The sequence below is a fragment of the Streptomyces sp. NPDC005898 genome (genome assembly GCF_040629635.1).
Lineage (GTDB): Bacteria > Actinomycetota > Actinomycetes > Streptomycetales > Streptomycetaceae > Streptomyces.
Genome location: NZ_JBEXWC010000004.1, coordinates 286,390 through 344,060, shown reverse-complemented (window position 1 = coordinate 344,060; position 57,671 = coordinate 286,390). Strand labels below are relative to the sequence as shown.

Sequence of the window (57,671 nt, the reverse complement as noted above, 5' to 3'; positions counted from 1 at the left end):
AGCGCCCGGCGTCCCGGGCAGGCCGGCCTGAAGCCCGTCTCCAACACGGCCGTCGTCAGCGGAGGCCCCGAGTCGCTGCTGCCGCTCTCCGCCGACCCGTCGATGCGGGACCGGCCGACCGTGCTGACCGGCGACAACCACCCGGGCGTCGGTACGCCGGGCCTGCTGGCCGTCGGTGACGGACTGCGCCGCGCCGACACCCGCTTCGGCCTGGTCAACTCCAACACGTCCTACACCTACACCCGCGACGAGCGGAACGCGCCCGACGCCGCCCAGGACCCCGGCAAGAAGCCGCACCAGATCCTGCCGACGGACGGCGTCGAGCACCAGACGACGGCGGAGCTGCGCGGCGCCAGGTCGGTGACCGCCTCCTCCTACGGCAACTGGCTCTTCCACCTGCCGCAGTACGACCCGGTGAACGCCTTCGACGGCAACCCGGCCACGGCCTGGGCCGAGGGCGGCTCCGGTTCGCCGGACGGCGAGTGGATCAAGGCCGAGTTCAACGCGAAGATCAACGTCCCGGCCGCGTTCCGCGTCACCCCGCTGCCGCAGGACGGCGTGCGGGCGGCGCCCACCCGGGTGCGCGTGGAGACGGAGCGGGGCTCGGTCACCAGCTCGCTCAGGAGTGACGGCACGGCGCAGCGCGTCAAGGCCCGTCCGGGCACCACGAGCTGGATCAAGATCACGATCGTGGACACCGAGGAGGCGCGCCCCGGCCTGACCGGCGCCGGCTTCTCGGAGATCAGCCTGCCGCAGGTGCGCGTCACCAAGCTCCTCCAGCTGCCCGCCGACGCCCAGAAGGTCACGGGCGCCGAGGCGACCACGTACGCGCTGCACCGCTCGTCCGACCCGAGCGCCCTGTCGCCGGTCAACGCCGAGTCGGGGCTGCACCGCCGCTTCACCACCATGGGCGGCGGCGAGTACGAGATGAAGGCGAGCGCGGTGGCCGTGCCCGGCACCGAACTCGACGAGCTGCTCTACAAGGTGGCTCCCGAGCAGCGGCAGCAGATCATCGCGACGGCCGACTCGACGGCGAGGCTCGGTGAGGGCCTGACGCCCCGCAACCTCACCGACGGCGACCTGACCACGGCGTGGATCGCGGGCGACACCAAGCGCCCGGTGATCCACCTCAGGTGGCCGGGCAAGCAGCCGGTGGGCGAGATCGTGCTGCCCGCCGCGGGCGGCCTGTCCACCCGCCCGCAGAAGATCGAGATCAGCTCGCCGGACGGCGCGGCGACCGCGGGGGTGGACGAGAACGGCAACGCCCGGTTCGCGCCGATCACCACGGACCGGATGGACATCACCATCACGGAGACCGCTCCGCTGACGGTCCACAACCCGGTGGCCGACGACAACCTCCAGCTGCCGGTGGGCCTCACCGAGGTCTACGTCCCCGCGCTCGACCAGTACCGCACGCCGCGGCCCAAGGCCTCGCAGCGCTTCTCGCTGCCCTGCGGCCAGGGCCCGATGGTGTCGGTCGACGGCGAGCTGTTCGAGACCGCCGCCCAGGGCAAGGTCCGCGACCTCACCGAGCGCCGCCCGGTGGAGATCAGCCTGTGCCAGCGGGGCAAGAAGGACACGGCGGTCCGGCTCGACGCCGGCGCGCACAGCGTCGAGACCGGTGACGCGGGCCCGCTGACCGTCATGGACGCCTCCCTGACCCGGGGGACGCCCGGCGCGGTGGACGAGACGGCCCGCGAGCTGAAGATCAAGGACTGGCTGGGCGACCGCCGCGAGGTGAGCGTCGGCGCGGGAGCGGCCTCGTACCTGACGACGTACGAGAACGTGAACGACGGCTGGAAGGCCACCCTCGACGGCAAGGAGCTGACCCCGCTGCGCCTCGACGGCTGGCAGCAGGGCTGGCTCGTGCCCAAGGGCGAGGGCGGCACGGTCAAGCTCACCTACGAGCCCTCGCGGATCTACGAGATCGGGCTGATCCTGGCCGGTGTCGGCGTGCTGGCCCTGGCCGGGCTGGTCCTGGTGCGGCGCCGCGAGCCCAACACGGACGCCGTGGCGCCCGCGCCGCCCGCCCCGGGCCCGGTCCTCGGCACGGTGGCGCTGACGCTGGTCGCCGCGGTGATCGCGGGACCGTTCGCCCTGCTCGTCCCGGCGCTGGCCCTGCTGGCCTGGTGGCGGCACACGCTGCTCGTCCCCCTCGCGTTCCTGGCGATGGCGGGCGCGGGCGTCGCGGCGGCGACCGGGGCCGGCGAGTCCGCCGACGCCGACGCGGGGGCGTTCGGCCCGGTGGCCCAACTCCTCGCCCTCATCGCGCTGTTCGCGGCGCTGGTGACCGTAGGGGAAAGGGAGCGGCACACGCCGTCCGACGACGCCGACACGCTGGTGTACGGACCGGACGGCGGACCCGCCCCGGGGCAGCCCGCGCACCCCGCCGGGCCCCCGCTGCCGCACCGCGAGCACGGCGGCACGCACACCCCGAAGGCGCCGCCGGCCCCACCGGCCCCGGCGCACCCCGGGTCGGGCCCCACGGTCTCGGCCCGTGGACCCGAGCCGGCCGGGCCCGCCCCCGCGCCGCAGGACGACGCGACGGTCCGCTTCCCGCGGCACGGGCGCCCGCCCACCCCGGAAACAGGAGAAGGCACGCAGCGATGACCGCACTGGAACACCCGGCACGGCGTGCGGACGGCCCCGGCCGGCCGCCCGCGCGCGTGCCGTTCCCCGTCGTCGACGAGGTCTCCCGGCACTGCCTCCAGGAGGAGGAGCCGGAGACCGTGCACATCGAGGTGCACCTGCCGGGCACCCCCGACCCGGCCCGGCTGAAGGCGGCGTTCGCCGAGGCCCTGCGCCGCCACCCCCGCATCCTGATGCGGGAGGCGCGGGGCCCCTGGTACCGCCGCCGCTACGAGTGGGAGCTGACCGCCGAGCCGGACACCGAGGTGGTGACCTTCCCGGCCCCGGAGCCGGACGCCCTCAAGCGGGCCCGCGAGCGGGCGCTGGCCAAGGCGCCCTCCCTCGCGGCCTCCCCGCCCATCCGCCTGGAGGTCGTGGCGGCCGAAGCGGGCCTCGCCTCCCGGCCGGAGCCGGGCCCGGACACGGCGGCGGGGCCGGGCTCGGTGCTGTTCCTGACCGTCAACCACACCGCGCTGGACGGCCCCGCCTGCATGCGGGTCCTCGCGACGGCCGCCGAGATCTACGCGGGCGAGGGCGGCTCCCCCGCACCGGTGGCGCCCCCGCCCACCCGCGCACCGGAGCGCCCGGGAACCGCCGCCCAGCCCCCGCCGGACGCGCCCTCCGGCTGGGCGCCGCCGGCCAGGGTGCTGCGGGGCACGCCCGAGCCCTCGCCGGGCAACGGTCTGCTGGTCGACGAGCTGCCCGTGCCGCGCCGCCCGAAGGGCTCCCCGTTCACCGTGAACGACCAGCTCATGGTGGCGACGGCGCTGATGATCTCCCACTGGAACCGGGAGCACGGCGCCCGGCCGCGACCGCTGCGCATCACGATGCCGGTGGACGACCGGCCCCGCGACGCGACCATGCCGATCGGCAACGGCACCCGACTGGTGGAAGTGCCCTTCGGCGCGGCCGAGTTGGCCCACCGGGAGTGGACCCCCGACGCCATACACGACCTGCTGCGCCGCACCTCCGACCGCACCCGTGCCCTCAAGGCGCTGCCCCGGCCGCAACTGGGCCACGGGGCACGCCTGTTGACGGCCCCGGTGCTGCCGGTCACCCTCCGGGCGGCCGTCACGCGGGGGCTGCGCCGGGCGGCCGCGCCCTGGACGTCGACCACGCTCTTGAGCAACATCGGGCGGGTGCCCTACCCCCTGGACTTCGGTGACGCGGGGCGCGCGCACGCCGTGTGGTTCTCCGCGCCGGCGCGCCTGCCGCGCGGCCTCACCGTGACCACGGCGTCCACGGCGGGGCGGCTGCACGTCGCCCTGCGCTGGTCGAAGACGCTGCTCGGCCCCGGCGACGGCGCGCACCTGCGGGACCTGTTCGAGCACTATCTGCACGCCACCGAGCAGACGGAGCGGCCGGCGCGCACCGAGCGCACCGAGCGCGCCGGGAGCGGCGGACCCGACCCCGCGCCGCCCGGGAAGAGCGGAGGGCCGAAGTGACCGCCACGACCAGCGGGCGCCGCGCCGGCCTGCGCGACTTCTACGAGGATCCCGCCGTGCCGGTCGCCTCGGGCGACGCCCGCAGCCTGCGCCAGGCCCGCATCCTCGCCGACGCGCTCGGCCCCGCCACGACCCGCACCGCCACCGTCCTGGACATCGGCTGCGGCGACGGCACGGCCGCCGCGACCGCGGCCCCGCTGCTGGCCGGCCACCGCGTGATCGGCGTGGACTGGTCCCAGGACGCCCTCAAGCGCGCGCACGCCCGGCTGCCGTACGTGGTGCGCGGGGAACTCACCGACGGGGGGCTGCCGTTCGCGACCGGAGCGGCCGACGCCGTCCTGTTCAGCGAGGTCATCGAGCACCTGGTGGACCCCGACAGCGCGCTGGACGAGCTGCGACGCGTCCTCAGACCGGGCGGGCACCTCATGCTGTCCACCCCCAACCTCGCCGCCTGGTACAACCGCGGGCTGCTCCTGGCCGGGGTGCAGCCGGTCTTCTCCGAGGTGAGCCTGCGCGGCATCCACGGCCGGCCGGGCAAGGAGGTCGTGGGCCACCTGCGGCTGTACACGGCGCGCGCGCTGCGGGAGTTCGTCGCGGCGAGCGGTTTCGAGGTCGTACGCCTGTCCGGCGCGCCCTTCCACGGCGTGCCGCGGCCGCTGCGCGCCCTGGACCGGCTCGCGTGCGCCGTGCCCAGCGCCTCCTCCATCCTGCTGCTGCACGCCCGAAGGACCTGAGCCCGATGTGGTGGGGTGTGGCCGCGGCGCTGCTCGCCAACCTGCTGTACAGCACCGGGTTCGTCCTGGAGAAGCGGGCGCTGACCACGATGCCGTCGGTCAGCGTCCGCAACCCGGCCCGGCTGCTGCGGCAGGTCCTCGGCAGCCCGCTGTGGATCGGCGGCTCGCTCGCCCTCGCCGCGGGCTTCGGCGCCCAGCTCGCGGTGTACCGCACGCTGCCGATCGCCGCCGCGCAGGGCATCTTCGTCTCCGGCCTCGTCCTGTTGCTGCTCCTGTCCTCGGTGCTGCTCGGCGAGCGGACCTCGGGGCGGGAGCGGTACGCGGTCGCCGCGATCCTCCTCGCGCTGCTCATGGTCGTGCTCTCCCTGGACGAGGGCGACGACACGGTGAGCCGCGGCGCGCCCGTGCCGCTGGTCCTGACCGTCTGCCTGCCCTCGCTCGCCGCGGGGCTGTGGCTGTACGGGGCGGCGGAGCGCCGGGCCAGGCACCGGCACCGCATGCCGTCGGCGGGCGTCGAGTACGGCGTGGCGGTCGGTCTGCTGTACGGCGTCAGCTCGCTGGCCATCAAGGGCGTCTCCAGCCATCTGACGACGCGGGACATGGGCGGCGCGCTCGTGGACCTGCTGCGCTCGCCGTACCCGTACCTGCTGCTGTTCACCGGCGCGTTCGGCCTGGTCATGTCGCAGGCGGCGCTCCAGCGCTGCCGGGCCTCGCTGATCGTCCCGGTGTGCACCACGGTGACCGCGCTGTTCACCGCGGTGCTCGGCACGCTGGCCTTCGGTGAGGCGCTGCCGCACGAGCCGGTGCGCCTGGCCCTGCGCATCGCGGGCACGGTGCTCGCCGTGTCCGTGCTCCTCGTCATGCCCAAGCACGACGGGTCCCCTCCCCAAGCCTCGCCCCCGACCAAGGAGTTGACTGGCGGATGAACGCCGACGACCCGCTGCTGAAGATCCTCGCCTGTCCGCTCGACAAGGGCCCGCTGCATCTGCTCGCCCCGGCGGAACCCCTCGTACCGGAGGAGGCGCTCTACAACCCGCGCCTGCGCCGCCGCTACCCCGTGGTCGACGGCATCCCGCAGCTGCTGCCCTCCTCCGGCGAGCAGGTCCCCGAGGACGAGCACGAGCAGCTGCTCAAGCGGATATCCCTGTGACGGGGGGTGTACCGGTGGCGGCCCGTTCACTGGTACCGGTGAGCGGCCCCGCGGCGAGGAGCCGTCCGTGACGCTCGCCGCGCGCCTCGCGCCCTACGTCCCCGACCGCCTCATCGCCTCGCTGGCCCGGCTCGTCTATCCGCGCTTCGAGCTGGAGCTGGCCCGCCTCGGCGACCTGTGCCCCACCGGCTGCGGCACCGCCGTGGACGTCGGCGGCTGGTACGGACCCTGGTCGCGCCGCCTGGCCTCGCGCGCCGCCCGGGTGGTCACCGTCGAACCGGTGCCCCGCCTGGCCCGGCTGCTCGACTCCAGCACGCCCGGCAACGTCCGCGTGGTGCAGGCCGCGGCCGGCGACCGGAACGGCACGGCCCGGCTCTGGCTGCCGCACGGGGACCACGGCGAGCGGGGCGTGTCGTCGCTGGTCCGCCGCGACATCCACGCCACCGCCGTCGACGTGCCGTGCCTGACGCTGGACGGCCTCGGCCTGCGGGACGTCGACTTCGTCAAGATCGACGTGGACGGCAACGAACTGCCGGTGCTGCGCGGCGCCGAGGAGCTGATCGCCCGCGACCGGCCCGCCCTCTTCATCGAGCTGGAGTGCCGCATCCAGCCGATCGCCCCGATCGTGGACCTCCTCACGCGACGGCACGGCTACCGGGGCTGGGTCCTGCCGGACGACACCTGGCTGCCGCTTGCCTCCTTCGACCTGGAGGCGCACCAGCGCGCCACCTCGTACGTCGTCTCGCAGGGCCTGCTGCGCCGGGTGCTCACGCCCCGCCGCCCCCGCTACGTCAACTCCGTGCTGTTCCTGCCGGAAGGCCGCCGCCCGGGAGCGCGCGCGGTGCGCGACGATGGGGCGCATGCCCGCTAGCCCGTCCTCCGCGCCCTTCACCCCGCTGGACTTCCAGCTGGTCCTGCTGCGCCGCATGGCCGACCACAACCCGGACCTGGTGGAGGACGCCCGCCGTGCGCTGGGCGCCTCCGTCGCCGAGATGCGCGAGGCCAACCGGCGCTGGCAGGCGATGTCCCGGGGCCCGCGCTCCCGGGGCGCCGCGGCGCGCTACCGCTCGGTCCTCGGCGCCCCGGAGTCCACCGCCCGCCGCCGGATCGGCGACCTGGAGTGCGAGGCGCTGCGGTGGCCGGTGCCGCTCTGGCCCGACCTGCGCTTCGAGGTGCTGCGGGCGCCCGGCGGGGCGGTGTGGAACGAGTGGCTGGTGCGCGCCCCCGGGGCGCCGGGGCCCGAGCTGCGGACCGTGGACGACCTCGCCCCGTGGTCGTGCACGGTCGACGAGGCGGCCCGCGCCTTCGCTCCCGTGCGGCCCATGGAGGGCACGGCGCCCACGCGGTGGGGGCTGGCCTTCACCGCGCCGGACGCGGGCGGCGAACCGCGCCGCTGCGTGGCGGAGTTCACCTGGGGGCTGCTCCAGCGCGTGGGTCACGAGGTCATGCCGCCGCCTTGATGATCTGCTCCGTGACGAGGGCCAGGGAGGGGGAGTGCGGGTGCACGGCGAGGAAGAGGTTGGGCTCGACCAGCTCCAGCTCCATGAGGACCGGCTCGCCCTCGGGCCCGTCCACGAGGTCGACGCGGGCGTAGAGCAACTCGGGCGATCCCGGCACCGCCGCCAACGCCCGTTCCGCGACGTCCAGTTCGGCGTCGGTCGGCTGCCAGGGGCGCAGGTCGGGGTGCGGTGTCCTGTCGGCGTCGTAGGCCGTACCGGGCGTGAGCACCGCGCCCTTTTGGACGGCGTGCAGGAACTGGCCGGCGAAGAAGACCAGGGCGCGTTCGCCGGTGACGTCGATGCGCCCCATGTAGGGCTGCACCATGGCGGTGAGCCCCTCCGCGTGCAGGTGTCCGATGTGGGCGAGGGCGTCCGCGCGCTCCTCGGCGCGGTAGCGGGCGGCGTCCCGCGCCCCGGCCCCGGAGGCCGGCTTCACGACGAACTCGCCCGCGTGGCCGGGGAGGTCGACGCGCTCGCCGGGCGCGCAGTAGTACGTCGGCACGGTGGGGACGCCCGCCGCGGCCAGGTCGCCGAGATAGCGCTTGTCGGTGTTCCACCGCACGACGTGCGCGGGGTTGGCGAGCCGGGTGAGCCGCGCGCACCGCTCGGCCCACGCCACGTACTCCGCCGCGCGCCGGCTGTAGTCCCAGGTGGAGCGGATCACCGCGAGGTCGAACGCGGCCCAGTCGGCGCCGGGGTCGTCCCACCCGACGACGTGGACGTCCGCCCCCGCCTCGCCGAGGGCGCGCGCCAGGTGCGGCAGGTCGTGGTCGTGGGTCGGCTGCGGGCGGCAGGTCACCAGGGCTATCCGGGGGCTGAGCACGGGCGGGGGCTCCTCTGCTTGCGCGGCTGCGGGCCGGTTCGCGGGCCCTGGTGGCCGACCGTACAGAGGCCCTGCGGGCCGGCCGTGCGGAGGCCCTGGGGGCCGGCCGTGCGGAGGCCTGCGGGCCGACCGTGCGGAGGCCTGGGAGCCGACCGTGCGGAGGCCTGGGAGCCGACCGTGCGGAGGCCTGGGAGCCGACCATGCAGAGGCCTGCGGGCCGGCCATGCAGAGGCCTGCAGGCCGGCCGTGCGGGGCCCTGCGGGCCGACCGTGCGGGGCCCTGCAGGCCGACCGTACAAAGGCCCCGCGGGCCGACCGTACAAAGGCCCCGCGGGCCGACCGTACAAAGGCCCCGCGGGGCGACCGTGCAAAGGCCCCGCGGAGCGACCGTGCAAGCGGGCCGGATACGTACGGGGGACGCCCCCGCCCATGTTCGACCCTCCCAAAATCCGCTTATGATTCAGCGGTGTTCGATTCACGGCACATCAGGACGTTCCACGAGGTGGTCCGGGCCGGTTCGTACTCGGCGGCCGCCCGTTCCCTCGGCTATACGCAGCCCGCGATCACCCAGCAGATGAAGGCGCTGGAGCGGTCCGTCGGGACGCCGCTGTTCACCCGCGTCGGGCGGCGCATGCGGCTGACGGAGGCCGGGGAGGCCCTGTCGCGGCACGCGGGGATCATCCTGGAGGACATCTCCGCCGCCCAGCGGCAGATGAACGCGATCACCCGGCTGAGGTCCGGGCGCGTGCGGGTCTGCGCCTTCCCCAGCGCCAACGCCACACTCATCCCCGAGGCCCTGGCCCGCCTGGCCGCCGGGCATCCCGGGGTGCGCGTGGAGCTCCTGGAGGACGAGCCACCGGAGTCGCTGCGGCGCGTGGTGCGCGGCGAGTGCGACATCACCCTCGCCTTCACCTACCCCGGCCTGCACGAGGAGGTGCCCGAGGAGCTGGCGGAGATCCCGCTGATGGAGGACCAGCTGACCGTGCTGCTGCCCACCGGGCACGCGATGGCGCGCCGGCGTTCGGTCAAGCTCGCCGAGCTGGCCGAGGAGCGGTGGATAGCCGGGTGCCCGCGCTGCCGGGCCAACTTCCTGCACGAATGCGCCGAGCAGGGCTTCGCGCCGGACATCGCCTTCACCACCGACGACAATCTGGTCGTGCAGAGCCTGGTCGCCGAAGGCCTCGGCATCGCGATGATGCCGGGCCTCGTCCTGAACTTCCTGTGCCACCGCAAGGTGACGGGCCGCGCCCTGGACCCCGCCTCGCGGCGCAAGGTCTCCGCGTACGTCCTCAAGGACCACCTGCGCATCCCGGCGACCGCCCTCGTCCTGGACGAGCTGACGACGGTGGCGACCAACCGCGTCGGCTGCTGAGGCCGACGGCTGCTGAGCGTGCCGGATGCTGAGCGCGCCGGATGCTGAGCGCGCCGCCCCTGGGGCGGGCGCTTCCATAAGCGGAAGTTGCAGGGATGCCAAACAACTGTCGTTGGACGTGATGGTTCGCGCGGCGCGACGCTGCCGGTATGACCACTCCGACCACGTACCGGGCCGCCCGGACCACAGAGCGCCTCGCCGCCCTTGTCGCCGACGTCCGCGAGGCCGTCGGGCGGGGCCTGCCCCCCGACCTGACCGCGTACCTGGTCGGCGAGCGGCTGGCCCCCCACCTCGGCACCGCCGACCTGCTCACCGCCGAGCAGTGCGAGGGCGATCCCGACCGCTACCGCCAGCACGTCCTGCACGCCGAGAGTGACGGCAGCTTCTCGATCGTGGCCCTGGTCTGGCTGCCGGGCCAGCGGACCTCCGTGCACGACCACGTGTCGTGGTGCGTCACCGGCGTCCACGAGGGCGAGGAGCACGAGCGGCGCTACCGCCTCGTGCCCGCCGCCGAGCCCGGCGGGAGCGGCCGCCTCGTCGCCACGGAGGACGTCGTCAACCCGCGGGGCTCGGTGTGCGGGTTCGCGCCCCCCGGCGACATCCACCGGGTGTGGAACGCCTGCGGCACCCGCGCGATCTCCCTGCACGTCTACGGCGCCGACATAGCCCGCCTGGGCAGCAGCGTCCGCCGGGTGTACGAGCTTCCGGCCAACCGGTGATGGCCCTCCTCGGCGAACGCCCCAAATCCCGTACGCGACAGGCCCCTCCCCCGGCCGCGCACAGGCCCGGTAAGTTCTCCGGACTGGCGCTCGCCGCGACCGGCGTGGCCGTCGCCTGGGGCACGCACCGGCTCGTGCCCGGCGTCCCGATGCTCACCGCGGCCGTGGTCCTCGGCATCGCGGCGGCCCATCTGCCGGGCGCGGCACGGCACTTCGTACGTGGTCACGGCAAGGCCGGTCTGACGTTCGCGGCCAAGCGGCTGATGCGGGTCGGCATCGTGCTGCTCGGCCTGAAACTGGGCCTGGACGACGTGCTCGGGCTCGGCTGGGCCTCGGTCGCGATGGTGCTCGGCGTGGTCGCCGTCACCTTCCTCGGCACCTGGTGGCTCGGCCGCCGCATGGGCCTGCGCGGCGATCAGCCGCTGCTCATCGCCACCGGCTACTCGATCTGCGGCGCGTCCGCGATCGGCGCGGTCAGCGAGGCGTCCGGGAGCGACGAGCGGGACACGGCCACCTCGGTGGCCCTGGTGACACTGTGCGGGACGCTCGCCATCGCCGTACTGCCGCTGCTCCAGCACCCGTTGGGGCTGACCGACGCGGAGTTCGGGCGCTGGGTCGGGGCGAGCGTGCACGACGTGGGGCAGGTCGTGGCGACCGCGCAGACGGCCGGACCCGGGGCGCTCGGGGACGCGGTCCTGGTCAAGCTGATGCGGGTCGCGCTGCTCGCGCCGCTGGTGGCGGCCGTCGCCCTGTCGGTGCGGGCGCGGTCACGGTCGCGGTCCGACGCCGCGGGCGGGGCCGCGGGAGTCTCCGTGGGCGCCAAGCGGCCGCCGCTCGTGCCGCTGTTCGTCGTCGGGTTCCTCGCCATGGTCGCCCTGCGCACGACCGGCCTGCTGCCCGGCGGCGTTCTGGACGCCGCGCAACTGACGCAGGAACTCCTGCTGGCGGCTGCCCTGTTCGGCCTCGGCAGCGCGGTGGACCTGCCGTCGCTGACCCGCACGGGCGGCCGGGTCGCGGCGCTGGGCCTCGCGGCGTGGGCCGTCATCGCCGGCATCTCGTACGTGGGCGTCATCCTGACGTACTGAGCGCCACGGGCGTATGGAGCACCACGGGCGTATGGAGCACCACCGGCCTGGCCGGCCCGCGTCCCCGGGGCGTGTCCCGAGGCGGACGCGTTCCGGGGCGGGCGCGTCACGGGGTCATTGGATGGGCTCGCGCATCTCCTCGCGGATGCGCAGGTCGTCCGCGCCAGCTCTTCGAGGTCGACGGCCTCCGGTTCCTGGACGGCGTTCTCCTCGGTGATCAGGCCGGCGCCCGCGGCCGTGTTGCCATCCCCTCAGGCACACATCGGCACGTCGCTCCGCGCACCGCGAGGGACTCCGCCCGACCACCGAGGGGGCCGGGCGGCGCCCTGTGTGAGACTGCACGTGCCCGAACCGGTCGAGCAGCCCCCAGAGGAGTACGAGACGTGGACCCCCTCTTCCCGACCCTGGCCGCCCCGCACGGACGTACCTCCGTGGCCGGGGAAGCGCTGCGCTTCGGCGACCGCGCGCTCAGCCACGGCGAACTCTCCACCGTGGCGGGGACGTTGGCGGTACGCCTGAGCGGGGCGGGCCGCGTCGCCGTCTGGGCCACGCCCTCCCTGGAGACCGCCGTGGGCGTGGTCGCCGCCCTGCTCGCCGGGGTGCCCGCCGTGCCGCTCAACCCGAAGTCGGGCGGCGGCGAGCTGGCGCACATCGTGGCGGACAGCGCCCCGTCGCTGGTCCTGACCGCCCCCGGCACGGAACTGCCCCCGGCGCTGGCCGAGGTGCCGCGCCTCGAAGTCGACGTAACCCCGGACGCGGACCCGGACACCGACCCGGACACCGACCCGGACGGACAGGGCACGGGCTCATGGGCCGAGCCGGACGACCCCGAGGCCGCCGCCCTGATCGTCTACACCTCGGGCACCACCGGCCCGCCCAAGGGCGCCGTCCTGCCGCGCCGGGCGATCGCCACCACGCTGGACGCCCTGGCGGACGCCTGGGGATGGACCGCCGACGACGTCCTGGTGCACGGCCTGCCGCTGTTCCACGTGCACGGCCTGATCCTCGGCACGCTGGGTCCGCTGCGGCGCGGCGGCTCGGTGCGCCACCTGGGACGGTTCAGCACCGAGGGCGTGGCGCGCGAGCTGGGTTCCGGGGCGACCATGTTGTTCGGGGTGCCGACGATGTACCACCGGATCGCCGAAGCCCTGCCCGGGGAACCGGAGTTGGCGAAGGCGCTGGCCGGGGCGCGGCTCCTGGTGTCGGGCTCGGCCGCGCTGCCGGTGCACGACCACGAGCGCATCGCCGCCGCCACGGGGCGCCGCGTCATCGAGCGGTACGGCATGACGGAGACCCTCATGAACACCAGCGTCCGCGTGGACGGCGAGCCGCGCGCGGGCGCGGTCGGGGTGCCGCTGCCGGGCGTCGACCTGCGCCTGGTCGACGAGGCGGGCGAGGAGATCCCGGTGGGCGATCCCGAGGCGGTGGGCGAGATCCAGGTGCGCGGTCCGAACCTGTTCACCGCGTACCTGAACCGCCCCGACGCCACTGCCGCCGCCTTCGCGCCGGGCGGCTGGTTCCGCACCGGCGACATGGCGGTGCGGGACACCGACGGCTATGTGCGGATCGTCGGCCGCAAGGCCACGGACCTCATCAAGAGCGGCGGTTACAAGATCGGCGCGGGCGAGATCGAGAACGCGCTCCTGGAACACCCGGGGGTGCGGGAGGCCGCGGTCACCGGGGAGCCGGACCCCGACCTGGGCGAGCGGATCGTGGCGTGGATCGTCCCCGCCGACCCGGGGACCCCGCCGTCGGCCGAGGAACTGGCAGGCCATGTCGCCGACCGACTCGCCCCGCACAAGCGGCCGCGGGTGGTCCGCTACCTGGAGGCGCTGCCGCGCAACGACATGGGCAAGATCATGAAACGGGCGCTACGGAGCTGAGGCCGACCCCGCCGGAACCCCGCGAGGCCGCCCCCTCGAAGTGTCGCCAGGCGGTACCACCCCCACCGCCCGCACGATCTCCTGGGAGACGTTCCCGCCCCGGTCATCGCTCGCCGACGCCCGCAGCGAGACGGAGTCGGCACCGCGCGGCACCTTCAATCTCCCCTGCCAGGAGGCCCCGCCCTCCCGGTCCAGCGCGACGCCCCGCCACGACTTCCCCTCGTCGTACGACACGGACAGCGCGCCGGCGCCGACGGTCCCGGTGTCCGCCGCCCCCTTGACGTACTCGGCGAAGATCCGCACCGGGATCGTGCGCCCGCCCGGCACCTCGCCCGCGAGGGAGGTGTCGACGTCGAAGCCGAGGTTGAGCAGCGGCAGGCGGGTCCCGCGGTCCTCCGGAGTCCGCCGCGAGCGGAAGGTCCACTCCGTGTGGCCCTTCGTGGCGAGCCGCCACCGCGCCGGGTCGAGGCTCGTGTCGGTGACGACCGTGTACGTGCGCTCGGCGGGGTCGGCCCCGTCGACGTACACGCCGGCCCCCTCGCCCCCACCGACGCGGACACCGTCCACGAAGACCTCGCTGACCTGCGACATCGTCGGCTCGTTCCACACGTCGCCGAAGCCGGTGTGGTCGGGCCCGGAGTCGCCCCAGCCGGGCACGTTGAACTCCAGGCTGTCGCCGCGGCGCGTCTGCCCCCAGCCGAGGCCGGTGCCGAGCCAGGGGTGCAGCACCGGCTTGAACCAGTTCAGGCCGGTCCGTACGCCCCCCTCATAGGTCACGAGGCCGCCGCGCTCCTCCAGGGCGCCCGGCCCCACGGAGACGGCCTCGTGCCACAGCTGCCCCGCGCCCGCCGAGACGTACTCCGTGCGCGTCGCCGGCAAGTCGATCTTCTCCTGGAAGCCGATGCCGATCGGGAAGGTGTCGGTGAGCGAGTAACGGAACTCGCCACCTTTCGCCGGCCGCACCGCGTGGAACTTCGCGTCCAGGACTGCCAGTTCACTCTTCCCCGGCCGATAGCGGAGATCCTCCGGAACGGCCTTCTCATGCCCCGCGGAGAGGTCGTAGAGGAAGGGCGTCGCGGCGGTCCCGGTGCTCTCGACCTTCGCGCCCGCCCGCGCCGCCGCGATGAGCCGGTCACCGTCGGCGGCGTCGACGGCGGCGATCTGCAAGGGCCGGTCGGCGTTGTCGTCCGTACCGAACCAGGCGTTGAGACGCCCGGGTTGACGATCCGTCACGAACAGCGCCGCGACCCCCGCGTCCTGCGCGGCCTGCCCCAGCCGGGCCGGGGCGACCTCGCCCGAGCGGCGCACGACGACGGCCTTGCCCCGCACGTCCTTGCCCGCGTACGCGTCCGGGGTGCCGTCGCCCGCGTCCACCAGCGCCCACCTGTGCCGCCCCTCGGCGAGGGTCCCGCCGGGTTGTGCGACGGCCTCGCTCAGGCCCTTGACCCGCAGCAGCGGTGCGCCGAGCCGCCAGACCGTGCGGAATTCGAAGGTGCCCTCGGTGACCTCTTCGGTGGGGGCGGCGAAGACGCTGTCGTACTTCACGGGGACCTGGACGGCGCCCTGGAGCGCGGCCCCGCCGGCCTTCCTGTCGTACTCCATCAGCAGCTGCCGGGTCTCGGTGCGCCGGCCGACCTCGGCCCGGATCTCCCGCAACCGCCGCCCGTCGAGCGTGACATGGCGGTCCCGGTCGAGACGGATCTGCGGGTCGGCGAGGAAGCCGAGCCCCAGCGAGTCCGCTCCCCCGGCGCCGCGCACGTCGAGGAACGAGGTCAGGGCGTACGTCCCCGGCTTCAGGCGCAGCCGCAAGGTCCCGGACGCGCCCACGGCCGCCGGGACGGGTTCGGCCCCCTCGGCGAGCCGCTGCACCAGGACGTCGGCGGGGACGGGCTCACCGCCCCGGTCCTTGACGTGGACGGTGAGGGTGTACCGCTCCTCCTCCTTGACCAGGCCGAACGCGGTGTGCGCGACGTCCCGCCCGGCGGCGCTCGCCACCACGGCGCCGCTGGTGTTCCCGACGGGCGCCCTCGTGCCGTCGCCGGTGACGGTGGTGGAGGCGGTGCCGTGCGGCGGGACGGTCAGGGTGGTGTCGCCGAGCCCGACGACCCCGTCGGCGGCGCCTCGTACCGTCAGGCCCAACTCGACCGGCGTATCACCGGAGTTGCGGTAGGTGAGCGTCCTCGTCACCGGTTCGCCGGTGTCGTACGGCCAGGCGTGGAAGCCGAGGTCGACGCTGCCGCTCGCGGTGACCCGCGCGCCGATCGCGCCGGGCACGGCGACCCGCCCCGCGCCCACCTCGTACGCCGACGCGTCGAGGCCTTCGGAGGTGGACATCAGGGCGTCCTTGAGCCGGGCGCCCGTCCAGTCGGGGTGCTGCTCGGCGAGCAGGGCGGCCACGCCCGCGACGTGCGGTGTCGCCATCGACGTACCGCTCATCTCCGTGTACGGGCCCTCCCCGCCGGTGAGCCGGGAGCGGGCCGCGAGGATGTCGACGCCGGGCGCCGACAGGTCGGGCTTGAGGGCGTGGTCGCCGAAGCGGGGGCCCTGGCCGGTGAAAGGGGCGGCGCGGTCGTCGGAGTCGACCGCGCCGACGGTCAGCGCGGAGTCGGCGGCACCGGGCGAGCCGATGGAGGAGGGCGCGCCGGCGTTGCCCGCCGCGACGACGAAGAGGGCGCCGGTCCGCTCGGAGAGCGTGTTCAGGGCGGTGGCCATCGGGTCCGTGCCGTCGCTCGGCTCCAGCGAACCGAGGCTCATGGACACCACCTCGGCGCCGACGTCCTCGGCGGCCCACTCCATGCCCGCGATGATCTGCGACTCGCTCCCGTAGCCCTTGTCGTCGAGCACCTTGCCGACGGCCAGCGAGACGCCGGGCGCGACGCCCCTCTCCTTGTGCCCCTCCGACGCGGCGCCGCTGCCGCCGAGGGTGGAGGCCACGTGCGTGCCGTGCCCGCTGCGGTCGGCGACCTCCTCGCCGGGGACGAAGCTCTTGCTCACGGCGACCCGGCCCTCCATGTCCGGATGTCCCTCGTCCACGCCCGTGTCGAGGACGGCGACGCGCACGCCCTTGCCGGTGAGCCCGGCCGACCAGGCCGCGGGCGTGCCGATCTGCTCGTTGCTCCGCGCCATGTCCGCGCGGACCCGGCCGTCGAGCCACACCTTGTCGACGCCGGACGCCTTGTCGCGCACGGCCCGCCACAGGGCGCCGGGCTCCTCGACGCGCACGGCGACGCCCGCCACGCTCGGCAGGGACCGCACCTTCTCCACCCCGCGAGGCAGGCGGACGCCGGCGCCCCACACGGTCTTCCGGTACGTCACGATGAGCGGCGCCGCCGCCGGCGTCCGGCCGCGCCCGGCGGCCCCCTGCCGGATCAACTCCGTCACGTCGAACAGCCGCTCGTCCAGCACCCCGGAGCGCAGATACGGTCGCGCCTCGTCCGGTACGACGGTGATGTGACCGCCCGCGATCCGGCTCCGCACGGCACCCCCCGCCCCGGCGGGCCGCTCGACCCCGACGGTCCGCCGCCCACCGGGCAGCCGGGTGACGGTGACCTTGTCGCCGGTGACGAGGGTGACGGTGTGGATGGGATGGGGGGTGCGGCGGGCGGAACGGAGGGTGCGGTGGGCGGAACGGGGGGTGCGGTGGGCGGCGGCTGTGGCTGGGGCGCGGTGGGCGGCGGCTATGGCTGTGGCTGCGGCTGGGGCGCGGTTGGCTGCGGCCACGGGGTCGTCGCCGACGGCGCCGGCGGTGGCGGTGGCGGTGGCGGCGGTGGCGGTGGCGGTGACACCCTGCCCGCCGGGAACCAGGGCGGCCATGAGCCCGACAACGCTGACAACGCCCACGACCCCCACTCTTGACCGTCCGGGACCTCTGGCCATCGACCGCCGCCTCTCTCCCCGCCCCCGGGCGGGACCGCGACCCGAGACTGAAGAGAGTGCCAGCGCCCACCCCCCACAAGGCAGCCACCCACCCTGGCGGAAACCCGCCACCCCTAAGCCCCCAGAACCACGAACCCCACAAGACCGACGCTCCCCTCCCCGTCCAGACCCCCGAAACCCCCCTCAGGGGCGCGAGGAACTGCGCGACCAGCCCCCACCCACCCGCACGGAAGCCCCACAAGCACACCCCCCCCCAGGGGCGCGAGGAACTGCGCGACCAGCCCCCACCCACCCGCACGGAAGCCCCACAGGCACAACCACCCCCTCCAGGGGCGCGGGGAACTGCGCGACCAACCCCCACCACCCGCACGGGACCCCCCAGACACCCCCGCCAAAAGAATCACCCGTCCAGCCCCGCCCCACCCGGCCCACCCCAACAGGCACACCCCCCGAACCCCCCCGCACGATGCGAACAAGGACCGCCGACCGCCGGTCCGTACGGTCCGCGCTCTCGGGAGGCCCCGCCATGACCGTCAGTCTGGAGCAGCTGCGCCGCTGCCACATCGCCGTCGATCTGGGCGCCGCACGCACCCGCGTATTCGTGAAGGGCGCAGGCCTCGTCGTGGACGAGCCGAGCGCCGCCGCGGTGAACACCCGTACGGGCGCACTCATCGCGGTCGGCCACTTCGCCGAGCAGATGACAGGACGTACGCCCGGTTACATCCGCGTGGTCCGCCCGGTCTCCGGCGGCACCGTCGTCGACATCGAGATGGCCCAGCGCATGCTGCGCCACCTGCTGGGCGAGAAGCTGCGCCGCACCCTGCGCCGCAAGCCGAGGCTGCGCGCCGCGGCGTGCACCCCGCACGACGCGGACCCGCTGGCCCAGCGCGCGGCGGTGGAGACGATGGTCGGCCTCGGCGCCCGCCGGGTCGAACTGGTCGACACCCTCATCGCGGCGGCCGTCGGCTGCGGCCTGCCCGTGGAGCGCCCCGAGGCGACGATGATCCTGGTCTGCGGCGCCGCCACGACCCAGGTGGCGGTCCTGTCCATGGGCTCGATCGTGACGGCCGAACGCATTCCCGTGGGCGGCGAGGCCATCGACCACGCCATCGTCCAGCACCTGCGCCACCAGCACGAACTGATGCTCCCCTCGCAGTCCGTACGCCCCCTCCAGCTCGCCCTGAGCGGCAACGGCCTCACTCCGCACGGCCCGGAGTCCACCGAGATCCACGGCAGGGACGTCGCGACGGGTCTGGCCCGCTCGGTCCATGTCGACACCGCCGCCGTCCGCGACGCGATCCACACCCCGCTCACGGCCGTGCTCGACGGGATCGGCAAGGTGCTGCGCGACTGCCCGCCGGACCTGGTGGCCGACCTCGCGGACCGCGGGATCATGATGGTCGGCGGCAGCGCGCGGCTGCCGGGCCTCGACCAGATGCTGCGGGACGCGACCGGAATGCCGGTACAGATCGCGGAACGGCCCGACGTGTGCGCCGTGCTCGGCCTCGGTGCGATGCTGGAGGGCAAGATCCAGCCACTGGTCCTGGACCCGCTGTCCGGCTGACCCACTGTCCGGGAGAGAGATGCCCGACGGAGCCGACGCGCCGCTGCCCTCGATGCCGCTGCTCGACGCGGTCCTCGGCGTCGGCGCGGACCTCGACCTGCGCGCCACGCTCCAGCACATCGTGGACAGCGCGAGACGGCTGACGGGCGCGGCGTACGGCTCGCTCGGCATGACCGCCCCCTCCCAGGAGGGCCCGGCCGAGCTGTTCGTCTCGGGCGAAGACGAAGGCAAGTACGAGGTCAAGGCCCACAGGATCAGCGACAGCGGTGATGACGTCGTACGCGTCCCGATCCACGTCCACGACGAGGCGTTCGGCGACCTCCTGCTCGCGGGCAAGGCGGAGGGCCCGTTCACCGAGGAGGACCGGCAGCTGCTGAGGGTGTTGGCGAGCCAGGCGGGCATCGCGATCGGCAACGCCCGCCTGTTCGAGGCGGCCCGCCAGCGCGAGCGGTGGATCGAGGGCGCCGCGGCCGTCACCACGGCGCTGCTCACGGGCGAGGCGGCGGCGGACGCGCTGATGACGGTCGCGGACCGGGCGAGGATCCTCGCGGGCGCGGCGGCGGGCGTGATCCTCCAGCCGACGGAGTCGGGCGGCATGCGCATCGTCGCCGCCTCCACGGACGGCCCGCCCCCGGGCCGCCCCGCCCCCACGGAGGGGCACCCCCCGCATACCCCCGACTCCACCACGCCCCTGACGCCCCCTCACCGGGAATCCCCGTCGGGGGCACCCGCGCAGAACGCCGACCCCGACCCGAACCCCGACGAGCCCGCAACCCCCCTGCCCGGCACCGGCGCCAGAACCCCGCCCGCCGACCCCACGCCACCTGACGCCACCCCCGCTCCGGACCCAGCGGCCGACGGCAACGGCACCGGCACCGGCACCGCCACCGGCGACGACCTCATCGGCACCACCATCGAGCCCGGCAGCGCCGTACTGACCCAACTGCTCGGCGGCGAACCGGTGTTCATCGAGGACTCCGCGACCGACCCCCGGATGACGACGCACGTACGCGCCCGTTTCGGGCCCAGCATGATGCTGCCGCTCCAGGCCGGCGGGCGGCTCATCGGAACGCTCGCCCTGCCCCGCAGGCGCGGCGCCCCCGCCTACACCGCGGCCGAGCGGCTGCTCGCCACCCAGTTCGCCTCGCAGGCGGCACTGGCGCTGGTCCTCGCCGACGCCCAGCAGAGCCGGCAGCGCCTCGCGGTGTTCGAGGACCGCGACCGCATCGCCCGCGACCTGCACGACCTCGTCGTCCAACGGCTCTTCGCGACCGGCATGATGCTGGAGTCGACCCGCCGCAAGGCGCACTCCCCGCAGGTGGAGTCCACGCTCGGGCACGCCGTGGACGAGCTGGAGTCCACCATCCAGGAGGTCCGCACGGCCATCTTCGCCCTCCAGCAGCCGCCCGCCGACGCCCCGACGACCTTCCGCGGCAAGGTCCTGCGCGAGACGGCGGGCGCCGCGGCGGTCCTCGGCATCCAGCCGTCGGTGCACTTCGGGGGCGCCGTCGACACCCGGATCACGGACCCGGCGGCGGGCCATCTCCTGGCCGCCCTGCGCCGCGCCCTGGCCGCCGCCTCGCGCCGCACCGGCGTCACCCGGGTCGACGTGGCCGTCGACGCGCGGGCGACGCTGCCCGACGGCCGCGAAGGCGTACGCCTGACGGTGTACGACGACGGGGCCACGGACGGCGTGGGCGTGGAGGCGGGCACGACGGTGACCTGGCAGTCACCGCTCCAGGCCCTGTGACCGTCCCCCGCCCCCATTCACAGCGCCACCACCGACACCTCCGTGGCCTTCACGCTCGTCCACACCCGCGCCCCGTCGGCCAGGCCCAGTTCCGCCGCCGCCTGTGGAGTGATCTCCGCGACCAGGTCGGGCGCCTCGTCCGAGACGACGAGGACGCGCAGCCTGCTCCCGGCGGCGGTGACCTCGCGCACCGTCCCCCGCCACACGTTCCTCGGGCTCCCCCCGGGCCGCTCACGGTGCACGGACACCGCCTCCGGGGCGATGACCGCCAGGGCCCGCGCGCCCTCCGCCGGCGGATCGGCGACGACCAGACGCCCGCGCCCCGCCAGGACGAGCGTGCCGTCCGCCGCCCCCGTGCCCGGCCAGGCGTTGCGGCCGAGCATCCGCGCCACCCACGGCGAACGCGGATGCCGCGTGACCTCGGCGGGCGGCGCGTCCTGCAACGTACGGCCGTCATCGAGTACGAGGATGCGGTCGGCCAGCGACACGGCCTCCACGGGGTCGTGCGTGACGACGAGGCACACGCCGCCGAACCCGTCGAGGTGGCGCCGCAACAGGTGGCGGACGTGCGCGCGGGTGGTCTGGTCGAGGGCGGCGAGGGGCTCGTCGAGGAGCAGCAGCCGGGGCCGGGCCGCGAGCGCCCGCGCGAGGGCGACCCGCTGGGCCTGGCCGCCGGACAGCTGGCCGGGTCTGCGGTGCGCGAGGTGACCGACGCCGAGCCGGTCGAGCCAGGCCCGCGCCTCGCCCCGGGCCGCCGCCCGCCGTACGCCCTGGGCGCGCAGCCCGTACGCGGTGTTGCCGAGGGCGCTCAGATGCGGGAAGAGCGCGCCGTCCTGGGGCACCCATGCCACCTTGCGCCGGTGCGGCGGCAGGGCGGTGACGTCGTGCTCCCCGAGCCGCAGCCGGGCGTGGGCGCGCGGGGTCAGGCCGAGGAGGGCGCGCAGGAGCGTCGTCTTGCCCGCGCCGTTGGGCCCGACGACGGCGATGGTGGTGCCGGGTTCGGCGTCGAGGGTCAGTTCGTCGGAGCCGGTGACGGCGGCGTGCAGGGCCCATTTCTCCTGCGGGTTCTTCTCCGGGTCCTCCTGCGGGGCGGGCACCGTGCCGGGCGCTGCCCCCACCGCGACCTCAGGGGCCTCAGGGGCCTCCGGCGCCCCCACCGCCTCCACGACCCCCGAAGGCTCCCGGACCTCCGGGGCCCGCACCCGCGTGCCCGCCCCGGCCGACCACCGCCCCCGCAGCCCCACCAGCACGGTCATGGCGATGGCGAGCAGCAGCAGGGAGAGGGAGGTCGCGGCCTGCGGGGACTCCTGGAGCAGCAGATACACCTGGAGCGGCAGGGTCTGGGTGGTGCCGGGGAGGTTGCCCGCGAAGGTGATGGTCGCGCCGAACTCCCCCAGCGCCCGCGCCCAGGTCAGCGCGGCGCCCGCGACGAGTCCGGGGGCGACCATCGGCAGCGTGACGGTGCCGAAGACCCGTAGGGGGGAGGCGCCGAGCGACGCCGCCGTCTCCTCGAAGCCGGGCCGCAGTCCGCCGAGGGCGCCTTCCAGGCTGATGACGAGGAACGGCATCGACACGAACGTCGCCGCCACGACCGCGCCCGAGGTGTGGAAGGGCAGGACGATGCCGAAGGCGCTCTCCAGCCAGGGCCCGAGCAGCCCGCGCCGCCCGAAGCCGAGCAGGAGCGCGACACCGCCGACGGTCGGCGGCAGCACCATCGGCAGCAGTACCAGGGACCGTACGAAGGCCTTCCCGGGGAAGTCCACGCGGGCGAGCAGCCAGGCCAGCGGCACCCCGAGCAGCAGGGAGAGCCCGAGCGCCCAGAAGGACACGAGCATCGACAGCTTCAGCGCCTGGGTGACCCCGGGCGCGGACAGATGAGCGCCCAGCTCACCCCACTCGGTGCGGGCGAGGATCCCGATCAGCGGCATGAGCAGGAACGCGATAGCCAGGAGTGCGGGCAGCGCGAGGGCGAGGGGCGCCCGGGTGCGGCCCGGGGCGGGGGCGCGGAGGCGAAGACGGGGTCGGCTCATCGGCGGTCCTGGGATCGGTGAGGGTGAGACGTACGACGTTGACACGAGCCCCGACCGCGAGGGGCGCGGCATGCGCTACGTACACGGCATGCGGACGTACGCGGCAGGAGAGGACGTACAACCGGGCGCCCGTGGCGGGGAGGCGGCGGGCGCCCGGAAGTCGATGCGCCGGGCAGGTGCCGGCGGCCGCGCCGGCATGCGAGCGGGCCCGGCACGCAAGCCGGACCCGCGTGCGCGCTAGGGCTTCTGGAAGCCCGCGTCCCGCAGGATCTTCTGCGCCTCGGCGGTGCTGAGCCACTTCACGAACGCGGCCGCGGCCTCCCCGTTGCCGGAGCCCTTGAGGGTCGCGGCCGGGTAGGAGGCCACGGCGTTCTGCGCGTCGGGGATGTCGACGGCGTCGACCTTGTCGGGCGCGGTCGCGGCGTCCGTCCGGTAGACGAGGCCGGCGTCGGCCTCGCCCAGCTCGACCTTGCTGAGCACGGACCGGACGTTGGCCTCCTTGGAGACGGGCTTCACCGTGACGTGCTGCCGGTCGAGGATCTGCTTGCTGTAGCGCCCGACCGGCACGGTGTCATCGGCGAGGACGACCTTCAGCCCGCTGTCCGCGAGGTCCTTGAGCCCCTTGATCCGGTCGGGGTTGCCCTCACGGGTGGCGATCACCAGCCGGTTCCTGGCGATCACGGTGGGGGTGCCGGTCTCGCCCTTGAGGCCGTCCATGGTGGTGGTGTCGGCGGTGACCAGCACATCGGCGGGCGCCCCCTGCCGGACCTGCGCGGCCAGTTCCTGGGAGCCGGCCGCGGAGATGGTCAGCCGCGTGCCGGGGTGGTCCTTCTCGTACTCCTTCTTGGCCGTGGCGAAGACGTCGGTGAGGGAGGAGGCGGCGAGGACGGTCAGCCGCACGTTCTTCCCGCCACCGTCCTTCCCGCTCTCGCCACTGTCGCCGCCGCCGCACGCCGCGAGCGGGACGAGCAGCGCGACGGTGACGACCGCGCCGGCGACCCGGCGGGCGCCGGGGACGCGGCGGGCGCCGGGCACGCGGAACTTCGGGGACACGGGAAACATGGGAGTCGCTCCTGGCTCAGACGCGGTCGATGTGCACGCTCGTGGACTTCACCCGGGCGGTGGCCTGCATCCCGACCTCCAGGCCGAGTTCCTCCACCGCCTCGCGGGTCAGCAGCGAGACCAGGCGGTGCGGGCCCGCCTGGATCTCCACCTGGGCGGCCACGTCACCGAGCTTCACGGCGGTGACGATGCCGGGAAAGGCGTTGCGGGCGGAGGTGTACGGAATGTCGTCGTCGCCGGTGCCGGCGCTCTGGGCGACCTCGACGCAGAACGCGGCGAGATCCCGGCCGTCGACGAGCCGCCGCCCGCCCTCGTCGCGGTGCGTGGCGACCCGCCCGGCGTCGGCCCAGCGGCGGGCGGTGTCGGCGCTGACCCCGAGCAGACGCGCGGCCTGCCCGATCGTGTAGGACTGCATGTGCGCCAAGATAAGGCCAAATGCCTGGCACCTGGAAACATTTCTGCGGATCATCCATGGCAGGTGCGAGGATCCATGGAGGAATCACCGAGACCCTCCGGGACGCGCACCGAGGCCTCTAGGGGAGGTCGGAGGCCGGAAACACACAACCTTCTCGCCGTGAACAGGCATACGTCGGCCGAGTCGGCCAACTCACCACCACATGGCACTCTTCGACAAACACGAAAACAAGCAGGAACGCGACCTGGGACGCGAGCAGGGACGCGACAGGGACGGCGACGACCACGCCCGTACCCACGACCAGCCGCACGAAGGCGAACCGGAGTCCGCGGCCGGTCCGGAGTCCGCGGCCGGTCCGGGACCGGCGGTCGAGGAGGCGGCCCCCGACGAACCCACCGAGCTGCCCGCCCGCTCCTGGTGGGCGGTGGCGCGGCGCACCGGCAAAGAGTTCATGGACGACGACCTGCCCGACCGGGCCGCCGCGCTGACGTACTACGGCGTGCTGTCGCTCTTCCCCGCGCTGCTCGTCCTGGTCTCGGTGCTGGGCGTGATCGGGAAGAAGGCCACCGACTCGGTCCTGGACAACCTGGAGAAGCTCGCGCCGGGCCCGGTCCGCGACCTGCTGAGCGACGCCGTACGCCAGTTGCAGGGCAGCGGCAGCACCAGCGGCGTGATGGCGATCGCGGGCCTGCTGCTCGCGGTGTGGTCGGCGTCCGGTTACGTGGGCGCGTTCATCCGCGCCTCCAACGCCGTGTACGACCTGCCCGAGGGCCGCCCGGTGTGGAAGCTGACGCCGCTGCGGATCGGCCTGACCCTGGCCCTCATGATCCTGCTGGCCGCCAGCGCGCTGATCGTGGTCTTCACGGGCCCGATCGCCCGGCGCGCGGGCGACGCCATCGGCCTGGGCGACGCGGCGCTCACCGCCTGGTCCATCGCGAAGTGGCCGGTGCTGCTGATCATCGTCATCCTGATGATCGCCCTGCTCTTCTGGCGCGCCCCGAACGTCCACGGCCCCGGCTTCCGCTGGCTGAGCCCCGGCAGTATCGTCGCGGTGCTCCTGTGGCTGGTGGCCTCGGCCGGCTTCGCGCTGTACGTCGCGGGCTTCGCCTCGTACAACAAGACGTACGGCACGCTGGCGGGTGTCGTGATCTTCCTGGTCTGGCTGTGGCTGTCGAACCTGGCCATCCTGCTCGGCCTGGAATTCGACGCGGAACTGGCCCGCCAGCGCGCGATCGCCGGCGGCATGCCCGCGGAGAAGGAGCCCTACGTGGAACCCCGCGACACCCGCAAATGGCCTCACCCCAACGGCACGGACCCCAACCCCACCTCTTGACCCCACCCCATATCGCGCACGAACCCCGGGCACCTATTCCCTACGGAACACCCCGCGGCACCTCGGCCCCCTTCCGCCTCCGGGTGGAGGGGGGCCGCCCCCATGCCAGGGCGAATCGTTCACCGACCAAAGCCCTCACACGAAACTGGCCCCGCCCATACCCTGACGGTGCCGAGCTGTTCAGAGAGGGGCGAGACCGTGCCATCTGATGCGACCCCGGCCCCGTACGCCGACCCGTTGCGCTTCGGCCAACGGGTGCAAATTCTCCGTAAGCGGGGCGGGATGACGCGCGCTCAGCTCGCCGACTTCATCGGGGTCTCACCCCACACACTGCGGAAGATCGAGAACGGCCGGCAGCACTCGCCGGGTCTCGCCATGGTGATGCGCATCGCCGAGGCACTCCGGGTAAGGGACCTCTCCGAGCTGACAGGGCATCCCGACATGCACGTGGACCTCTTCATCGGCCCCGGCCACCCTCGCCTCGGCGCGGTGAAGGCGGCCGTCGACTGCTTCTCCCTCTCCGAGAGCGTCGAACCGCCGCCCGTCGCCCATCTGACGGCGCGGCTCCACGCGGCGTGGAAGGCGCGTCACTCCGCCCCGAACCATCGCGAGGTCGTCGGGAGGCTGCTGCCCGACCTGATCCGTGACGCGCAGGCGCTCGCACGTACGGCTGACACGGCAAGGGACCGTCGCGCGGCCCAAGAGCTGCTCGCCGAGACGTACTCCCTCGCGCAGTTCTTCGTCGCCTACCAGCCAGATTCCGCGCTCCTGTGGCGCATCGCCGAACGCGGCATGGTGGCCGCGCAGGACTCCGGCGACCCCCACTCGATCGGCGTGGCCGCGTGGCTGCTGGCACAGGCGCACCGCGACAGCGGGCCGAACCACTTCGACGCGGCTGACGCCATCAACCTCGAAGCCATCCGGATCCTGACGCCCCTGCTTCCCGACGCGGACGCCGACCTCCTCGCCATCGCGGGCGCCCTGGAGTTCGAGCTGGGCTACACAGCGGCCCGCCGCCGGGACACGGGGACGGCGTGGCGGCACTGGGACACGGCCAACGACATGACCCAACGGTTGCCGAGCGAGTACTACCACCCGGTCACATCCTTCTCGCGCGCCATCATGGGAGCTCACGCGGTCACCGTGGCCGTCGAACTGCACCAGGGCGGGGAATCGGTGCGGCAGGCCGCCCGGGCGGACACAGCCGTCATCAGGTCGCGACCACGACGGGCCCGACACCGTATCGAGGAGGCTCGCGGCTACCAGCTGGACGGGCAGCCCGACGTGGCGATCGCAACTCTCGAGAAGGCGTACAAGGCCGCACCGGAAACGATCAAGTACAACGGGTACGCGCGGCGGATCATCCTGGAAGAGACCGAGTCGAAGGAGACAAACCGGCGGCGCCGCGCCTCACGCCTCGCCGTGAACGTTGGTCTCTTGTCTGCCTGAAACGAGGTGACCGGATCCCGGTCATCAGTCGGGACGCACCCCTCCTACCGTCGTCATCAGACCTGATCGACGCTGACGACGGCAGGGGCCCGGACGGTGGATACGCAGACGATGAACCTCCTCTCGGACTGGTTGGCACACTCCCAGCAGGCTCCCGAGCAGGCCCGGCGCGAATGGGCCGATACCGGCGTGGCGCTGCTGCCGCTCGGCCGGCGCTTCGAGGCGGTCCGCCTGCCCGAGCGGCTCGTGCTCGCGGCAGTGTGCACGACCGACCCGCAGCAGATCGCCCTCCTGCTCGGCCGCGCCCTCAACGGCCCCGTCATCCACGACAACCGGGCCATGGGCGGCACGTACTACGCCCTCACACGGCCCCGCACCGGGCGCGCGTGGGCGCACCAGGCCATCGCCCCCTGCCTGGGGACAGGAACCTACCTCGGCGTACCCCGCCTCGACCGCAGGAAGCCGCCTGGCACGCACTGGACGATCCCCCCACGCTTCGAGGGCGACCTGTGCGAACCGTGCACGGTAGCGGCGCTCATCACCTACGCGGTCAGCGTCAGCCCGGAGCCAGAACAATGACCGCCCACCCCAGGCCCCCAGAGCTGAACCCGTTGGAAATCCGCCAAGCGATCGTCAGGCACACCTACGACTGCCCCACGTGCAAGTCCATGGGCCGCATCTGCGCGAAGGGCCGCCGCCTACGCCGAACCCTGGAAGCGGCCCGCGAACAACCACCCGTACGCCAAGGCGGGGCCAGGGATGAGTGAGGGCACCCGATACTGCTGGCACTGCGACACCCCGATCACCAAAAACCACCCGGCACATTCGCAGTGAAGCTCTCCATCTCGACCGACGACGCCATCACCTGGCTCCACACCAAGTGCCCACAACCGCCCCGCTTCGTGCGACGCACACCCCGGCAGCCCCCCCCATCGCAGTTCCGCCGGAAAAGCAGACGGCGGGTAGGGGCGACGATTCGCCCCAAGCAGAGTGTTCAGTTGAGAGGCACGGTTAACACAGGTGGAGTAGTTCCTGTGCCCTGACGCCTGGGTGGAGCGGGTGGAACTCGAACGCTCCAAGTGCCGCCTCTCGACTACGGAGCCGCCGAAGGCACGGAAATACCACTCGCTTCCATGCGGCTGGCCCTTCGCCCTCCTCAAGCGGGGATCGGTCAAGCGTTCACCACACGGCCGCTCCCGTAGGCGCACACTCGGCCTGTCCCAACTCCCCCTCACCAGCGTGCTGGCGCGGAGCCGCCACATATGCCGACGAATGACTTCCGCAGGTGCAGCGCAAACACCACAAGCATCACCAGAGCTGCCGTAGAGGTGGAAGTGCGCTTGAGGTACTGGGCAAACTCCGCTGGCGTGTCGCAAACTCGGCACGCAAGCCTCTCAGTAGACGGCTGGGGCCGCGAACGTGTCAGCGCCTGCGAACCCACCTCAAGCCCCGCAGAAGCGGGGAACACGCAAACACCAGAGATCCCCAGGGAACACCCCCGCAGACGCAGGGATCACACCACGCACGCCAACCCATCGGCGAGCAACATAGAGATCCTTCGATCAACTACGCCTTGGAGCAGCTCTCTTCAGAACGAGAGAATGTCTGCTCCCCTGCCCGCTTCGCAAGTCGCCAATGCCATTCTTAGCCTGCACTCTGGGTACCGCAGTAACGAGGATTCCCCTCCTGGGCCGCAAGACTGGATGACGGGTGCCCGAAATGTCGGTTCACGCATTAGTGAGCAAAGTTGCCTCCCCCAGCCCATGAACGAGCAGGTCGCTTCCTGTGGTCCCCGCGCATGCGGGGGTGGTCCCCGTCGCTACCGTGAACCGCTGCTCCGTTGTTCCGTGGTCCCCGCGCATGCGGGGGTGGTCCCGCCCTGTCGGCGGCCTCCTCGTTCTTCACCTAGTGGTCCCCGCGCATGCGGGGGTGGTCCCGCCTGTGAGGGGTTGCGGCAGGTAGCGGGGGTGTGGTCCCCGCGCATGCGGGGGTGGTCCCTCCTCGTCGGTGGCGGTGATCAGTTGCAGCACGTGGTCCCCGCGCATGCGGGGGTGGTCCCGCGCATCAGCGGGCGCAGGCGACCGCCGAGGTGTGGTCCCCGCGCATGCGGGGGTGGTCCCGCTCTACACCTAGCTCTGGCCTGGGGGTTGAGGTGGTCCCCGCGCATGCGGGGGTGGTCCCCGGCAGGCCGCCGGGCAGGTGAAACAGGCCCGGTGGTCCCCGCGCATGCGGGGGTGGTCCCGCGCGGCCGGCTGGGGTGGCCTCGTAGAACTGGTGGTCCCCGCGCGTGCGGGGGTGGTCCCTTCACCACGTCCCTGACCGGCTCGGCGGCGACGAAGTCCCCCCGCGTGCGTGGGTGGCCCTCTGCCGACCCGATCACGGTAACCGCCGAGCTGGTGGTCCCCGCGCGTGCGGGGGTAGTCCCATGGTGGCGAAGGCGTCAGACAGGTTCTTGCCGTGGCCCTCACTTCTCAGCAACTCGGCATACCGGCGGCCCTCGCGTGTGCGGGGGCCCCGCCTCCTCCATCCAGGCGTGGAAGCCGGTCCCGTGGTCCCCACGCATGTTCGGGCCCTGCGGCACCTGGTGCTGCGACATGCCGGTTGACGCGGTCCCCACACACGGGAGGCTGGCTCACAAATACAGAGCCAACTGGGGATCTCTCGTCTTACAGCCTGTACTACATGCCGCGTTCCAAAGGGTGACTCCCGGCACCCGCCCACCGTGTACGCTCGCCCAACCAGGCCCCGCAGCAGGCCCGTTGACGTTAGCGGCCGGACCCGCTGCACCTCCCCGTCCTACCGAGGAGGCCGGGCCCGGCCTGTCCCTAGCCACTCGATGATCGTAGGAACGCCCTCATGCTATTACGTCCAAGCCGCAGCTCAGAAGGTCCCTCCAGCCCGTTCGCCGCTCTCTACGTGGTGCTCGCGGCGCTCCTCGCCGCATGCCCGACCGCACCTTCTCCGTACGCCCCGTGGGTGTGGGGTGCCGTCGTGGTCGTGGTCATCGTCCTAGTGCTCACGCAGCCAACATCGGGCAGCGCTCAGGCCTGACGGAGCCGCCGCGGTCGGCATCCGGCACACAGGGTGCCGACCGTTCCCGACGCGGTCTTCGACCCGTCGGCCAGCGCCTTACTACGCCGGCCACCCCAAGTCCTCTTCTTCTGCAAAACCGTCTCCGCGAGGGCCCGGACGTGTTTCATACACCTGTGGTTCAAGAACCCCCAGAAGGCGATTCGCCCTTCGCGCACCTCTCCCCGGCCGCCCGCACCGCCTGGGCGAAGCACGATCCGAAGACCGATGGTCATCTGCCCCTGTGGCGGCACCTGGCCGACAGCGCCGGCGTGGCCGGGAAGCTCTGGGATGCGTGGCTGCCCGCCAACATCAAGTCCCTTGTGGCCAAAGACCTTCCAGAGGGCGAGAGCGGCGCACGACGGCTCGTGACGTTCCTCGCGGCAGCCCACGACATCGGCAAGGCAACCTGCGCCTTCGCCTGCCAAGTCGATTCGCTCGCCGATCGCATGCGGGCCGCCGGTCTGGAGATGCCGACCGCCGCGCGATATGGAACCGATCGCCGCACAGCGCCGCATGGGCTGGCCGGGCAGTTGCTGCTCCAGGAATGGCTCGGCGTGCGCTTCGGCATGACCACGAGGGTGTCCGGACAGTTCGCTGTCGTGGCGGGCGGGCACCACGGCACGCCGCCCGAGCACCAGCAGATTCACGACCTCCAACTCCGCCCCTGGCTCCTGCGTCACCCCGGCGACGCCGAGGGCCTGTGGCGCACTGTGCAGCACGAGTTGATGGATGGGTGTATTGAACTAGCAGGTTTCGCAGAGCACTTGCACAGTTGGCAAGACGTCCGGCTTACGCAGCCCGCGCAAGTGCTCCTTACGGCGATCGTGATCTTGTCGGACTGGATAGCCAGCTCCGCCGAGCTGTTCCCGTACGATCCGGCCTCCTGGCATCCGATCGGCCCGGTCGGTGAAGCCCGCCGTCTCACGGCGGCCTGGGAGGGACTGGACCTGCCGGGCCCCTGGGAGCCCGAGCAAACTGACCGCTCCGCAGAGTCGCTGTTCGCCGAGCGCTTCGCTCTTCCCGTCGGGGCCCAGGTCAGGCCGGTACAGGCCGAGGCCGTTCGGGCCGCGCAACAGATGCCTTCCCCAGGCTTGTTGATGATCGAAGCCCCGATGGGGGAAGGCAAGACCGAAGCGGCATTCGCGGCGGCGGAGATCCTGGCCGCCAGGAGCGGGGCCGGTGGGTGCCTGGTGGCGTTACCCACGCGGGCGACCGGTGACGCCATGTTCCCGCGGATGTTGGACTGGCTCGATCACCTGCCCGCCTCCGGTTCCTCGACGGTCGCCCTGGCCCATGCGAAAGCAGCGCTCAACGACGTCTGGTCAGGTCTCCTGCGCCGGGGGCATCGCACCATCGCGGCGGTCGAGCCGGATCGGTCACAGCGGCTGAGCGGGGTGCGGTCCCCTCGATCCGAACCCGCCGGATTGCAGGCTCACCAGTGGTTACGGGGACGGAAGAAGGCACTGCTCGCCTCGTTCGCAGTGGGGACCATTGACCAGGTGCTGTTCGCCGGGCTCAAGAGCCGACACCTGGCACTGCGGCACCTGGCGGTGGCGGGCAAAGTCGTCATCATCGACGAAGTGCACGCCTACGACGCCTACATGGGTCGATACCTCGACCGGGTCCTGGAGTGGCTCGCCGCGTATCGCGTCCCGGTCATCATGCTGTCGGCGACCCTTCCTGCCGACCGCAGGCGAGCGTTGGCGGCCAGTTACGCAGGAGAAGCGGTCCCAGACGGTGCAGTGCGGTCGGACTCCGCTGCCTACCCTCTCATCACTGCCGTTGCGCCAGGCGCCCCGGTCCTGTCCGTACAGCCTCCTGCCGCATCGGGGCGCCGTACGGACGTGACATTGGAACGCTTGGACGACGATCTCGACCAGCTCGCCGACCGGCTGACGCATGAGCTCCAGGACGGCGGCTGCGCTCTGGTCGTGCGGAACACCGTCCAGCGCGTCCTGGACACGGCCGACGTGTTGCGCGAGCGGTTCGGTGCGCAGCACGTGACGGTCACACATTCCCGGTTCCTGGCCGCCGACCGAGCGGCCCGGGACGCCGAACTGCGGGACGTCTTCGGGCCGGGCGGAGAGCGGCCCGCTGGCCCACACGTCGTGGTGGCCAGCCAGGTGGTCGAGCAGTCGCTCGACGTGGATTTCGACCTGCTCGTCACCGATCTGGCACCGGTGGACCTGATGCTCCAGCGCATGGGGCGGCTGCACCGGCATCCACGACAGCGTCCGACGCGGCTCGCCGCGGCCCGCTGCCTGGTGACGGGTGCCGCGTGGGAGCCGGATCTGCCACAGCCCGTGCACGGCTCGGAGATCGTCTACGGACGGCATGCTCTGCTTCGGTGCCTGGCCGTGCTCGGGCCGCATCTCGACGGTGAACAACTGGTGCTTCCCCACCACATCAGTCCGCTCGTCCAGGCCGCTTACGGTGAGGCGGAGCTCGGTCCGCCGGGTTGGGCAGGGCAGCTGAGCGCGGCGCAGGCGGAACACTTCCGCGTTCTCGCGGACAAGCGGCAGAAGGCGGAGGCGTTCCTGCTCGGTCCGGTCAGACGGGCCGGGCGCCCGATCTACGGCTGGCTCGGAGCCAACGCCGGTGATGCCGACGACACCCGCGAGGGCAGAGCCCAAGTGCGCGACAGCCAGGAAAGCCTGGAGGTCCTGGTGGTGCAGCGGTTGCGTGACGGCACGCTCGCCACCGTGCGCTGGCTGCCCCGCGGGCAGGGCGGTCTGAGGCTGCCGACGGACTTCCCTCCCGACCGGCGGACCGCCGAGGCCGTCGCCGCGAGCGCGATCGCTCTGCCCCGGCTGTTCTCCCACCCCGGTGCGATCGATCGGACCATCGGTGAGCTGGAGCGATTCATGGTCCCTGCCTGGCAGGTGAAGGAATGCCCGCTGCTGGCAGGCGAGTTGCTGCTCGTTCTGGACGAGGATTGTCAGACCCGTCTGTCAGGCTTCGTACTCAGGTACAGCGTCGACGACGGGTTGCGGATGCAGAGCGCCGACGAGGCGTCACGTGCCCCCACCTTGTCCGTGCACGAGGCCGAACCGACGGAGGAAGTCGACGATGAGCGAGCAGCGAACCGGGCGATCCCCACGCTCGTCACCGGTAAGGAGGTGAGCCCCTTGCCACCCACGCGCTCTCCTCTCCAGGGTTCTGACTCCTTCAGCCTCGTGACATCCCCGTGGTTGCCGGTCCAGCGCCTCGACGGAAGCATGGACGAGCTGTCACTCACGGAAATCTTCACCCAGGCCCGGGATGTGCGTCGCCTCGTGGGTGACCTTCCGACTCAGGATTTCGCCCTGCTTCGGCTGTTGTTGGCGATTCTGCACGACGCGGTTGACGGTCCGGCGGAACTCGATGACTGGGCGCAGTTGTGGGAGTCGCGGGACCCGTTCGGCGAAGTCCCCGGCTACCTCGAGCGGCACCGGGACCGCTTCGACCTGCTCCACGCGGATACGCCCTTCTATCAGGTGGCCGGTCTGAGCACAGCCAAGGAAGAAATAGCCTCCCTCAATCGGCTCGTCGCCGACGTGCCGAACGGGGAACCCTTCTTCACCATGCGAAGCCCCGGCGTGGAGCGGCTTTCCTACGCCGAGGCCGCGCGCTGGCTGGTTCACGCGCACGCCTACGACCCCTCGGGAATCAAGTCCGGGATGGTGGGAGACCCTCGGGCCAAGTCCGGCAAGGTGTATCCACTCGGCGTCGGCTCCCTCGGCAACCTCGGCGGCATCCACGCCGAGGGCGACACCCTGCACCAGACCCTGCTCCTGAACCTGATCGCCTTCGACGAGGGCATTGTCGAGCAGGACGACGGGGACCTGCCTGCCTGGCGACACCCCCCGTCCACGGCAGGGGCCGCCGACCCAGGCCGGCTCACCCGGGGCCCGGTCGGCTTACGGGACCTGTACACCTGGCAGTCGCGGCGCCTGCGCCTGCACGTCGACGGCGAGCAGGTGAGCGGTGTCGTTCTCGGGTACGGGGACCCTCTGACCCCGCACGCGCCCTGGAAGCGAGAGCCCATGTGCAGCTGGAGGCGCAGCGCCGCACAGGAGAAGAAGCAGGGGCGGCCGCTGGTCTACATGCCGCGCCAACACGATCCGAGCCGGGCGGCCTGGCGCGGGCTGGGCTCGCTGCTGCCGGCGCGGCGCTCGCCCGGCGATGACACCGGGCACGGCACTCCGGAGTCGCTTCCCGCCGGAGTCGTCTCCTGGTACTCGATGCTCGCTTCGGAAGGTCTCATCGATCAGACGTCGTTGATCCGGGTGCGGCTCGTAGGCGCGGTGTACGGCACGCAACAGTCCGTGGTGGACGAGATCGTGGATGACTCGGTCGTCCTCCCGGTGGTCCTCCTGCACGAGGAGAAACCCGACTTCGGCGCCACGGCGGTCGATGCGGTGCACGACGCGCAGGGCGCGGTGACGGCACTGGGCCAGCTGGCCGGGAACCTGGCGCGTGCCGTGGGCTCGAACCCCGATCCCGCAAGCGACACCGCCCGCGACCTCGGTTTCGGAGCACTGGACGGGCCGTACCGGCAGTGGCTTGCCGCCTTGCGCCCAGGAACCGACCCGCACGCGGCTCGGGGGCTCTGGCAGGCCACTGTCCGGCAGCGGATAACGCGGCTCGGGCTGGATCTGCTCGACTCCGCGGGGTCAGCCGCCTCGGAGGGCCGGGTGGCCGACGTCCCCGGTTCGGGGCGTCACTGGGTCAATGACGCACGCGCGGAGCTGTGGTTCCGACAGCGGCTGAACCAGGTATTGCCGCGACCGCGAAAAGACTCGGACGAAGGTAACTGAATGACCGACGACATGCCGTCATCGCCCAAGAGCACACCGCGGTCATCTTCGGGAGGCGGGTTGCCTCGTCCCTCCCTGCAAGCACCAGGACGCGCCACCGACCGTTGCATAGGGCGCCTGCAGGTCCTGTACCGACAGGACAATTCGAGCGCCACAGCGGCCCTGGCTCGTCTCCGGCGCGGAGTCGGCAAGGCCGTGCACGAAGCCCCCGAGAGCTGGGGCAACGACGGATTGGAGGAGCTGTCCGCCATCCGGGCGGAGCACGACTCCGCCGAGGACGTCGAGCCGCGGGGTGGAGCGTCAGCAAAGTACTACTCCGCCGAGGAACGCCACTGGAGCGAGCAACGCGAACTCGCCGAGGAGAAGGCCGTATTCCTCACGATCACTTTGTGGGCGCTCCACCAGCAGTCCATCCGCGACGCCAACATGCACGCGTACGACTGGGGCCTGGGCCGATCCGTCCGGCACTTGGCGCAGGGGCGGCGGGGTGACGGAGAACCCCAACCCGCGACGTCTGCCGCACCATTGAACGAGGAGCTGAGCGAGCCAATCCGTAAACGGTTCGTACGCATCGGCACTTCCACATCATTCGAAATGCTGGGCACCAGGCTTCGCGAAATGGTGCTGCTGCTCCGTGGCGCGCGGCTCCCCCTCGACTACGCGCGACTGGCCGACCAATTGACTGCTTGGCAGGACACCGCCCGTCAAGCCGAGGTCCGCCGGACCTGGGGCCGTGACTTCCACCTGTCCGCGCAACGAAAATCCCGCAGCGAAACAGGTCCTGCGGCCGACGGGGAGAACAGGGCCGGCCTCGACGACCCACTCAACGCCGACGACTAGCGAGCAGGGTGACAACCCGGCGTTCGTCACCGCATGTGCTGGCACTCATAGGGAGAACTCTCGTTGACACGCACCATTCTTGACATCCACATCCTTCAGTCCGTGCCGCCCAGCAACCTGAATCGCGACGACACGGGCACCCCCAAATCCGCCGTCTACGGTGGCGTACGGCGAGCCCGTGTCTCCAGCCAGGCGTGGAAACGGGCTACCCGGAGGGCGTTCGCGGACCTGCTCCCCCCGTCCGAACTCGGTGTACGGACAAAAAAGGTCGCCGATGCGCTCGCCGAGCGGATCACAGACCTGAAACCGTCATGGGAAGCCTCCACGAGTGTCGCACTGGCCACCGAGGTCATGCGTGCCGCGACCGGCTCCAAGATCGACAAGCCGAAGAGCCGGGGCAAGGGCGGAGCAGAGGCAGAACGTGAGCCGAGTCCCGAGTCCTCGTATCTGATGTTCCTCAGCGGCCGTCAGCTCGACGCACTGGCGGTGCTCGCTCTTGAGGGCAGTCCCAGTGGCGACCTCAAGGCGTTCAAAGAGGTCTTCAAGGACAACAAGGAGTACAGGGCCCGCATCCGGGATGCGGTCGACAGCCGACACTCCGTGGACATCGCCTTGTTCGGCCGTATGGTCGCCGACTCACCCGGTCTGAATGTGGAAGGGGCCACCCAGGTCGCCCACGCCATCGGGGTGCACCCCTCCGAGATCGAGTCGGACTACTTCACGGCCGTGGACGACCGGAGCGCCGACGAGGAATCCGGAGCCGGGATGATCGGCACCATCGACTTCAACTCGGCGACGCTCTACCGGTATGCCGCGGTGGACATCGACGAACTCCACCGAAATCTCGGCGTCGGACTCCAGGAGAACGAACACCCGACGACGCCGGCACAGAAGGCGGCGAGCGCCTTCCTCGAAGCGTTCATCACTTCCTTGCCGACAGGAAAGATCAACGCCTTCGGCAATCACACACTGCCGGCTGCCGTGATAGTCAAACTCCGTTCGCAACGGCCCATCAGCTTCGTCGGCGCGTTCGAAGAACCAGTGAGCCAGGGCGCCGAGGGCGGTTACGTCCGGGAGAGCTGCAAGCGTCTCGCGGCCTACATTCCCGACCTGGAGCGCCAGTACGGGGTTCCCGACGACCAGCCGACCTGGGTCTTTCGCGTAGGCGAGGAAACCCGGGCGCTCGCGGAACTGGGCACCGGGGTCACCTTGGGCACCCTCACCAAGGCCGTCGAGGACGCCGTCGCGCAGCGGGTGGGAGCGCCGGGGTCGCCGGCATGAGCGTCCTGCTGCTCCGGCTGGCCGGGCCTCTGCAGGCGTGGGGATCCGCGGCCCGCTTCGCCCGCCGCAGCACGGAGAACGCCCCGACCAAGAGCGGCGTCCTCGGCCTGCTCGCCGCAGCACTGGGCCGAGGCCGGGAAGAGGACCTCTCCGACCTGGCGGCACTGCGGTTCGGTGTGAGGATCGACCAGCCAGGCACCCGGGTGCGGGACTTCCACACGGCCCACCACTGCGACTCGGGCCGGGCCATGCCGCTTTCCGAGCGGTTCTACCTGGCGGACGCGGTCTTCCTGGCCGGGGTCGAAGGCGACAACCGTCTGATCCGACAACTCTACGAGGCGCTCCTCGCCCCACGGTTCCTTCCGTTCCTCGGCCGCCAGTCATGTCCGCCGTCGCGTCCCATCACCGTCGGCCCGCCCCAGGAGATTCCGCTGGAGCAGGCTCTGCGTGAAACCCCGTGGCAGGCGGCCAACTGGTACGTCAGACGATCCACTGCACGGCAGGGAGACAGCGATACGCCTGCCTCGGATCCGCCTCTGGACACTTTGATCGACTGCCCGCCTGCCGAAATACCCGACTTCTCGGTACGGGACATTCCGCTGAGCTTCGATCCCCGGCACCGCCAGTACGGTCTGCGCGGAATACGTACAGGACGGCCCGAGCCCCCCGCATCCCCGCCAGGCGCCCTACCCCCCTCCCCACCGCACGAGCCGACCAGCCTGCTCCCACCTGCCGACGGACCGTCCGCCTCCACCTGGCCCCCGGACACGACACCACCGGAATCCGGACTGCCGAGGATCCACTGATGTATCTGACCCGCTTCCGCTTCAACTCCGCACGCTCCGGAGCGCGTCGCCTGCTCGGCTCGCCCCACCTGATGCACGGCGCCGTGAACATGGCTTTTCCCGAACCACCGGCACGGGACGGCCAGGGCCCACGTGTCCTGTGGCGCCTCGACAACGACCACCAGGCACGGGCCCAGCTCTACATCGTCAGTCCCCACCGGCCCGACCTGACGCACCTCGTCGAACAGGCCGGTTGGCCGACCTTGGCCGAACCGGGATGGGCCACCTTCGCCTACACCGGCTTCCTCGATGCCCTCGCCGCCAAAGACACCTGGAGCTTCAGGCTCACCGCCAACCCTGTCCACAACATCCGCCTGCCCCAGGACAAGCCAGGCGCCCGCACCCATCGCACCGCCCACCGCACACCACGCCATCAGCTGCGCTGGCTGCTGGAGCGCCAGGAAAGGGCGGGCTTCGAGGTACTGCGCAAGGCCCCCGACAAACAGGTGACCCCGTCCGGTGACGAGTACGAACTGATCGTGCGGGATCAACTGCCGCTCCAGTTCCGACGGCCTGAGGCCGAACGACCGCGCCAAGACGTCCGCTTCACCCGGGTGACCTTCGACGGGCGATTGCGGATCACCGACCCCGAGGCCTTCCGCCGCACCCTCACCCACGGCCTCGGCAAGGCCAAGGCGTACGGCTGCGGACTGATGACGCTCGCCCCGGTGACCCCTCAGTGAGCACCGTCGGACGCAGACCGGCGTCCACACCACGTGAACTCACGCGGGTCGGGGACCGACTGTCCTTCGTCTACCTGGAGCGGTGCACCATCCACCGCGACGACAACGCGATCACGGCGACCGACGCGGACGGTGTGACCCACATCCCGTCGGCCACCATCGGCACACTGCTCCTCGGCCCCGGCACCCGAGTCACCCATCAGGCCATGACCCTGCTCGGCGAGTGCGGAGCAGGCGTGACGTGGGTCGGCGAGCACGGCGTGCGCTTCTACGCGGGCGGACGCGCTCTGAGCCGCTCGTCGGCCCTGGCCGAGGCACAGGCCACCGTCTGGGCAAACCGACGTACCCGGCTAGAAGTGGCCCGCGCGATGTACCGTCTCCGGTTTCCGCACGACGACCCCGCCGGGCGCTCCCGCCAGGAACTGCTGAGCATGGAGGGACGTCGGCTCAAGGAGTGCTACGGACGTGAGGCGGCCCGCACCGGAGTCCCGTGGCGGCGACGCGAGTACCACCGAGAGGACTTCTCGGCCGGCGACCCGCCCAACCAGGCGGTCACCGCGGCGGCGCAGTGCATGTACGGCGTCGCCCACTCCGTCGTCTCCGCCCTCGGCTGCTCGCCCGCCCTCGGATTCGTGCACTCCGGCAACGAACGGTCCTTCGTACTCGACGTCGCGGACCTCTACAAGACAGACGTGGCCATCCCAGCGGCGTTCGACGCGGCCGCGGAGGGGGCGGAGGACGTCGCCTCCCGGACCCGCAGGGCCTTGCGGGACCGCATCAACCGGACGAACCTGCTTGATCGCTGTGTACGCGACATCAAGGACTTGCTCGGCTACACGGGCGCCCTTGCGGCCACGGACACCGACGAGGACCGCATGACCGTGCAGTCGGACGGCGGCACGCATCTCGAAGGCGGACGCAACTACGGCGCGGAGGAACCGATCTGGTGACGGTCATCGTGCTCGCCAACTGCCCCTCCGGACTCAGAGGGTTCCTCACCCGCTGGCTCCTGGAGATCTCCCCCGGCGTCTTCCTGGGCGCTCCCACGGCTCGCGTACGAGACATCCTGTGGGCAGAAGTACGCCAGTACTCCGGCCAGGGCCGCGCCCTCCTGGCCTACCAAACCGACACCGAACAGGGCTTCGCCTTCAAGACCCACGACCACGCCTGGCACCCGGTGGACCACGAGGGCCTGACCCTGATCCACCGCCCGTCCCGCACCGCTCCTCACTCCGACGACGCTCACCCGTCTCCCCCTCGCACGGGATGGAGCAAGGCATCGAAGAGACGACGCTTCGGCGGCTGACAAGAACGACGGAGAGCTTGGTCCTCCCCTACAGATGTGAAGCCCACTTTGCACCGTATGTCGAAATCTCGCCTAGTAAGCAAAATCGGATGCCCCCGCCCACAGACATGCAGGTCACTCACTGTGGTCCCCGCTCATGCGGGGGTGGTCCCGGCGCGATCCCGTCACTCTTGGCTCGGCCCTGGTGGTCCCCGCTCATGCGGGGGTGGTCCCGCCTGGCTCGCTGCCCCCTGCTCACGGTGGGAGTGGTCCCCGCGCATGCGGGGGTGGTCCCGGACTCGACCCCGGGGACCTGATCACCCAGGGGTGGTCCCCGCTCATGCGGGGGTGGTCCCGCGTGTGACGTCGACCCCGATCACGCCCTGTAGTGGTCCCCGCTCATGCGGGGGTGGTCCCGTCGCCTCGGCGGCCGAGGCCGTGCTCGCCGAGTGGTCCCCGCTCATGCGGGGGTGGTCCCGGCAGCCGCTGCGTGGTCATCCCCGCAGTCTCGTGGTCCCCGCGCATGCGGGGGTGGTCCCGGTGTGGTGTCGGCGGGCCCCGTGTCCTGATGGTGGTCCCCGCGCATGCGGGGGTGGTCCCATGGGCGGGGTCTCCTTCACGTTCACGAAGCGGGTGGTCCCCGCGCATGCGGGGGTGGTCCCCCGAAGCCGTACTCAGGCCACCTGAGCCACAGGTGGTCCCCGCGCATGCGGGGGTGGTCCTTTCGGGGAGTCGATCGCGTCCGGCGGGATTCTGTGGTCCCCGCGCATGCGGGGGTGGTCCCGCGTCCTGCGCACGATCGAGCGGGAGTTCACCGGTGGTCCCCGCGCATGCGGGGGTGGTCCCGGAGACGGCGGTGGGTCCGGAGGACCCCGACCGTGGTCCCCGCGCATGCGGGGGTGGTCCCGTGGGGAAGCCAGGCCGGCCAGGCGGCAGGGTGTGGTCCCCGCGCATGCGGGGGTGGTCCCTGCCCAATCCCGACGACGCACTCGCCCGCGCCGTGGTCCCCGCGCATGCGGGGGTGGTCCCTCCCGACGGCCACGTCCTGCTGATCGAGCGCGGTGGTCCCCGCGCATGCGGGGGTGGTCCCCGGCTCTTCTCCGTCGTAGCCGATGACGCAGGGTGGTCCCCGCGCATGCGGGGGTGGTCCCTCCACCCGGTGCCGCTCGATGACGACCTCGCCGTGGTCCCCGCGCATGCGGGGGTGGTCCCGTGCCGGACAGGGCGATCCCGAACAGGACCCCGTGGTCCCCGCGCATGCGGGGGTGGTCCCGCCCACCAGACCACAGCCGCGCCTGTACTCCTCGTGGTCCCCGCGCATGCGGGGGTGGTCCCGTGATCAACTGCTTCGCCATTGCCTTGTTCAGATGGTCCCCGCGCATGCGGGGGTGGCCCCTCCTGGCAGGGCATGTGCCAGCGGGTGCGCCAGTGGTCCGCGCCGCCGTACGGGCCGACGCCATCGGGCGTCAACCCGCTTCTCGGGCAGCCGGGGCCACTCCCAAGGTTCCTACGGCCGCGAGAACCGAAAAACTCAGGCCGCAGCCCTGCAGGAAACGCCCTCCACGCACGAGGACCTCACGTCCGCCACACCTCCGCGCGGCGACCACCACACGCGCGACGCCCCCGAGAAGCCCGTCCCCCGGACCAGAACGATCTTGCTCGGGGATGGCCGACGGGCGAGGCCCGGCGATTGGGGGGCCGTCAGGGGCTCGGGCCCGCAGAGGGCGAACCGGCGGACCTTTGGCGTGTCGCTCCAAGGAGGGCGATCCGCCGAGGGGCACAGTTGACGCAGGTCGAATCGTTCCTGCGCAACGGCGCCTTGGTGGGGCGGGTGGGACTCGAACCCACGGCCGACGGATTATGAGTCCGCTGCTCTAACCGGCTGAGCTACCGCCCCTAACGGCGCGTCGCGCACATTTGTGCGCGCCGTCTGCCGCAGCATAGCCGCTCATACGATCTCCTGCTTCGGATGGTCGGCTTCGCTCGACCATGAGGACAGCGGGGCCGCCCGCGCGGTTCCACCAGGGGGGCAAACGATACGAAAAAGGACCCCGGAGGGGGTCTCCGGGGTCCTTCCGTACAGCTCTCCCGACTGGACTCGAACCAGTAACCTGCCGGTTAACAGCCGGCTGCTCTGCCAATTGAGCTACAGGAGACCGAGCTCCCCCGACTGGACTCGAACCAGTAACCTGCCGGTTAACAGCCGGCTGCTCTGCCAATTGAGCTACAGGGGATCGTCTCGTTGTGCATCGAACGCATCCACCTGGGAACTCTCCGGGCGGCGGACGCTCGCTGCGACACATACATTAGCGCAAGCAGGGGGGTGCTCCGCCAATCGGTGTCCCTCAGCTGATTCGGGATACGAGTGACAGGCGAGCGACAGACGCGCGACGCGGACGCAAGGGAAGGGTGGCAGCCATGCGGTACCGGCTCACATTCGTGGCAGGACTGGCTCTCGGGTACGTGCTCGGGACCCGGGCCGGACGCGAGCGTTACGAGAAGCTGAAGAAGTCGGCCAGGGAGATCGCGCAGAACCCGGCCGTGCGCAACACCGTCGAGTCGGCGGGACAGCAGGGACGCGAGGTGGCGGGCAAGGCTCTCCACACCGTCTCCGAGAAGATGGGCGACCGGCTGCCCGACTCGGTCTCCGAGCGGGTGCGGTCGCTGCGCGAGCGCGGCCAGGGCCCCGGCCAGGACGACTGGGGCACCAGCAACACCTAGCGGCGGCGGGCCCCCGCGATCACGGACGGCGAACACAGGTACGGACCGGTCCGGCGGTGCGGCAGAATTCCCGGCATGGGGATAGTCGCAGGGTTGGACAGTTCGCCCGATTTCACGCGCATCGTGGTCTGTGACGCGGACACGGGTGCCGTGCTCAAGCAGGGGTACGCCCCGCATCCGGTGGAGGCCGCCGAGGGGGGCGGCCGCCCGGCCGACGTGGATCCACAGGCCTGGCTGCTCTCCCTCGGCGAGGCCGCGAGCGGCGGGCTGCTCGACGGCGTACAGGCGATCGGCGTGTCCGCCCAGCAGAACGCGCTGGTGCCGCTCGACAACCACGGCAACACCGTGCGCCCCGCGCTCGTCGGCAACGACCGGCGGGCGCAGGTCGCCGCCGTCGACCTGATCGACGCCCTCGGCGGCCGCGAGGTCTGGGCGCAGGCCGTGGGGTGCGTCCCGCAGTCCGCGCAGCCCGTGACGAAGCTGCGCTGGCTGGCCAGGACCGAACCGGAGGCGGCCCGGCACGTCACCGCCCTCATGCAGGCCCCCGACTGGCTCGTGTGGCAGCTCCTGGGCCGTCCCGCCCGGCGCACGACCGACCGCGGCGGGGCCTCCGGCACCGGCTACTGGTCGGCGGCGACCGGCGCGTACCGCCCGGACCTGGTCGAACTGGCCCTCGGGCACCAGGCGGTGCTGCCCGAGGTGATCGGGCCCGCCGAGCCGGCCGGGACGACCCCCGAGGGGCTGCTGATCTCCGCCGGGACCGGCGAGACGATGGCGGCCGCCTTCGGGCTCGGCGTGCAGCGGGGCGACGCCGTGGTCTCCCTCGGGGCGTCGGGTTCGGTGATGGCGGTGCACCACGAGGCGCTGGTCGACGCGGGCGGGATGATCACCTCGCTCGCCGACGCCACGGGCATGCACCTTCCGGTGGTCCACACGATGAACGCCGTACGGGTGCTGCGCGGCACCGCCGAGATGCTGGGCGTCACGGACCTGGAGGAGCTGTCCGCGCTGGCCGTGAAGTCGACGCCGGGCGCCCACGGCCTCGTACTCCTGCCGTATCTGGAGGGCGAGAAGACGCCCAATCTGCCGCATGCCGCCGGCACGCTGACCGGGCTGCGGCGCGAGTCGATGAAGCCCGAGCATCTGGCGCGGGCCGCGTTCGAGGGCATGCTGTGCGGGCTCGGGGACGCGCTCGACGTGCTGCGGGCGCGTGGGGTCGAGGTGCGGCGGGTGTTCCTGCTGGGCGCCGCCGCCGAGCTGCCCGCCGTGCAGGCGGCGGCCCCCATGCTCTTCGGTACGCAGGTCGTCGTGCCCCAGCCCGCCGACTACGCCGCGATCGGCGCCGCCCGCCAGGCCGCGTGGGCGCTGACCGGCCAACTGCCGTACTGGCAGGGGGCCGCGGCGCAGGTCTTCGAACCCGGTGAGGAGCTGGCGGTGGGCCAGGCGGTGCGGCAGCAGTACGCGACGGTGCGGGAGCAGGCGCACCCCGGGGCCTTCTCCTGAGGGTGACCCGGATGGCCCCGGCGGGTCCCCGTAGGGCGGAATGAGCGCTTTCGGGTTTCTTGAGCGAGGACAGTTCTGTACCGGGAAAGATTTTTGACTCGGTCATGGGTTAATCGGTTGCCGCCCCGGGGGTCGGGTGTCGCAGGATAGGGAACGACCTCGCCTGCCGACACCCGACTCCTCGAGAGACCGAGCGTGCTCATAAGACTCCTGCGGACGTATCTGCGTCCGTACAAGAAACCCATCGCCCTGCTGGTGCTCCTGCAGTTCCTGCAGACCTGCGCCTCGCTCTATCTGCCCACCCTGAACGCCGACATCATCGACGAGGGCGTCGTCCGGGGAGACACGGGCCACATCCTCACCTACGGCGGCATCATGATCGCCGTCACCGTCGTGCAGATGGCCTGCAACATCGGTGCCGTCTTCTACGGCGCGCGCACCGCCTCCGCCCTCGGGCGCGACGTCCGGGCCGCCGTCTTCGACCGCGTGCAGTCCTTCTCCGCGCGCGAGCTCGGGCAGTTCGGCGCGCCCTCCCTCATCACGCGCACCACCAACGACGTCCAGCAGGTCCAGACGCTGGCCCTGATGTCGTTCACGCTGATGGTGACCGCGCCCATCATGTGCGTCGGCGGCATCGTGATGGCGCTCGGCCTGGACGTGCCGCTCTCCGGTGTCCTGGTCGCCGTCGTGCCCGTCCTCGCCGTCAGCGTGAGCCTGATCGTGCGGCGGCTGCGGCCGCTGTTCCGCAGCATGCAGGTACGGCTCGACACGGTGAACCGCGTGCTGCGCGAGCAGATCACCGGCAACCGCGTCATCCGCGCCTTCGTCCGCGACACGTACGAGAAGGAGCGCTTCCGCAAGGCCAACGCCGATCTGACCGCCGTCTCGCTCGGCAGCGGCAAGCTGCTCGCGCTGATGTTCCCGATCGTGATGACCGTCGTGAACCTCTCCTCCGTCGCGGTGGTGTGGTTCGGCGCGCACCGCATCGACGACGGCGGCATGGAGATCGGCGCGCTCACCGCGTTCCTCGCCTACCTGATGCAGATCGTCATGTCCGTGATGATGGCCACCTTCATGTTCATGATGGTGCCGCGCGCGGAGGTCTGCGCCGAGCGCATCGAGGAGGTCCTGGACACCGACAGCAGCGTGGTGCCGCCGGCCGACCCGGTCCGGGCGCTGCGCAGCCACGGGCACCTGGAGATCCGGGGCGCGGGCTTCCGCTACCCCGGCGCCGAGGAGCCCGTCCTCAAGGGCATCGACCTGATCGCCCGGCCCGGCGAGACGACCGCCGTGATCGGGTCGACCGGCAGCGGCAAATCGACGCTGCTGAGCCTCGTACCGCGACTGATCGACACGACGGAGGGGCAGGTCCTGGTCGGCGGCGTGGACGTGAGCACCGTCGAGCCCGCGCTGCTGGCCAAGACGGTGAGCCTCGTCCCGCAGAAGCCGTACCTCTTCGCCGGCACGGTCGCGACCAACCTGCGGTACGGCAACCCCGACGCGACGGACGAGGAGCTGTGGCACGCCCTTGAGGTCGCCCAGGCCAAGGAGTTCGTCGCGGGCCTGGACGAGGGGCTCGACGCGCCCATCTCGCAGGGCGGCACCAACGTCTCCGGTGGCCAGCGCCAGCGCCTGTCCATCGCGCGCAGCCTCGTGCAGCGCCCGGAGATCTACCTCTTCGACGACTCGTTCTCCGCGCTCGACTACGCCACCGACGCGGCCCTGCGCCGCGCCCTGTCCCGCGAGACCGCCGGGGCGACCGTCGTCATCGTCGCCCAGCGCGTCTCCACCATCCGCGACGCCGACCGCATCGTGGTCCTGGACGAGGGCCGGGTCGTGGGCACCGGCAGCCACGGCGAGCTGATGGAGAGCAATGAGACCTACCGGGAGATCGTGCTCTCCCAGCTGACGGAAGCGGAGGCCGCGTAATGCCCCCTGGTCTGGGTGGCCCCATGATGGGCCCCGACTCCCGGTCGATGGACTTCAAGGGTTCCGGCAGGCGGCTGCTCGCGCAGTTCAAGCCGGAGCGCTCCACGATGTACGGGATGATCGCGGCCGGGATCCTGAGCGTCGCGCTCTCCGTCCTCGGCCCGAAGATCCTCGGCAAGGCGACCGACCTGCTCTTCGCGGGCATCGTCGGCCGTGACATGCCCGACGGCCTGACGAAGGAACAGGTCATCGAGCGCATGCGCGACAAGGGCGACGGCGGCATGGCCGACATGCTGACCGGCGTCGACTTCACGCCCGGCGAGGGCATCGACTTCGGCGCGATGGGCGAGGTCCTGCTGCTCGCGCTCGGCACCTTCCTGGCGGCGGGCCTGCTGATGGCGGTGTCCACCCGGCTCTCGAACCGCGCCATCAACAGGACCGTCTTCCGGATGCGGGGCGACGTGCAGGAGAAGCTGTCGCGGCTGCCGCTGTCGTACTTCGACAAGCGGCAGCGCGGCGAGGTGCTCAGCCGCGCCACCAACGACCTGGACAACATCAACCAGACGCTCCAGCAGACCATGGGCCAGCTCATCAACTCGGCCCTGACGATCGTCGGCGTGCTGGTGATGATGCTCTGGGTGTCACCGCTGCTGGCGCTGGTGGCGCTGGTCACCGTGCCGCTGTCGTTCCTCGTGGCGAAGAAGGTCGGCAAGCGGTCGCAGCCGCAGTTCGTGCAGCAGTGGAAGACCACCGGCCAACTGAACGCGCACATCGAGGAGATGTACACCGGGCACGCCCTGGTGAAGGTGTTCGGCCGGCAGGAGGAGTCGGTGAAGGCGTTCGCCGAGCAGAACGAGCGGCTGTACGAGGCCGGGTTCAAGGCGCAGTTCAACAGCGGCGTCATGCAGCCGCTGATGTTCTTCATCTCCAACCTCAACTACGTGCTCGTGGCCGTCGTCGGCGGCCTCCGTGTCGCCTCCGGTTCGCTGACCATCGGTGACGTGCAGGCCTTCATCCAGTACTCGCGGCAGTTCTCGATGCCGCTCACGCAGGTCGCCTCCATGGCGAACCTGGTGCAGTCGGGCGTCGCCTCCGCCGAGCGGATCTTCGAGATCCTCGACGCCGAGGAGCAGGGGGCCGACCCCGTGCCCGGTGAGCGGCCCGAGAAGCTGCGCGGGCGCGTGGCGATGGAACACGTCTCCTTCCGCTACGCCGAGGACAAGCCGCTCATCGAGGACCTGTCCCTGGTCGTGGACCCGGGGCACACGGTCGCCATCGTGGGGCCGACCGGCGCGGGCAAGACGACGCTGGTGAACCTGCTCATGCGGTTCTACGAGGTGACGGGCGGGCGCATCACCCTGGACGGGGTGGACATCGCCAAGATGTCGCGGGACGAGCTGCGGACCGGGATCGGCATGGTCCTCCAGGACACCTGGCTGTTCGGCGGGACCATCGCGGAGAACATCGCGTACGGCGCCGCGAAGGACGCTACGCGTGAGGAGGTCGAGGAGGCGGCGCGCGCCGCCCACGCGGACCGCTTCGTGCGCACGCTCCCCGACGGGTACGACACGGTGATCGACGACGACGGCACGGGGGTGAGTGCGGGCGAGAAGCAGCTCATCACCATCGCGCGGGCGTTCCTGTCCGACCCGGTGATCCTGGTGCTCGACGAGGCGACGAGTTCGGTGGACACCCGGACCGAGGTGCTCATCCAGAAGGCGATGGCCCGCCTCGCGCACGGGCGCACCTCCTTCGTCATCGCGCACCGGCTCTCCACGATTCGCGACGCCGACACGATCCTGGTCATGGAGGACGGGGCGATCGTGGAGCAGGGGACGCACGACGCGTTGCTGGCGGCGGACGGGGCGTACGCGCGGTTGTACGCGGCGCAGTTCGCGGAGGCCGTCGCCGAGGTCGACTAGGGGCGCCGTCGGGGTGTCGGGGTTCTGCGGGTGCCGGTCTCGTGTGGCTGAGCGCGCAGTTCCCCGCGCCCCTTCGGCACGCTGCCCGGACGGGGCGCCTCAGTCGAGGTAGCCCCGCAGTTGGTCGGCGAAGGCGTGGTCCCTCAGTTTGTTGAGGGTCTTGGATTCGATCTGGCGGATGCGTTCGCGGGTCACTCCGAAGATGCGGCCTATCTCCTCCAGCGTGCGCGGGCGGCCGTCCGCCAGGCCGTAACGCAGCTGGACGACCTTGCGTTCGCGCTCGCCGAGCGTGGAGAGCACCGCTTCCAGGTGCTCGCGCAGCAGCAGGAACGCGGCGGATTCCACGGGCGAGGCCGCGTCGCCGTCCTCGATGAGGTCGCCGAGCGCGACGTCGTCCTCCTCGCCGACCGGGGCGTGCAGCGAGACCGGCTCCTGCGCGAGCCGCAGCACCTCGCTGACCCGCTCGGGGAGCAGGTCGAGCTGGGCGGCCACTTCCTCGGGCGTGGGCTCGTACCCGCGCTCCTGGAGCATGCGGCGCTGGACGCGCACGACGCGGTTGATCAGCTCCACGACGTGCACGGGCACGCGGATGGTGCGGGCCTGGTCGGCGAGGGCCCGGGACATGGCCTGCCGGATCCACCAGGTCGCGTACGTGGAGAACTTGTAGCCCCGGGCGTAGTCGAACTTCTCGACCGCCCTGATCAGGCCGAGGTTCCCCTCCTGGACGAGGTCGAGCATGGTGAGGCCGCGGCCCACGTAGCGCTTGGCGACGGAGACGACGAGGCGCAGGTTCGCCTCGATCAGCCGACGCTTGGCCATCCGGCCCCTGACCACCAGCTTGTCGAGGTCCAGGGCGAGCTGGGAGTCCAGGTCGGGGGTGCTGCCCAGCTTCTCCTCGGCGAACAGGCCGGCCTCCACGCCGCGGGCCAGCTCCACCTCCTCCGCCGCGGTGAGCAGGGAGATGCGGCCGATCTCGCGCAGGTACTGGCGGAACAGGTCGGAGGACGGGCCGCCGGTGTCGGCACGGCCGCGGGGCGCGGGCAGGTCGATGGTCTCCGGTTCGAGGGCCGGCGGCGGCTCGGCGGCTTCGGCGCTTTCGACGACGGCGGGGACTTCGGTGACGCCGGTGACGCCGGTGACGCCGGTGACGCCGGTGACGCCGGTGACGCTGGTGTCTTCGGTGACGCCGGTGACTTCGGTGACGCCGGTGACTTCGGTGACGCCGGTGACTTCGGGAGCCTCGGTGGCGTCCGTGACCTCCGCGGCCTCCGCGGCCCCGGAGGCCTTCTGCCCGGTCGCTGTCGACTCCGGGTGCCGGGGCGCGCGGCCCTGCTGCGGGACCGCCTCCAGGACGTCCGCGTCCGCCGGCGTACGCGCGGCGGCCCCGGTCTGGGCGAGGGGCTGGGTCTGGGTCTGCACGGGGGCGACCTCCAGGGTGATCGCTGCTGAGGCGTGCGGCAACGGGAGAGGGACCACGGCCTCGCCGCTGTCCGTCCCGGACACGATGAGTGGAACGGCGGGGGTGTCGGGCCCGCTGTCTGCGGGCCGGCCGCGCTCCGAGGACTCAGGCACCGGAACCCAGTGTGGGGTACGACACACGGCCGCCACGAGGGGCGTGCGGTGACTTTTTGCGTCCGTTCCGTGACCGCGTGGTGACCCGACGGGTAACCCTTGGCCTCAAGGCCACGCCTCTAGAGCGCGTCGGCTCCGCGGTCGCGCAGCGCCTGACCGTACTGCTGGAGGACCCACAACTCGTTCTGCACCGCGATCAGTTGCTGCGGGTCACCGCCCGCGCCCAGCCGGGCGAGGCTGCCCTGGACGTCGCGGATGCGGCGGTCGACGGCGCGCAGCCGGACCTGGACGAGCTGCATGCCCGCGTACACCTCGTCGACGGTCTTGCGCAGGATCGCCTCGACGGCCAGCTCGGTGACCATGCGGCGCACCGTGTCGTCGGGCGCCGCGTCGAGCACGCGCGCGAGGTAGGCCTGCGGTTCGGCGATGCCCGCCTCGGCGCCGCCCGCCTCCTCGATGCACCGGCGCACGGCGGCGTAGGGCGGGGCGGTGAACTCGTCCATCCCGTACGCGTCGAAGGCCGGGGAGACCAACTGGGGGTACTGGAGGGCCAGTTTGAGCAGCTCACGCTCGGTGCGGTGGGCGGGGCTGCGCAGGGTCAGCGCGGGGCCGCTGGAGGGGGCCGGCCCTTGCGCGTACGTCTGCTGGGGCCTGGCCTGCGGCTGCGCGGGGCCCCTGCCGCCCCGGTCGCGGGCCCAACGGGCCAGCTGCGCCACGCGCTTGACCACGAACTGCGTGTCCAGGATGCCGAGCATGCCGGCGAGCTGGACGGCCACCTCGTGCTGCGCGCCGCTGTTCTTGATGCGGGCCACGACGGGGGCCGCCTCGTCCAGGGCGGCGGCCCGGCCGGCGGGGGTCTCCAGGTCGTACCGCGAGACGATCTGGCGCAGCGCGAACTCGAAGAGCGGCGTGCGGGGCCGGACCAGGTCGGCGACCGCCTCGTCGCCCTTGGCCAGGCGCAGCTCGCAGGGGTCCATGCCGTCGGGGGCGATGGCGATGTACGTCTCGGCGGCGAACTTCTGGTCGTCCTCGAAGGCGCGCAGGGCGGCCTTCTGGCCCGCCGCGTCGCCGTCGAAGGTGAAGATCACCCGCGCCGAGCCGTTGTCCATCAGGAGGCGGCGCAGGATCTTGATGTGGTCGCCGCCGAAGGCCGTGCCGCAGGTCGCGATGGCGGTGGTGACACCGGCGAGGTGGCAGGCCATGACGTCCGTGTACCCCTCCACGACGACGGCGTGGGAGGTCTTGGCGATCTCCTTCTTGGCCAGGTCGACGCCGTAGAGCACCTGGCCCTTCTTGTAGATCGGGGTCTCGGGGGTGTTGAGGTACTTCGGGCCGTTGTCGTCGTCGCGCAGCTTGCGGGCGCCGAAGCCGACGACCTCGCCGCCGATGTCGCGGATGGGCCACATCAGGCGGCCGCGGAAGCGGTCGATGGGGCCGCGGCGGCCCTCCTGGGAGAGGCCGGAGAGGGTCAGCTCCTTGTCGGAGAAGCCCTTGCCGCGCAGGAAGCGGGTGAGGTGGTCCCAGCCGGCGGGGCTGTAGCCCACGCCGAAGTGCGCGGCGGCGGCCTGGTCGAAGCCGCGCTCGGCGAGGAACTTGCGGCCGATCTCGGCCTCGGGGCTCTCCAGCTGGTCCACGTAGAACTGGGCGGCGATCTTGTGGGCCTCGACCAGGCGGATGCGCTCCCCGCGCTGGTGGCTGGGGTTGTACCCGCCCTCCTCGTAGCGCAGCGTGATGCCCGCCTTGGCGGCGAGGCGCTCGACCGTCTCGGAGAACGTGAGGTGGTCGATCTTCATCACGAAGGCGATCGTGTCGCCGCCTTCCTGGCAGCCGAAGCAGTGGAAGAGACCCTTGCTCGGGCTGACCTGGAAGGACGGGGACTTCTCGTCGTGGAAGGGGCACAGGCCCTTGAGGTTCCCGCCCCCGGCGCTGCGCAGCTGGAGGTAGTCGGAGACCACGGCGTCGATCGGGACCGCGTCCCGAACCGCCTTCACGTCCTCGTCATTGATCCTGCCTGCCACGTACGAATACTACGGCTCGCCCGTGGCGCTCCCGGCCGGACCGGTGCCCGGGCGCTCACGCCAGCAGCGACTCCAGGGGGACGGACGGGTCCGCGAGGCGGTCGATGTCGGGCCGCGCGCCGGTGCGGATCAGCTGCTGCACGGTCTCCGTGACGTCCCACACATTCACGTTCATCCCGGCGAGGACGCGGCCCTCGCTCAGCCAGAACGCGATGAACTCCCGCTTGCCCACATCACCGCGCGCCACCACCTGGTCGTACGTGCCCGGGGGCGCCCAGCCCGAGTATTCCAGGCCCACGTCGTACTGGTCGGAGAAGAAGTAGGGCACGCGGTCGTGGCGGACGTCCTGGCCGAGCATGGCGCGGGCGGCGGCCGGGCCGCCGTTCAGGGCGTTCGCCCAGTGCTCGACGCGCAGCCTGGTGTCGAAGAGGGGGTGGTGCGGGGCGGCCACGTCGCCCGCGGCGTAGATGTCCGGGTCGCTGGTGCGCAAGGAGGCGTCGACCGCGATGCCGCCGCCGTGCGCGGGCTCCGCGAGCTCCAGGCCCGCGGCCTCGGCGAGCGCGGTGCGCGGGGCCGCCCCGATCGCCGCCAGCACGTCGTGCGCCGGGTGCTCCTCGCCGTCGTCGGTGTGGACGGCGAGGACCATGCCGTCCTGGCCGACGATCTCGGTGAGGGAGGCGCCGAAGTGGAAGCGCACCCCGTGCTCGGCGTGCAGGTCGGTGAAGACCTGCCCGAACTCGGGGCCGAGGACGGCGTGCAGCGGCGTCGGCTCGCGCTCGACGACGGTGACCTCCGCGCCGTACTCCCTGGCGGCGGCCGCGATCTCCAGGCCGATCCAGCCCGCTCCGGCGATCACCAGGTGGCCGTTGTCCCTGCCGAGGGCCGTCAGGACCTGCCGCAGGCGGTCGGCGTGGGCGAGGCGGCGCAGGTGGTGGACGCCCGCGAGGTCCGTGCCGGGGATGTCGAGGCGGCGGGGCTCGGCGCCGGTGGCGAGCAGCAGCTTGTCGTAGTGGACGGCCGTGCCGTCGCCCAGGCGCACGCTCTTGGCCTCGCGGTCGATGGCGACGACGGGCTGGCCGAGGTGCAGCTCCACGTCCGCCTGCGCGTACCACCCCGGTTCGTGGACGAAGACGCTCCCGCGCTCCTCCTTGCCCAGGAGGTAGCCCTTGGACAGGGGCGGGCGCTCGTAGGGGTGGTCACGCTCGTCGCCGACGAGGATGACCCGGCCGGTGAAGCCCTCCGAACGGAGGGTCTCGGCCGCCTTGGCGCCGGCCAGACCTCCTCCCACAATGACGAACGTCTGATGCGCGTCGACCACTTGATGCCTCCTTGCCGGGGGTACCGGGGGTGTCCCCCGGAAGAACACGGCCTTGCCGCCACAGCGAGCGTCCCGCACGGAGCGTGATGGGGGAAGGGGGCGTGGCCCCAAGAGGCCACTTTTCGTCACGCCCCGTGGTCACTCCATGGTCACTCGCCCGCTTTCCCTAGCGTCTCGCCGTCAATCGCGTGTGCAGGGCGCGGGCCGCCGCGTCCGTGAGTGACGCGATCTGATCGACCACGACGCGCTGGGCGGCCCGGTCGTCGGGCGCCGCGTCGTACAGGGCGCGGAACTGGGGGTCGAGCCCGTCGGGCGCGCGGGTGGTGAGCGCCTGGGCCAGCTCGGCCACCACGACGCGCTGGTCGGCGCGGAGCCGCTCCTGTGCGGGGCGCTGCATCACGTAGCGGTCGGCGACGGCCTTGAGCACCGCGCACTCGTGGCGGGCCTCGCGGGGCACGACGAGTTCGGCGGCGTACCGCGTGAGGGGGCCGGGGCCGAACCGCACGCGCGTGGCGCTCTCCGCGGCCAGGCAGAAGCGGCCGATGAGCTGGCTGGTGGCGTCCTTCAACCGGGCCTGCGCTATGGCCGATCCGTCGTACCCGTGCGGCCACCACTCCTGGTCGAGGAGGCGGTCCAGGGCCTGGTCCAGCTCTTCGGGGTCGGTGTCCTTCGGCACGTAGCGCCCGAGGGCCACGGCGTAGATGTCCTGCCGCTCGGGCTCGGCGTGCAGCGCGTTCGGGTCGATGTGCCCGGCGTGCAGGCCGTCCTCGAAGTCGTGGACCGAGTACGCGACGTCGTCCGACCAGTCCATGACCTGGGCCTCGAAGCAGACGCGCCGGCCCGGGGCCTCCTTGCGGACCCAGTCGAAGACCGGCCGGTCGTCCTCGTAGACCCCGAACTTCGAGGACTGCGGGTCGGTGGGGTGCCCGCCGCGCGGCCAGGGGTACTTGGTGGCGGCGTCCAGGGCGGCGCGGGTGAGGTTGAGCCCTACGCTGACCAGGTCGCCGGTGGCGTCGGAGGGGACGAAGCGCTTGGGCTCGATGCGGGTGAGCAGGCGCAGCGACTGGGCGTTCCCCTCGAAGCCGCCGCAGTCCGCCGCCACCTCGTTCAGCGCCTGCTCGCCGTTGTGGCCGAAGGGCGGGTGGCCCAGGTCGTGCGAGAGGCAGGCGGTCTCGACCAGGTCGGGGTCGCAGCCGAGGGCGGCGCCCAGCTCGCGGCCCACCTGGGCGCACTCCAGGGAGTGCGTCAGCCGGGTGCGGGCGCTGGCGTCCCAGGCCTGGCTGCGCGTGCCGGGCGTGACGACCTGCGTCTTGCCGGCGAGCCGGCGCAGCGCGGCGGAGTGCAGGACGCGCGCGCGGTCGCGCTGGAAGGCCGTGCGCCCCGGCCTCTTGTCGGGCTCGGCGGCCCACCGCTCGACGGCGGCTTCGTCGTAGGTGTCGTAGGCCTCGTGTCGCGCGTGCGGTGCGGTGCCGTTCGGTGCTGGGCCGTTCGGTGCTGGGCCGTTCGGTGCTGGGCCGTTCGGTGCTGTGCCTTCCATGCACCGACAGTAGACGCAAGCACTGACAAAGGGGACCTGGCCCCTCGTCAGGCGGCGGTCAGGCGGCGCGGTCCGGCCGTGGCGGGGGCGGCGGCGCGGGCCTGGTCGTAACGGTGCAGGACGAGGCGGGCGAGCGCCGGGTGGGCGCCGAGGGGGGCGGCGGCGAGCCACGGGGCGGCGGCCGTGCTCTGGGTGGCGAAGCGGCCCGGGGCGGTGAAGTACGCGGCGACGGCGGTCCTGGTGCGGCCCTCGGCGGCCAGGGCCGCCAGCGCCGCGGACACCGTCGGGGTGCAGGCTTCGGTGGGCGCCGCGTAGGCGGGGACCACGGGGACGCCCAGGCGGTCGGCGAGCAGGGCGGCGGCGGTCGCGGTGTCGGCGGCCGAGTCCGGGTCGCGTGACCCGGCGGCGGCGAGGACCACGGCGTGCCGGCGGCGCTCCGGGGAGCTAAGGGGCCGGGCGGGCCAGCCCGCCTGGACGAGGCGGGTGTGCAGGGCCTCGGCGAGCAGCGGGTGCGGGCCGAGCGGCGCGGCCACCCGGGTGTGGAGGTGGGGTGCGGCGTCGGCGGCGGCCGGGATGTCGCGCTTGACGTGCTGGCCGCGGCTCAGGAGCAGCGGTACGAGCACGGCCTCGCCGCCGCGCTGGGCGGCGAGGGTGCCGGTGAGCAGCGGCTCGTTCAGCTCGATGTGCCCGAGCCGCACGGCGAGGCCGGGGCGCTGCTCGCGGACCCGTTCGGCGAGGGCCGTGACGGTGGCGAGGGCGCGGGGGTCGCGGCTGCCGTGGCCGACGAGGACGAGCGTCGGGAGCGGCACGGGGCGGCGCCTGCCGTGGGGCGGGGCGAGGCCGGGAGGGCGGGGGTGCGACGGCGTCATGGACCGAGGATGTCCGGAGCAGATTGCGGGGGCGTTGCGTGCCGATGACGGCTCTTTGCGGCGGGCTCACCGAGGGGGGTGGGGCGGGGTCAGGGTGTTTTCGGGGCGGGGGCGGGCGTTGGCCCGGGGCGGGGTCTCGGGGTCGGGGGTCGGGGGTGGGTCGGGGGGATTTCGGGGGCGGCTCCGGGGTGCGGGGTCTGCTCGTGGTCGGCGCGGTCGCTTACGGTTGTGGCAGTGATCGGATCAGGGGAGATCCGGTGCGGCACGGGGGCGGGACGCGTATGGACGGGATGGGCAGGGCGGGATGGGCGGGGCTGCGGGACCGGGTCCCGGCGTGGCTGCGGCGGTCGGAGCGGCCGCGGCGACCCGACTGGCTTCGGCGGCCGCGATGGCTGCGGGTGCCGCGTACGCCGAAGGGGCGGCGGCGGGCCGTGCGGGCAGTGGTGGCGCTGTGTGTGCTCGCGCTGCTGCCCGCGACCTGGCTGTTCGTCACGACGGACGATGAGATCGGCACGGTCGCGGACGCCCCGCGCGCGCCGGTCGCGGTGGTCTTCGGCGCCGGGCTGTGGAAGGGCGAGCCCTCGCCGTATCTCGCGCACCGCCTGGACGCGGCGGCCGAGCTGTACCGCAAGGGACGGATAGAGGTCGTGCTCGTCACGGGCGACAACAGCCGCGAGGAGTACGACGAGCCGGACGCGATGCGTGCCTATCTGAAGAAGCACGGCGTGCCGGGCCGGCGGATCGTGAGCGACTACGCGGGGTTCGACACCTGGGACAGCTGCGTCCGCGCGAAGCAGATCTTCGGCGTGGACCGGGCGGTGCTGATCAGCCAGGGCTTCCACATACGCAGGGCGGTCGCGCTGTGCGACGCGGCGGGCGTCTCGTCGTACGGGGTCGGGGTGGACGCGGTGCACGACTCGACCTGGTACTACGGGGGCGCGCGGGAGGTCCTCGCGGCGGGCAAGGCGGCGCTGGACGCGGCGCTCCGCCCCGACCCCCGGTTCCTCGGGGAGCGGGAGCCGGGCGTGGCACGGGCGTTGGCCTCGGCGCGCTGACCGGGCGGGACCGGCCCCGGAGCGCATCCGTTACTCGGAGCGCCTCCCTTGCTCGGAGCGCCTCCCTTACAAGGAGGATGTCGGGGCCACCCGCACCCGCGCGTGCCACCCGGCGGCGCGCGCCCCGCGAGGGCCTTCGCGCCGGACCTCACAGCGGGGTACGGCCCCGGCTGAGGTCGGCTTACCGCGTGCGTAACGCGAGCGCGTCGGGCCGCGTAACAAGGACGGCGGATGCTGGGCGGCATGCACTCCACGGCGACACCCGCGACACCGGCGACCCCCGCGGCCAGGGCCGTGACGGCGACCCACTGCCCGTACTGCGCGCTGCAGTGCGGCATGGGCCTGACGGCGGGACCCGGGGGTGGCGTGGAGGTCGTGGAGCGCGCGGCGTTCCCCGTGAACCGGGGCGCCCTGTGCGGCAAGGGCCGTACGGCGCCCGCTCTGCTCTCCTCCCGGGTGCGCCTGACCGAACCTCTCGTCCGCTCCCGCGCCACGGGCAAGCTCGCGCCGACCACCTGGGAGGACGCCCTCGACCGGATCGCCGAGGAGCTGACCCGTGTGCGCACGGAGCACGGCGCGGACGCGTGCGGGGTGTTCGGCGGTGGTGGGCTGACGAACGAGAAGGCGTATCTGCTGGGCAAGTTCGCGCGGGTGGTGCTCGGCACGTCGCAGATCGACTACAACGGACGGTTCTGCATGTCGTCGGCGGCGGCGGCCGGGCAGCGGGCGTTCGGGCTCGACCGGGGGCTGCCGTTCCCGCTGGAGGACATTCCGCGCACCGGCTGCGTGATCCTCGTCGGGTCGAACCTCGCCGAGACGATGCCGCCCGCTCTGCGCTACCTCACCGAGCTGCGGGAGAACGGCGGCACGCTGATCGTCGTGGACCCCCGCCGGACGCGGACCGCCGAGCAGGCCGACCTGCACCTGGCGCCGCGCCCCGGCACGGACCTCGCCCTGGCGCTCGGTCTGCTGTACCTGGTCGTGGCGGAGGGCCGGACGGACGAGGAGTTCATCGAGGGGCGGACGAGTGGGTGGGAGGAGGCGCGGGCGGCGGCCATGGCGCACTGGCCGGAGCACGTCGAGCGGATCACCGGCGTGCCGGTTCCCCAGTTGCGCGAGACGGTGCGGATGTTCTGCGACGCGCGGACGTCGATGGTGCTGACCGCGCGCGGGCCCGAGCAGCAGTCCAAGGGCACGGACACGGTCGGGGCGTGGATCAACCTGTGCCTGGCGACGGGGCGGGCCGGGCGGCCGCTGTCCGGGTACGGCTGCCTGACCGGTCAGGGCAACGGGCAGGGCGGGCGCGAACACGGGCAGAAGGCGGACCAGTTGCCCGGCTACCGCAAGCTGACGGATCCGGCGGCGCGGGCGCATGTGGCGGCGGTCTGGGGGGTGGACCCCGATGCGCTGCCGGGCCCCGGCAGGTCGGCGTACGAGCTGCTCGACGCGCTCGGCGGGGACGTGCGGACGCTGCTCCTGATGGGTTCCAATCCGGTCGTCTCGGCGCCGCGGGCCGCGCATGTGGAGGAGCGGCTGCGGTCGCTGGACTTCCTCGCGGTGGCGGACGTGGTGTTGTCCGAGACGGCGGAACTGGCGGACGTGGTGC

The 57,671-nt window shown here is 72.4% G+C and carries 39 protein-coding genes and 3 tRNA genes (2 of these 42 only partly in view); 29 read left to right on the top strand and 13 right to left on the bottom strand.

From position 1 onward, the window contains the following. The 7 genes from ABZ385_RS08795 to ABZ385_RS08765 all read left to right on the top strand — a co-directional run. Positions 1-2,610, top strand: the 3' portion of a protein-coding gene (locus ABZ385_RS08795; RefSeq protein WP_358910547.1) for an alpha-(1->3)-arabinofuranosyltransferase family protein. 1,812 nt of this gene lie to the left of the window's left edge; the window shows 2,610 of its 4,422 coding nt (coding positions 1,813-4,422); its start codon lies off the left edge, out of view; it ends in the stop codon at positions 2,608-2,610. Continuing rightward, positions 2,607-4,073: a condensation protein gene (locus ABZ385_RS08790; protein WP_358910545.1), complete on the top strand. Its 1,467-nt coding sequence runs from the start codon at positions 2,607-2,609 to the stop codon at positions 4,071-4,073. The genes ABZ385_RS08795 and ABZ385_RS08790 overlap by 4 nt, the downstream gene beginning before the upstream one ends. Then, on the top strand, positions 4,070-4,807 hold the full coding sequence (locus ABZ385_RS08785) for a class I SAM-dependent methyltransferase (RefSeq protein ID WP_358910543.1): 738 nt from the start codon (positions 4,070-4,072) through the stop codon (positions 4,805-4,807). The genes ABZ385_RS08790 and ABZ385_RS08785 overlap by 4 nt, the downstream gene beginning before the upstream one ends. Positions 4,808-4,824: 17 nt before the next feature. Continuing rightward, positions 4,825-5,733, top strand: coding sequence for a hypothetical protein (locus ABZ385_RS08780; RefSeq protein WP_358910604.1), 909 nt, complete (start codon positions 4,825-4,827; stop codon positions 5,731-5,733). After that, entirely contained in the window at positions 5,730-5,957 is a 228-nt protein-coding gene (locus ABZ385_RS08775; RefSeq protein WP_358588483.1) for a Trm112 family protein, read from the top strand. Before ABZ385_RS08780 ends, ABZ385_RS08775 begins: the two co-directional genes overlap by 4 nt. 67 nt (positions 5,958-6,024) lie before the next feature. Further along, positions 6,025-6,828 carry an FkbM family methyltransferase gene (locus ABZ385_RS08770; RefSeq protein WP_358910541.1) on the top strand — a complete coding sequence of 268 codons (804 nt, stop codon included), beginning with the start codon at positions 6,025-6,027 and terminating at the stop codon, positions 6,826-6,828. Next, complete coding sequence (locus tag ABZ385_RS08765) at positions 6,809-7,417, top strand: hypothetical protein (protein ID WP_358910539.1); 609 nt, start codon at positions 6,809-6,811, stop codon at positions 7,415-7,417. Before ABZ385_RS08770 ends, ABZ385_RS08765 begins: the two co-directional genes overlap by 20 nt. On the opposite strand, the gene ABZ385_RS08760 is transcribed toward ABZ385_RS08765, so the two are convergent. Continuing rightward, complete coding sequence (locus ABZ385_RS08760; protein WP_358910537.1) at positions 7,401-8,279, bottom strand: hypothetical protein; 879 nt, start codon at positions 8,277-8,279, stop codon at positions 7,401-7,403. The genes ABZ385_RS08765 and ABZ385_RS08760 overlap by 17 nt on opposite strands. A 465-nt stretch (positions 8,280-8,744) precedes the next feature. Between ABZ385_RS08760 and ABZ385_RS08755 the strand changes: the two genes are divergently transcribed. From ABZ385_RS08755 to ABZ385_RS08740, 4 genes are all read left to right on the top strand, one after another. Then, on the top strand, positions 8,745-9,650 hold the full coding sequence (locus ABZ385_RS08755) for a LysR family transcriptional regulator (protein ID WP_358588471.1): 906 nt from the start codon (positions 8,745-8,747) through the stop codon (positions 9,648-9,650). A 149-nt stretch (positions 9,651-9,799) separates the two neighbouring features. Next, positions 9,800-10,369: a cysteine dioxygenase family protein gene (locus tag ABZ385_RS08750; RefSeq protein WP_358588469.1), complete on the top strand. Its 570-nt coding sequence runs from the start codon at positions 9,800-9,802 to the stop codon at positions 10,367-10,369. After that, the gene (locus ABZ385_RS08745) at positions 10,369-11,454 is read left to right on the top strand and encodes a putative sulfate exporter family transporter (RefSeq protein WP_358588467.1); all 1,086 of its coding nucleotides are present in this window, start codon (positions 10,369-10,371) and stop codon (positions 11,452-11,454) included. Before ABZ385_RS08750 ends, ABZ385_RS08745 begins: the two co-directional genes overlap by 1 nt. A gap of 383 nt (positions 11,455-11,837) precedes the next feature. Beyond that, positions 11,838-13,337, top strand: coding sequence for an acyl-CoA synthetase (locus ABZ385_RS08740; protein WP_358910535.1), 1,500 nt, complete (start codon positions 11,838-11,840; stop codon positions 13,335-13,337). Here ABZ385_RS08740 and ABZ385_RS08735 read toward each other — a convergent pair. Then, positions 13,326-17,177, bottom strand: a complete 3,852-nt coding sequence (locus ABZ385_RS08735) for a S8 family serine peptidase (RefSeq protein WP_358910533.1) — start codon at positions 17,175-17,177, stop codon at positions 13,326-13,328. The two genes, ABZ385_RS08740 and ABZ385_RS08735, sit on opposite strands and share 12 nt — an antisense overlap. 562 nt (positions 17,178-17,739) lie before the next feature. On the opposite strand from ABZ385_RS08735, the gene ABZ385_RS08730 reads away from it, so the two are divergent. After that, positions 17,740-18,777, top strand: coding sequence for a rod shape-determining protein (locus ABZ385_RS08730; protein WP_358590605.1), 1,038 nt, complete (start codon positions 17,740-17,742; stop codon positions 18,775-18,777). Between the two features lie 19 nt (positions 18,778-18,796). Beyond that, positions 18,797-20,527, top strand: a complete 1,731-nt coding sequence (locus ABZ385_RS08725) for a GAF domain-containing protein (RefSeq protein WP_358910531.1) — start codon at positions 18,797-18,799, stop codon at positions 20,525-20,527. A gap of 17 nt (positions 20,528-20,544) precedes the next feature. On the opposite strand, the gene ABZ385_RS08720 is transcribed toward ABZ385_RS08725, so the two are convergent. From ABZ385_RS08720 to ABZ385_RS08710, 3 genes are all read right to left on the bottom strand, one after another. Next, positions 20,545-22,557: an ABC transporter permease gene (locus tag ABZ385_RS08720; RefSeq protein ID WP_358910529.1), complete on the bottom strand. Its 2,013-nt coding sequence runs from the start codon at positions 22,555-22,557 to the stop codon at positions 20,545-20,547. A gap of 237 nt (positions 22,558-22,794) precedes the next feature. Continuing rightward, positions 22,795-23,619 carry a molybdate ABC transporter substrate-binding protein gene (gene modA / locus ABZ385_RS08715; protein WP_358910527.1) on the bottom strand — a complete coding sequence of 275 codons (825 nt, stop codon included), beginning with the start codon at positions 23,617-23,619 and terminating at the stop codon, positions 22,795-22,797. A gap of 16 nt (positions 23,620-23,635) precedes the next feature. After that, entirely contained in the window at positions 23,636-24,034 is a 399-nt protein-coding gene (locus ABZ385_RS08710; protein WP_358584360.1) for a helix-turn-helix transcriptional regulator, read from the bottom strand. 202 nt (positions 24,035-24,236) lie between these two features. Here ABZ385_RS08710 and ABZ385_RS08705 point away from each other — a divergent pair, with 202 nt between their 5' ends. From ABZ385_RS08705 to cas2e, 10 genes are all read left to right on the top strand, one after another. Continuing rightward, a complete protein-coding gene (locus tag ABZ385_RS08705) occupies positions 24,237-25,367 on the top strand; it encodes a YihY/virulence factor BrkB family protein (RefSeq protein ID WP_358910525.1) in 1,131 nt (376 codons plus the stop codon). Between the two features lie 198 nt (positions 25,368-25,565). After that, on the top strand, positions 25,566-26,816 hold the full coding sequence (locus tag ABZ385_RS08700) for a helix-turn-helix transcriptional regulator (protein WP_358910523.1): 1,251 nt from the start codon (positions 25,566-25,568) through the stop codon (positions 26,814-26,816). Between the two features lie 96 nt (positions 26,817-26,912). Further along, entirely contained in the window at positions 26,913-27,395 is a 483-nt protein-coding gene (locus ABZ385_RS08695; RefSeq protein ID WP_358697658.1) for a hypothetical protein, read from the top strand. Positions 27,396-30,022: 2,627 nt separating this feature from the next. After that, on the top strand, positions 30,023-34,687 hold the full coding sequence (gene casA, locus ABZ385_RS08690; RefSeq protein ID WP_358910521.1) for a type I-E CRISPR-associated protein Cse1/CasA: 4,665 nt from the start codon (positions 30,023-30,025) through the stop codon (positions 34,685-34,687). After that, the gene (gene casB / locus ABZ385_RS08685) at positions 34,688-35,527 is read left to right on the top strand and encodes a type I-E CRISPR-associated protein Cse2/CasB (RefSeq protein WP_358910520.1); all 840 of its coding nucleotides are present in this window, start codon (positions 34,688-34,690) and stop codon (positions 35,525-35,527) included. 63 nt (positions 35,528-35,590) lie between these two features. Next, positions 35,591-36,808 (top strand): type I-E CRISPR-associated protein Cas7/Cse4/CasC, encoded by a 1,218-nt coding sequence (gene cas7e, locus ABZ385_RS08680; RefSeq protein ID WP_358910518.1) that lies wholly within the window; start codon positions 35,591-35,593, stop codon positions 36,806-36,808. After that, a complete protein-coding gene (cas5e, locus tag ABZ385_RS08675; RefSeq protein WP_358910516.1) occupies positions 36,805-37,614 on the top strand; it encodes a type I-E CRISPR-associated protein Cas5/CasD in 810 nt (269 codons plus the stop codon). Before cas7e ends, cas5e begins: the two co-directional genes overlap by 4 nt. After that, a complete protein-coding gene (gene cas6e / locus ABZ385_RS08670; protein WP_358910514.1) occupies positions 37,614-38,336 on the top strand; it encodes a type I-E CRISPR-associated protein Cas6/Cse3/CasE in 723 nt (240 codons plus the stop codon). The genes cas5e and cas6e overlap by 1 nt, the downstream gene beginning before the upstream one ends. Beyond that, the gene (gene cas1e / locus ABZ385_RS08665) at positions 38,333-39,286 is read left to right on the top strand and encodes a type I-E CRISPR-associated endonuclease Cas1e (RefSeq protein WP_358910512.1); all 954 of its coding nucleotides are present in this window, start codon (positions 38,333-38,335) and stop codon (positions 39,284-39,286) included. The genes cas6e and cas1e overlap by 4 nt, the downstream gene beginning before the upstream one ends. After that, on the top strand, positions 39,283-39,642 hold the full coding sequence (gene cas2e, locus ABZ385_RS08660; protein ID WP_358910510.1) for a type I-E CRISPR-associated endoribonuclease Cas2e: 360 nt from the start codon (positions 39,283-39,285) through the stop codon (positions 39,640-39,642). The genes cas1e and cas2e overlap by 4 nt, the downstream gene beginning before the upstream one ends. Positions 39,643-41,441: 1,799 nt before the next feature. Here cas2e and ABZ385_RS08655 read toward each other — a convergent pair. The 3 genes from ABZ385_RS08655 to ABZ385_RS08645 all read right to left on the bottom strand — a co-directional run bounded on the left by ABZ385_RS08655 (position 41,442) and on the right by ABZ385_RS08645 (position 41,855). Continuing rightward, a tRNA-Ile gene (locus tag ABZ385_RS08655) sits at positions 41,442-41,518 on the bottom strand. A gap of 186 nt (positions 41,519-41,704) precedes the next feature. Beyond that, positions 41,705-41,777: transfer RNA gene (locus ABZ385_RS08650), tRNA-Asn, on the bottom strand. 5 nt (positions 41,778-41,782) lie between these two features. Continuing rightward, positions 41,783-41,855, bottom strand: a tRNA-Asn gene (locus tag ABZ385_RS08645). Between the two features lie 184 nt (positions 41,856-42,039). Here ABZ385_RS08645 and ABZ385_RS08640 point away from each other — a divergent pair. From ABZ385_RS08640 to ABZ385_RS08625, 4 genes are all read left to right on the top strand, one after another. Then, positions 42,040-42,342, top strand: a complete 303-nt coding sequence (locus ABZ385_RS08640; protein ID WP_358584350.1) for a YtxH domain-containing protein — start codon at positions 42,040-42,042, stop codon at positions 42,340-42,342. 75 nt (positions 42,343-42,417) lie between these two features. Then, positions 42,418-43,845, top strand: coding sequence for an FGGY family carbohydrate kinase (locus tag ABZ385_RS08635; protein WP_358910508.1), 1,428 nt, complete (start codon positions 42,418-42,420; stop codon positions 43,843-43,845). 195 nt (positions 43,846-44,040) lie between these two features. Then, positions 44,041-45,774: an ABC transporter ATP-binding protein gene (locus ABZ385_RS08630; protein ID WP_358584348.1), complete on the top strand. Its 1,734-nt coding sequence runs from the start codon at positions 44,041-44,043 to the stop codon at positions 45,772-45,774. Positions 45,775-45,797: 23 nt separating this feature from the next. After that, positions 45,798-47,696, top strand: coding sequence for an ABC transporter ATP-binding protein (locus ABZ385_RS08625; protein ID WP_358910602.1), 1,899 nt, complete (start codon positions 45,798-45,800; stop codon positions 47,694-47,696). 99 nt (positions 47,697-47,795) lie between these two features. Here the strand turns inward: ABZ385_RS08625 and ABZ385_RS08620 are convergent, their stop codons facing one another. The 5 genes from ABZ385_RS08620 to ABZ385_RS08600 all read right to left on the bottom strand — a co-directional run bounded on the left by ABZ385_RS08620 (position 47,796) and on the right by ABZ385_RS08600 (position 55,010). Further along, on the bottom strand, positions 47,796-49,199 hold the full coding sequence (locus ABZ385_RS08620; RefSeq protein WP_358910600.1) for an RNA polymerase sigma factor: 1,404 nt from the start codon (positions 49,197-49,199) through the stop codon (positions 47,796-47,798). A gap of 188 nt (positions 49,200-49,387) precedes the next feature. Continuing rightward, positions 49,388-51,286, bottom strand: a complete 1,899-nt coding sequence (gene dnaG / locus ABZ385_RS08615; RefSeq protein WP_358584345.1) for a DNA primase — start codon at positions 51,284-51,286, stop codon at positions 49,388-49,390. Between the two features lie 55 nt (positions 51,287-51,341). Continuing rightward, positions 51,342-52,604: an FAD-dependent oxidoreductase gene (locus ABZ385_RS08610; protein WP_358584344.1), complete on the bottom strand. Its 1,263-nt coding sequence runs from the start codon at positions 52,602-52,604 to the stop codon at positions 51,342-51,344. A gap of 166 nt (positions 52,605-52,770) precedes the next feature. Further along, positions 52,771-54,141 (bottom strand): deoxyguanosinetriphosphate triphosphohydrolase, encoded by a 1,371-nt coding sequence (locus ABZ385_RS08605; protein WP_358910507.1) that lies wholly within the window; start codon positions 54,139-54,141, stop codon positions 52,771-52,773. Between the two features lie 47 nt (positions 54,142-54,188). Then, positions 54,189-55,010 carry a CbiX/SirB N-terminal domain-containing protein gene (locus tag ABZ385_RS08600; protein WP_358910505.1) on the bottom strand — a complete coding sequence of 274 codons (822 nt, stop codon included), beginning with the start codon at positions 55,008-55,010 and terminating at the stop codon, positions 54,189-54,191. A 338-nt stretch (positions 55,011-55,348) separates the two neighbouring features. Here ABZ385_RS08600 and ABZ385_RS08595 point away from each other — a divergent pair, with 338 nt between their 5' ends. Together ABZ385_RS08595 and ABZ385_RS08590 are read left to right on the top strand one after the other, a co-directional pair. Beyond that, positions 55,349-56,065, top strand: coding sequence for an ElyC/SanA/YdcF family protein (locus ABZ385_RS08595; protein ID WP_358910599.1), 717 nt, complete (start codon positions 55,349-55,351; stop codon positions 56,063-56,065). 243 nt (positions 56,066-56,308) lie between these two features. Continuing rightward, positions 56,309-57,671: the 5' portion of a molybdopterin oxidoreductase family protein gene (locus tag ABZ385_RS08590; protein ID WP_358910503.1), read on the top strand. 944 nt of this gene lie beyond the right edge of the window; the window shows 1,363 of its 2,307 coding nt (coding positions 1-1,363); the start codon lies at positions 56,309-56,311; its stop codon lies beyond the right edge, outside the window.

Excerpts from the sequence above, each read along its gene's own strand:
- ABZ385_RS08750 (WP_358588469.1), top strand. The coding sequence starts at position 9,800 with ATGACCACTCCGACCACGTACCGGGCCGCCCGGACCACAGAGCGCCTC.
- ABZ385_RS08635 (WP_358910508.1), top strand. The coding sequence starts at position 42,418 with ATGGGGATAGTCGCAGGGTTGGACAGTTCGCCCGATTTCACGCGCATC.
- ABZ385_RS08775 (WP_358588483.1), top strand. The coding sequence starts at position 5,730 with ATGAACGCCGACGACCCGCTGCTGAAGATCCTCGCCTGTCCGCTCGAC.
- ABZ385_RS08745 (WP_358588467.1), top strand. The coding sequence starts at position 10,369 with ATGGCCCTCCTCGGCGAACGCCCCAAATCCCGTACGCGACAGGCCCCT.
- cas6e (WP_358910514.1), top strand. The coding sequence starts at position 37,614 with ATGTATCTGACCCGCTTCCGCTTCAACTCCGCACGCTCCGGAGCGCGT.
- ABZ385_RS08605 (WP_358910507.1), bottom strand. The coding sequence starts at position 54,141 with ATGGAAGGCACAGCACCGAACGGCCCAGCACCGAACGGCCCAGCACCG.
- ABZ385_RS08625 (WP_358910602.1), top strand. The coding sequence starts at position 45,798 with ATGATGGGCCCCGACTCCCGGTCGATGGACTTCAAGGGTTCCGGCAGG.
- ABZ385_RS08705 (WP_358910525.1), top strand. The coding sequence starts at position 24,237 with ATGGCACTCTTCGACAAACACGAAAACAAGCAGGAACGCGACCTGGGA.
- modA (WP_358910527.1), bottom strand. The coding sequence starts at position 23,619 with ATGTTTCCCGTGTCCCCGAAGTTCCGCGTGCCCGGCGCCCGCCGCGTC.
- ABZ385_RS08765 (WP_358910539.1), top strand. The coding sequence starts at position 6,809 with ATGGGGCGCATGCCCGCTAGCCCGTCCTCCGCGCCCTTCACCCCGCTG.
- ABZ385_RS08710 (WP_358584360.1), bottom strand. The coding sequence starts at position 24,034 with ATGCAGTCCTACACGATCGGGCAGGCCGCGCGTCTGCTCGGGGTCAGC.
- ABZ385_RS08730 (WP_358590605.1), top strand. The coding sequence starts at position 17,740 with ATGACCGTCAGTCTGGAGCAGCTGCGCCGCTGCCACATCGCCGTCGAT.
- ABZ385_RS08600 (WP_358910505.1), bottom strand. The coding sequence starts at position 55,010 with ATGACGCCGTCGCACCCCCGCCCTCCCGGCCTCGCCCCGCCCCACGGC.
- ABZ385_RS08640 (WP_358584350.1), top strand. The coding sequence starts at position 42,040 with ATGCGGTACCGGCTCACATTCGTGGCAGGACTGGCTCTCGGGTACGTG.
- cas5e (WP_358910516.1), top strand. The coding sequence starts at position 36,805 with ATGAGCGTCCTGCTGCTCCGGCTGGCCGGGCCTCTGCAGGCGTGGGGA.
- ABZ385_RS08720 (WP_358910529.1), bottom strand. The coding sequence starts at position 22,557 with ATGAGCCGACCCCGTCTTCGCCTCCGCGCCCCCGCCCCGGGCCGCACC.
- ABZ385_RS08790 (WP_358910545.1), top strand. The coding sequence starts at position 2,607 with ATGACCGCACTGGAACACCCGGCACGGCGTGCGGACGGCCCCGGCCGG.
- ABZ385_RS08725 (WP_358910531.1), top strand. The coding sequence starts at position 18,797 with ATGCCCGACGGAGCCGACGCGCCGCTGCCCTCGATGCCGCTGCTCGAC.
- casB (WP_358910520.1), top strand. The coding sequence starts at position 34,688 with ATGACCGACGACATGCCGTCATCGCCCAAGAGCACACCGCGGTCATCT.